65 protein-coding genes (1 of these 65 running past the window's edge) are annotated in these 54974 nt (G+C 55.1%); 11 read left to right on the top strand and 54 right to left on the bottom strand.

Going from position 1 to position 54974, the window contains the following annotated elements:
* The 35 genes from GRI36_RS07180 to rpsL all read right to left on the bottom strand — a co-directional run.
* Positions 1-263, bottom strand: partial view of a hypothetical protein gene (locus GRI36_RS07180; RefSeq protein ID WP_160597839.1) — the beginning only. Its footprint begins 325 nt before the window's first position; 263 of the gene's 588 nt are visible here — the first part of the coding sequence; its start codon is at positions 261-263; the stop codon falls past the left edge of the window.
* A gap of 131 nt (positions 264-394) precedes the next feature.
* A complete protein-coding gene (locus GRI36_RS07175; protein WP_160597838.1) occupies positions 395-1840 on the bottom strand; it encodes a serine hydrolase domain-containing protein in 1446 nt (481 codons plus the stop codon).
* A 96-nt stretch (positions 1841-1936) separates the two neighbouring features.
* Complete coding sequence (rplQ, locus tag GRI36_RS07170) at positions 1937-2362, bottom strand: 50S ribosomal protein L17 (protein ID WP_160597837.1); 426 nt, start codon at positions 2360-2362, stop codon at positions 1937-1939.
* A 177-nt stretch (positions 2363-2539) separates the two neighbouring features.
* On the bottom strand, positions 2540-3595 hold the full coding sequence (locus tag GRI36_RS07165; protein WP_160597836.1) for a DNA-directed RNA polymerase subunit alpha: 1056 nt from the start codon (positions 3593-3595) through the stop codon (positions 2540-2542).
* Between the two features lie 113 nt (positions 3596-3708).
* Positions 3709-4098, bottom strand: a complete 390-nt coding sequence (gene rpsK, locus GRI36_RS07160) for a 30S ribosomal protein S11 (protein WP_160597835.1) — start codon at positions 4096-4098, stop codon at positions 3709-3711.
* Positions 4099-4153: 55 nt separating this feature from the next.
* A complete protein-coding gene (gene rpsM / locus GRI36_RS07155; protein ID WP_160597834.1) occupies positions 4154-4522 on the bottom strand; it encodes a 30S ribosomal protein S13 in 369 nt (122 codons plus the stop codon).
* Positions 4523-4858: 336 nt separating this feature from the next.
* Positions 4859-6214: an NADP-specific glutamate dehydrogenase gene (gdhA, locus tag GRI36_RS07150; RefSeq protein WP_160597833.1), complete on the bottom strand. Its 1356-nt coding sequence runs from the start codon at positions 6212-6214 to the stop codon at positions 4859-4861.
* Between the two features lie 161 nt (positions 6215-6375).
* Positions 6376-7083 (bottom strand): SRPBCC family protein, encoded by a 708-nt coding sequence (locus tag GRI36_RS07145; RefSeq protein ID WP_160597832.1) that lies wholly within the window; start codon positions 7081-7083, stop codon positions 6376-6378.
* 88 nt (positions 7084-7171) lie between these two features.
* Positions 7172-7819: an adenylate kinase gene (locus tag GRI36_RS07140; RefSeq protein ID WP_160597831.1), complete on the bottom strand. Its 648-nt coding sequence runs from the start codon at positions 7817-7819 to the stop codon at positions 7172-7174.
* 50 nt (positions 7820-7869) lie between these two features.
* On the bottom strand, positions 7870-9234 hold the full coding sequence (secY, locus tag GRI36_RS07135; RefSeq protein ID WP_160597830.1) for a preprotein translocase subunit SecY: 1365 nt from the start codon (positions 9232-9234) through the stop codon (positions 7870-7872).
* 118 nt (positions 9235-9352) lie between these two features.
* Positions 9353-9892, bottom strand: a complete 540-nt coding sequence (gene rplO / locus GRI36_RS07130) for a 50S ribosomal protein L15 (protein WP_160597829.1) — start codon at positions 9890-9892, stop codon at positions 9353-9355.
* A gap of 104 nt (positions 9893-9996) precedes the next feature.
* Positions 9997-10182 carry a 50S ribosomal protein L30 gene (gene rpmD, locus GRI36_RS07125; protein ID WP_160597828.1) on the bottom strand — a complete coding sequence of 62 codons (186 nt, stop codon included), beginning with the start codon at positions 10180-10182 and terminating at the stop codon, positions 9997-9999.
* Positions 10183-10187: 5 nt separating this feature from the next.
* Entirely contained in the window at positions 10188-11024 is an 837-nt protein-coding gene (gene rpsE, locus GRI36_RS13860) for a 30S ribosomal protein S5 (protein WP_328598411.1), read from the bottom strand.
* Positions 11024-11368, bottom strand: a complete 345-nt coding sequence (gene rplR, locus GRI36_RS07115; RefSeq protein WP_160597827.1) for a 50S ribosomal protein L18 — start codon at positions 11366-11368, stop codon at positions 11024-11026. Before rplR ends, rpsE begins: the two co-directional genes overlap by 1 nt.
* Position 11369: 1 nt before the next feature.
* Positions 11370-11903: a 50S ribosomal protein L6 gene (gene rplF, locus GRI36_RS07110; RefSeq protein ID WP_160597826.1), complete on the bottom strand. Its 534-nt coding sequence runs from the start codon at positions 11901-11903 to the stop codon at positions 11370-11372.
* Positions 11903-12298, bottom strand: a complete 396-nt coding sequence (gene rpsH / locus GRI36_RS07105) for a 30S ribosomal protein S8 (protein WP_160597825.1) — start codon at positions 12296-12298, stop codon at positions 11903-11905. The genes rplF and rpsH overlap by 1 nt, the downstream gene beginning before the upstream one ends.
* A 10-nt stretch (positions 12299-12308) precedes the next feature.
* Positions 12309-12614 (bottom strand): 30S ribosomal protein S14, encoded by a 306-nt coding sequence (gene rpsN / locus GRI36_RS07100; protein ID WP_160597824.1) that lies wholly within the window; start codon positions 12612-12614, stop codon positions 12309-12311.
* Positions 12615-12655: 41 nt separating this feature from the next.
* A complete protein-coding gene (gene rplE / locus GRI36_RS07095; RefSeq protein WP_160597823.1) occupies positions 12656-13237 on the bottom strand; it encodes a 50S ribosomal protein L5 in 582 nt (193 codons plus the stop codon).
* Positions 13230-13550 carry a 50S ribosomal protein L24 gene (rplX, locus tag GRI36_RS07090; protein WP_160597822.1) on the bottom strand — a complete coding sequence of 107 codons (321 nt, stop codon included), beginning with the start codon at positions 13548-13550 and terminating at the stop codon, positions 13230-13232. The genes rplE and rplX overlap by 8 nt, the downstream gene beginning before the upstream one ends.
* Positions 13550-13918: a 50S ribosomal protein L14 gene (gene rplN, locus GRI36_RS07085; RefSeq protein WP_160597821.1), complete on the bottom strand. Its 369-nt coding sequence runs from the start codon at positions 13916-13918 to the stop codon at positions 13550-13552. Before rplN ends, rplX begins: the two co-directional genes overlap by 1 nt.
* A 62-nt stretch (positions 13919-13980) precedes the next feature.
* A complete protein-coding gene (gene rpsQ / locus GRI36_RS07080) occupies positions 13981-14280 on the bottom strand; it encodes a 30S ribosomal protein S17 (protein ID WP_160597820.1) in 300 nt (99 codons plus the stop codon).
* 10 nt (positions 14281-14290) lie between these two features.
* Complete coding sequence (gene rpmC / locus GRI36_RS07075; RefSeq protein ID WP_202392136.1) at positions 14291-14491, bottom strand: 50S ribosomal protein L29; 201 nt, start codon at positions 14489-14491, stop codon at positions 14291-14293.
* Between the two features lie 2 nt (positions 14492-14493).
* The gene (rplP, locus tag GRI36_RS07070; protein WP_160597819.1) at positions 14494-14925 is read right to left on the bottom strand and encodes a 50S ribosomal protein L16; all 432 of its coding nucleotides are present in this window, start codon (positions 14923-14925) and stop codon (positions 14494-14496) included.
* A 35-nt stretch (positions 14926-14960) separates the two neighbouring features.
* Complete coding sequence (gene rpsC / locus GRI36_RS07065) at positions 14961-15656, bottom strand: 30S ribosomal protein S3 (protein WP_160597818.1); 696 nt, start codon at positions 15654-15656, stop codon at positions 14961-14963.
* A 3-nt stretch (positions 15657-15659) separates the two neighbouring features.
* Complete coding sequence (gene rplV, locus GRI36_RS07060; RefSeq protein ID WP_160597817.1) at positions 15660-16040, bottom strand: 50S ribosomal protein L22; 381 nt, start codon at positions 16038-16040, stop codon at positions 15660-15662.
* Positions 16040-16315, bottom strand: a complete 276-nt coding sequence (rpsS, locus tag GRI36_RS07055) for a 30S ribosomal protein S19 (RefSeq protein WP_160597816.1) — start codon at positions 16313-16315, stop codon at positions 16040-16042. The genes rplV and rpsS overlap by 1 nt, the downstream gene beginning before the upstream one ends.
* 5 nt (positions 16316-16320) lie before the next feature.
* On the bottom strand, positions 16321-17157 hold the full coding sequence (rplB, locus tag GRI36_RS07050) for a 50S ribosomal protein L2 (protein WP_160597815.1): 837 nt from the start codon (positions 17155-17157) through the stop codon (positions 16321-16323).
* 11 nt (positions 17158-17168) lie between these two features.
* Positions 17169-17480 (bottom strand): 50S ribosomal protein L23, encoded by a 312-nt coding sequence (locus GRI36_RS07045; RefSeq protein ID WP_160597814.1) that lies wholly within the window; start codon positions 17478-17480, stop codon positions 17169-17171.
* Positions 17473-18099: a 50S ribosomal protein L4 gene (rplD, locus tag GRI36_RS07040; RefSeq protein WP_160597813.1), complete on the bottom strand. Its 627-nt coding sequence runs from the start codon at positions 18097-18099 to the stop codon at positions 17473-17475. Before rplD ends, GRI36_RS07045 begins: the two co-directional genes overlap by 8 nt.
* Before the next feature lie 3 nt (positions 18100-18102).
* A complete protein-coding gene (gene rplC / locus GRI36_RS07035; RefSeq protein ID WP_160599113.1) occupies positions 18103-18882 on the bottom strand; it encodes a 50S ribosomal protein L3 in 780 nt (259 codons plus the stop codon).
* Between the two features lie 210 nt (positions 18883-19092).
* Positions 19093-19404: a 30S ribosomal protein S10 gene (gene rpsJ / locus GRI36_RS07030; protein WP_061924928.1), complete on the bottom strand. Its 312-nt coding sequence runs from the start codon at positions 19402-19404 to the stop codon at positions 19093-19095.
* 152 nt (positions 19405-19556) lie between these two features.
* Positions 19557-20747, bottom strand: a complete 1191-nt coding sequence (gene tuf / locus GRI36_RS07025; RefSeq protein ID WP_160597812.1) for an elongation factor Tu — start codon at positions 20745-20747, stop codon at positions 19557-19559.
* A gap of 92 nt (positions 20748-20839) precedes the next feature.
* Complete coding sequence (fusA, locus tag GRI36_RS07020) at positions 20840-22933, bottom strand: elongation factor G (RefSeq protein ID WP_160597811.1); 2094 nt, start codon at positions 22931-22933, stop codon at positions 20840-20842.
* 122 nt (positions 22934-23055) lie between these two features.
* Entirely contained in the window at positions 23056-23526 is a 471-nt protein-coding gene (rpsG, locus tag GRI36_RS07015; RefSeq protein WP_160597810.1) for a 30S ribosomal protein S7, read from the bottom strand.
* 71 nt (positions 23527-23597) lie between these two features.
* Positions 23598-23969, bottom strand: a complete 372-nt coding sequence (gene rpsL / locus GRI36_RS07010) for a 30S ribosomal protein S12 (protein WP_160597809.1) — start codon at positions 23967-23969, stop codon at positions 23598-23600.
* 427 nt (positions 23970-24396) lie between these two features.
* On the opposite strand from rpsL, the gene GRI36_RS07005 reads away from it, so the two are divergent.
* Positions 24397-25002, top strand: a complete 606-nt coding sequence (locus GRI36_RS07005) for a GNAT family N-acetyltransferase (protein WP_202392135.1) — start codon at positions 24397-24399, stop codon at positions 25000-25002.
* 70 nt (positions 25003-25072) lie between these two features.
* Here GRI36_RS07005 and GRI36_RS07000 read toward each other — a convergent pair whose 3' ends face one another.
* The gene (locus GRI36_RS07000) at positions 25073-26125 is read right to left on the bottom strand and encodes a copper resistance protein B (RefSeq protein WP_160597808.1); all 1053 of its coding nucleotides are present in this window, start codon (positions 26123-26125) and stop codon (positions 25073-25075) included.
* Positions 26122-27903 (bottom strand): copper resistance system multicopper oxidase, encoded by a 1782-nt coding sequence (locus GRI36_RS06995; RefSeq protein WP_160597807.1) that lies wholly within the window; start codon positions 27901-27903, stop codon positions 26122-26124. The genes GRI36_RS07000 and GRI36_RS06995 overlap by 4 nt, the downstream gene beginning before the upstream one ends.
* 51 nt (positions 27904-27954) lie before the next feature.
* On the opposite strand from GRI36_RS06995, the gene GRI36_RS06990 reads away from it, so the two are divergent.
* The 5 genes from GRI36_RS06990 to GRI36_RS06970 all read left to right on the top strand — a co-directional run bounded on the left by GRI36_RS06990 (position 27955) and on the right by GRI36_RS06970 (position 32011).
* Positions 27955-28227 carry a metal-sensitive transcriptional regulator gene (locus GRI36_RS06990; RefSeq protein WP_160597806.1) on the top strand — a complete coding sequence of 91 codons (273 nt, stop codon included), beginning with the start codon at positions 27955-27957 and terminating at the stop codon, positions 28225-28227.
* Position 28228: 1 nt separating this feature from the next.
* A complete protein-coding gene (locus tag GRI36_RS06985; protein WP_202392134.1) occupies positions 28229-28975 on the top strand; it encodes a glutaredoxin family protein in 747 nt (248 codons plus the stop codon).
* Between the two features lie 84 nt (positions 28976-29059).
* The gene (locus GRI36_RS06980) at positions 29060-30160 is read left to right on the top strand and encodes an endonuclease/exonuclease/phosphatase family protein (protein WP_160597805.1); all 1101 of its coding nucleotides are present in this window, start codon (positions 29060-29062) and stop codon (positions 30158-30160) included.
* Between the two features lie 137 nt (positions 30161-30297).
* The gene (locus GRI36_RS06975) at positions 30298-31176 is read left to right on the top strand and encodes a sterol desaturase family protein (protein WP_160597804.1); all 879 of its coding nucleotides are present in this window, start codon (positions 30298-30300) and stop codon (positions 31174-31176) included.
* A gap of 85 nt (positions 31177-31261) precedes the next feature.
* On the top strand, positions 31262-32011 hold the full coding sequence (locus GRI36_RS06970) for a hypothetical protein (protein ID WP_160597803.1): 750 nt from the start codon (positions 31262-31264) through the stop codon (positions 32009-32011).
* A gap of 7 nt (positions 32012-32018) precedes the next feature.
* On the opposite strand, the gene GRI36_RS06965 is transcribed toward GRI36_RS06970, so the two are convergent.
* The 6 genes from GRI36_RS06965 to GRI36_RS06940 all read right to left on the bottom strand — a co-directional run bounded on the left by GRI36_RS06965 (position 32019) and on the right by GRI36_RS06940 (position 39592).
* Positions 32019-32549, bottom strand: a complete 531-nt coding sequence (locus GRI36_RS06965) for a GNAT family N-acetyltransferase (protein ID WP_160597802.1) — start codon at positions 32547-32549, stop codon at positions 32019-32021.
* Positions 32546-33337, bottom strand: coding sequence for a LysR family transcriptional regulator (locus tag GRI36_RS06960; protein WP_160597801.1), 792 nt, complete (start codon positions 33335-33337; stop codon positions 32546-32548). The genes GRI36_RS06965 and GRI36_RS06960 overlap by 4 nt, the downstream gene beginning before the upstream one ends.
* A gap of 66 nt (positions 33338-33403) precedes the next feature.
* Positions 33404-33802 (bottom strand): Co2+/Mg2+ efflux protein ApaG, encoded by a 399-nt coding sequence (gene apaG, locus GRI36_RS06955; protein WP_160597800.1) that lies wholly within the window; start codon positions 33800-33802, stop codon positions 33404-33406.
* Positions 33803-33840: 38 nt separating this feature from the next.
* Positions 33841-35793, bottom strand: a complete 1953-nt coding sequence (locus GRI36_RS06950; RefSeq protein WP_160597799.1) for an alpha/beta hydrolase family protein — start codon at positions 35791-35793, stop codon at positions 33841-33843.
* 197 nt (positions 35794-35990) lie between these two features.
* Entirely contained in the window at positions 35991-37967 is a 1977-nt protein-coding gene (locus GRI36_RS06945) for an alpha/beta hydrolase family protein (RefSeq protein WP_160597798.1), read from the bottom strand.
* 95 nt (positions 37968-38062) lie between these two features.
* Positions 38063-39592, bottom strand: coding sequence for a SulP family inorganic anion transporter (locus GRI36_RS06940; protein ID WP_160597797.1), 1530 nt, complete (start codon positions 39590-39592; stop codon positions 38063-38065).
* A 196-nt stretch (positions 39593-39788) separates the two neighbouring features.
* Here GRI36_RS06940 and GRI36_RS06935 point away from each other — a divergent pair, with 196 nt between their 5' ends.
* Positions 39789-41564, top strand: coding sequence for a DUF885 domain-containing protein (locus GRI36_RS06935; RefSeq protein ID WP_160597796.1), 1776 nt, complete (start codon positions 39789-39791; stop codon positions 41562-41564).
* 52 nt (positions 41565-41616) lie between these two features.
* The gene (locus GRI36_RS06930; RefSeq protein ID WP_160597795.1) at positions 41617-42399 is read left to right on the top strand and encodes an SDR family NAD(P)-dependent oxidoreductase; all 783 of its coding nucleotides are present in this window, start codon (positions 41617-41619) and stop codon (positions 42397-42399) included.
* Between the two features lie 21 nt (positions 42400-42420).
* Here the strand turns inward: GRI36_RS06930 and GRI36_RS06925 are convergent, their stop codons facing one another.
* The 3 genes from GRI36_RS06925 to GRI36_RS06915 all read right to left on the bottom strand — a co-directional run bounded on the left by GRI36_RS06925 (position 42421) and on the right by GRI36_RS06915 (position 45937).
* The gene (locus GRI36_RS06925; protein WP_160597794.1) at positions 42421-44328 is read right to left on the bottom strand and encodes a di-heme-cytochrome C peroxidase; all 1908 of its coding nucleotides are present in this window, start codon (positions 44326-44328) and stop codon (positions 42421-42423) included.
* Positions 44329-44438: 110 nt separating this feature from the next.
* On the bottom strand, positions 44439-45065 hold the full coding sequence (locus GRI36_RS06920; RefSeq protein WP_235902185.1) for a 2-hydroxychromene-2-carboxylate isomerase: 627 nt from the start codon (positions 45063-45065) through the stop codon (positions 44439-44441).
* Positions 45065-45937, bottom strand: a complete 873-nt coding sequence (locus GRI36_RS06915; protein WP_160597793.1) for an SDR family NAD(P)-dependent oxidoreductase — start codon at positions 45935-45937, stop codon at positions 45065-45067. The genes GRI36_RS06920 and GRI36_RS06915 overlap by 1 nt, the downstream gene beginning before the upstream one ends.
* A 147-nt stretch (positions 45938-46084) precedes the next feature.
* Between GRI36_RS06915 and GRI36_RS13945 the strand changes: the two genes are divergently transcribed.
* Positions 46085-46216: a hypothetical protein gene (locus GRI36_RS13945; protein ID WP_268893847.1), complete on the top strand. Its 132-nt coding sequence runs from the start codon at positions 46085-46087 to the stop codon at positions 46214-46216.
* Between the two features lie 3 nt (positions 46217-46219).
* Here the strand turns inward: GRI36_RS13945 and GRI36_RS06910 are convergent, their stop codons facing one another.
* Together GRI36_RS06910 and GRI36_RS06905 are read right to left on the bottom strand one after the other, a co-directional pair.
* On the bottom strand, positions 46220-47437 hold the full coding sequence (locus GRI36_RS06910) for a trans-sulfuration enzyme family protein (protein ID WP_160597792.1): 1218 nt from the start codon (positions 47435-47437) through the stop codon (positions 46220-46222).
* A gap of 354 nt (positions 47438-47791) precedes the next feature.
* Positions 47792-47959 carry a hypothetical protein gene (locus GRI36_RS06905; protein WP_160597791.1) on the bottom strand — a complete coding sequence of 56 codons (168 nt, stop codon included), beginning with the start codon at positions 47957-47959 and terminating at the stop codon, positions 47792-47794.
* Positions 47960-48347: 388 nt separating this feature from the next.
* On the opposite strand from GRI36_RS06905, the gene GRI36_RS06900 reads away from it, so the two are divergent.
* Complete coding sequence (locus tag GRI36_RS06900) at positions 48348-49556, top strand: phospholipid carrier-dependent glycosyltransferase (RefSeq protein WP_235902184.1); 1209 nt, start codon at positions 48348-48350, stop codon at positions 49554-49556.
* Positions 49557-49575: 19 nt separating this feature from the next.
* Here the strand turns inward: GRI36_RS06900 and GRI36_RS06895 are convergent, their stop codons facing one another.
* The 6 genes from GRI36_RS06895 to GRI36_RS06870 form a co-directional block, all read right to left on the bottom strand.
* Complete coding sequence (locus tag GRI36_RS06895) at positions 49576-50697, bottom strand: glycosyltransferase family 2 protein (RefSeq protein WP_328598361.1); 1122 nt, start codon at positions 50695-50697, stop codon at positions 49576-49578.
* A complete protein-coding gene (gene leuB, locus GRI36_RS06890) occupies positions 50694-51752 on the bottom strand; it encodes a 3-isopropylmalate dehydrogenase (protein ID WP_160597789.1) in 1059 nt (352 codons plus the stop codon). Before leuB ends, GRI36_RS06895 begins: the two co-directional genes overlap by 4 nt.
* Complete coding sequence (gene recO / locus GRI36_RS06885; RefSeq protein ID WP_160597788.1) at positions 51749-52363, bottom strand: DNA repair protein RecO; 615 nt, start codon at positions 52361-52363, stop codon at positions 51749-51751. Before recO ends, leuB begins: the two co-directional genes overlap by 4 nt.
* A 57-nt stretch (positions 52364-52420) precedes the next feature.
* Positions 52421-52669 carry an accessory factor UbiK family protein gene (locus GRI36_RS06880; RefSeq protein ID WP_160597787.1) on the bottom strand — a complete coding sequence of 83 codons (249 nt, stop codon included), beginning with the start codon at positions 52667-52669 and terminating at the stop codon, positions 52421-52423.
* Positions 52670-52706: 37 nt separating this feature from the next.
* The gene (locus tag GRI36_RS06875) at positions 52707-53258 is read right to left on the bottom strand and encodes a TspO/MBR family protein (RefSeq protein WP_160597786.1); all 552 of its coding nucleotides are present in this window, start codon (positions 53256-53258) and stop codon (positions 52707-52709) included.
* A 94-nt stretch (positions 53259-53352) separates the two neighbouring features.
* Positions 53353-54126 (bottom strand): TlyA family RNA methyltransferase, encoded by a 774-nt coding sequence (locus GRI36_RS06870; RefSeq protein WP_160597785.1) that lies wholly within the window; start codon positions 54124-54126, stop codon positions 53353-53355.
* Positions 54127-54205: 79 nt separating this feature from the next.
* Here GRI36_RS06870 and GRI36_RS06865 point away from each other — a divergent pair, with 79 nt between their 5' ends.
* Complete coding sequence (locus GRI36_RS06865) at positions 54206-54745, top strand: hypothetical protein (protein ID WP_160597784.1); 540 nt, start codon at positions 54206-54208, stop codon at positions 54743-54745.
* The last annotated feature ends 229 nt before the right edge of the window (positions 54746-54974 follow it).

The raw sequence follows: 54974 nt of genomic DNA, 5'->3' as shown, positions 1-54974 counted from the left end.
CATTGTTGCACAGCCCGGCGTCCATTGCCGCGACGATTGTAATTCTGGCGATTGTCGCGGTCACGGTAGCTATACCGGTCGCGGTCACGATTGCCCGAAGATAGTACAGCGGCGATACCGCCAAGGATTACCGCTCCGGCAATGATTTCGCCGGTGGAAATGCCATCATCGTTACGATCACGGGCAAAGGCCGGTGCGGCGGAAGTCATTGCCATCGCGCCAGCGGCGATGGTTCCGGCTAGGGCTTTGGGAATGGTCTTCATGATTAGTTCCTTCATGATGCCGAGGCGACAATGCCTTGGCTTCACAAGTGGTCTAGGCGATTCGCCTTGATCTGAGCCTGAATTGGCTTTGCAGCTGATGTTCAGAAAAGTGTTAGATTTTATGAACGCAGTCAACTTTCGAGCGAAGCAAGCACATCCTTGGTGAAAGCAGCGATGTCGAACCGGCTACCCACAGGATCTTCTCCTCGGCGAACAATCACGATGTCTTTGCTTGGAACAACCACCACATATTGCCCCCGATTGCCGAAAGCGGCGAAAGCGTCAGCCGGAACGCCGTCAGACTTGTTCATCAGCCACCACCCTGCACCATATCCAAACGGCCCGTCAGGCTGGGGGCCGGAGGGAGCCGATATATACTTCACCCAACCCTCGGGCAGGATGCGCTCGCCCTCCCACACACCGTCTTGGAGGTGAAGCTGCCCCAGATCGGCGAGGTCCTCCGCCGTGGTCCAAACTTGGCTCGACAGGATATAGTCTCCTGCCCAATCAGTTTCCGCGACGGTGTTCTTCATACCGACCGAGATAAAAAAAGCTTCCGGATCAAAATCCGAAAATCGATCGCTAATTGCTTTAATCGCCATCAACGTGTCGTTGTTAGCATAGCGGAATACGGTACCCGGCTGCCGGATAAGCGGCCAGTTCGTCGCAGTCTCTTCAACCGTCGAACCACCTGCGTAAAGCGGATCTGTGCGGTTGCCTGGCGTATCAGTGTATCGCCCTGAGGCCATGCGCAGCAGATGATCAACACTAATCTGGCTGCGAGCATCGTCCTTCCACTCACTGCGCAACATCGGAGCGTTGACGTCGATTTGCCCCTTGTGCACCGCCACACCAACTAACGTCGCGGCGATGCTCTTAGCGACCGACCATGTGCGTTGCGGAGTGCGCGGACTGTATCCACCGATCATATCTTCAAACGACTTTGCATCGCTATTCAATGGCGAGACGTAGCGCGAATAACGGCGCCCCTTACTTTGGATAACGACAGCAGTAGTGCGCGCGCCTTCACCATAAGTGCCATCAAACGCCCGATCGACCTCAGTCCTGAGGCTAAGATTCGACGTGCCGAAGATCATCATTGGCGGAAAAGCTGGCGCTCCATCGGAGAGCCGCGGAAAATCTTCAGGAAGCGCTCTTTCAGGAGGCAAATCGGTTCCCGCTGGCTCTGGCGCAACGCCAATCGGGGCCAATCGGCAGCCGTCCTTGTATGACGCTCTGGCATAACGAGGGGGCATATCCTCAGCCCAATCGACCTCGACATGGCTAATCGGGCCTTCCTTCGCCCGTACCACGCGATGTTCGAGTTTCCGAATGATTGGATCGATCTCCGGATAAACACCCGTTAGCTCCCAAGCCACCACGCTGTTAACCCCGCGGTTCACACCGCTGCGTTCTGCATTGGCAATCGCGCTGCACAAAAACAGCGCCTTGTATCCAGCGGCAAGCGCACGGTCATAACGGGCGTCCAGTTGATCCTGCTGGCTTTGGGCTGCAACGGTGCTGGCAAAGAAAACGCTGCCAAGCAGCGCGCCGGAAAATAAAGCTTTTCGTATCATGCCAACGGTCTGCCTCGCACGCCAGCATGAGTCAAAACGAAAAGGGCCGAAGGATCTCTCCTCCGGCCCACTCGGTGATTGTTTGGAAGTCCGCGCTTACGCGTCTTCGAATTCTTCTTCGTCGGCATTCATTGCCGGGCCGCTGTCCTTGCCCTTGGCATCGACATCGCGGTCAACGAATTCGATAATGGCGAGAGGAGCACTGTCGCTTCCGCGATAGCCGGCCTTGATGATGCGGGTGTAGCCGCCATCACGGTCGGAATAACGCTCTGCCAGAATGTCGAACAATTTCTTCAATTGGGTTTCGTCGAGCAAACGGGCTTGCGCCAGACGGCGGTTCGAAAGGCCGCCACGCTTTGCCAGCGTAATCAGCTTCTCGATGTAAGGACGCAATTCCTTCGCCTTGGGCAAAGTTGTCGAGATTTGCTCATGCTTGATCAGCGCAGCAGACATATTGCGGAAAAGAGCCTTACGGTGGCCAGTTTTACGGCTCAGCGTGCGCTGTGATAGACCGTGACGCATAATTCATTCCTTCTGTGTTGCTGACTGTTCTTGGCGGAAAAGCGCAAGCGCCATGTCCTGAACATATCAGCCGTTCGTTATGGGCCCGTATCAGGTAGCCCGTAGCTGGTGACTATTCGGGGCCATCACCGTCGCCCTTTTGTAAGCCCCGGCTCTCGCCGGGGCTTATCAATCAAATTAACCCAGCAGCTCTTGTTCGAGCTTCTTGGCCATTTCTTCGATATTCTCAGGCGGCCAACCGGGGATGTCCATGCCGAGGCGTAGACCCATGCTGGAAAGCACTTCCTTGATCTCGTTGAGCGACTTGCGGCCAAAGTTTGGCGTACGCAGCATCTCGGCTTCGGTCTTCTGGACCAGATCGCCGATGTAGATGATGTTGTCGTTCTTGAGGCAGTTTGCCGAACGAACCGATAGTTCCAACTCGTCGACCTTCTTGAGAAGGTAGCGGTTAAGCTGGTTCGCATCGCTTTCTTCTGGCTGCGCTGCAACACCGATCATTGCTGATGGAGCTTGCGGCACGCCGTCTTCGAAGTGGACGAACAAGGTCAGCTGATCCTGCAGGATGCGCGCAGCATACGCCACAGCATCTTCAGGGGCGACAGTGCCGTCTGTTTCGACAGTCAGCGACAATTTGTCAAAGTCGAGTTCCTGACCAACGCGGGCCTTCTCAACTTTGTAGCTGACCTGACGCACAGGCGAATAGAGCGAATCAACCGGGATCAAACCGATCGGCGCATCGGCCGGGCGGTTTTGGACAGCCGGAACATAGCCGCTGCCGATGTCGGCAGTCAGTTCCATGTTGAAAGTCGCGCCTTCATCGAGATGACAGATCACAAGATCCTTGTTCATCACTTCAATGTCGCCAGTAACAGCAATATCGCCGGCCTTGATTTCAGCAGGGCCAGTCGCGGAAAGCTGAAGCCGTTTGGGACCTTCGCCTTCCATCTTGAGCGCGATTTGCTTCACGTTCAGGACGATGTCGGTTACATCTTCACGAACGCCGGCAAGCGACGAGAATTCATGAAGCACGTTCTCGATCTTGATCGAGGTAATTGCAGCACCCTGAAGGCTTGAAAGCAGAACCCGGCGCAAGGCGTTGCCGAGCGTGAGGCCGAAGCCGCGCTCGAGTGGTTCTGCGATAAAGGTGGCCTTGCGAGTCTTGTCGCCGCCTTCCTTAATCTCGAGGGTGTTGGGTTTCTTGAGTTCCTGCCAGTTCTTGGTGTTGACGGACATGAAATTCCCCTGGGTTCGAATGCGGACTGGACCGAAGCGCTGAGTGATGGGCTCTCAACGCATCCGGTCCGGAAAACTTGGCGGCCCCGAGTGGACCGCCAGAAAACGATGGATCAGACGCGGCGACGCTTTGAAGGCCGAACCCCATTATGTGGGATTGGCGTAACGTCGCGGATCGAAGTGATCGTGAAGCCGACGGCTGCGAGACCGCGCAACGCGCTCTCACGGCCAGAGCCGGGGCCCTTCACTTCTACTTCGAGTGTCCGAACACCGTGCTCGGCGGCTTTCTTGCCGGCGTCATCTGCTGCAACTTGTGCAGCATAAGGCGTCGACTTGCGGCTACCTTTGAAACCCATCGTGCCTGCGCTAGACCAACTGATAGCGTTGCCCTGTGCGTCGGTGATGGTAATCATTGTGTTGTTGAAGCTGGCGTTGATATGAGCGACGCCACTAGAAATATTTTTCTTGTCGCGCTTCCTAATCCGGCCTGGTTCGCGTGCCATATTATCGGTATCCTATTTTCTGAAAGAAGAGAGCGTAAGTGCGGGTTACCGCAGCTTACTTCTTCTTGCCCGCGATGGGCTTCGCCTTACCCTTGCGGGTACGGGCGTTGGTGTGCGTGCGCTGTCCGCGAACGGGCAGACCATTACGATGACGAAGGCCGCGATAGGACCGAAGGTCCATCAGGCGCTTGATGTTCATCGAAGTGTCGCGGCGCAAATCACCTTCGACCTGATGTTCAGCATCAATCGTTTCACGAATCGAAAGGACTTCTGCGTCCGATAGATCCTGCACCCGTCGGGAGTGATCGATGCCAAGCTTGGTGGCGATATCAACGGCCGTTGTCCGGCCGATTCCGTGAATATAGGTCAGCGCGATGATCACGCGCTTATTTGTGGGGAGGTTTACCCCGGCAATACGAGCCACTTAATTCTCCATGCTCCACAGGGGATCACACTGATTTCCGCTTACCGGAAAGGGCGTGCCCCTATCTCATAGCGTTAATTCATTCAGCAGTTTTGGGCTTGCTAACGCAAAAAGCCCGGTTGGCGCACAAAAGGCTGTGGCCTGCCGGACTAACCCGAGACTGTCGAACGAAGGCCGCGCTTAAAAGGATTCGCCCGTCAGGTCAACAGGCAAACGGTCCCTTGGTGCACCACGCTTCGCAACAGCGGGGCAAATGGGGCGCCCGACCGGCGTTTCAAGGGGTTACTACCTGAAAGCAGAAACCCGAATCTTGCCGGTCGCGCTCCTCATTCAGCGTTATACGACCCCAAACGCCAGCATCGCGTCAGCAACCTTTTTGAAGCCCGCGATGTTCGCACCCTTCACATAGTCGACATAGCCGTTGCCATCGTCACCATATTCAACGCATTTGCCATGAATACCTTCCATCAACTCGGTCAGCATATCGCCAAGACGCTCCTGATTCCAACTGATGCGCTCTGCATTCTGGCTCATTTCGAGGCCTGAAACAGCGACCCCGCCAGCATTAGCCGCCTTGCCGGGGCCATACATGATTTTCGCATCGTGGAAGACATGCACGCCTTCCAGCGTGGTCGGCATGTTCGCGCCTTCGGACACGCCCTGCACGCCATTCGCAACAAGCGACTTGGCTTCTTCCTCATTGAGCTCGTTCTGGGTCGCACAGGGGAGCGCCAGATCACAGGTCACATCCCATGGCCGTTTACCTTCGTGGAAAGATGCGCCGGTAAAGTGATCAGCATATTCGCTGATGCGGCCACGCTTAACTGTCTTGAGGTGCTTGACCCAGTCGATTTTTTCTTGAGTCATTCCGTCCGGATCATGGATGAAGCCGCCGCTATCAGACAGCGTCAGCACTTTGCCGCCAAGCTGGGTAATTTTCTCCGCGGCGTGGGTTGCGACATTACCGGATCCTGAAATGACTGCAGTTTTCCCCTCAATGTCCTGCCCCTTATGCTTGAGCATGTTCTGGAGGAAATACACAGCGCCGTAACCGGTCGCCTCGGGCCGCATTTGGGAACCGCCATATTCGATGGCCTTGCCGGTTAATACACCTTCCCAGCGATTCGTGATGCGCTTGTACTGGCCGAACATATAGCCGATTTCACGGCCGCCAACGCCGATGTCGCCTGCGGGAACGTCGGTATCAGGGCCAATATGACGATAGAGCTCGGTCATAAAACTCTGGCAGAAACGCATGACTTCGCTGTCGCTCTTGCCTCTCGGATTGAAGTTGGAACCGCCCTTCCCTCCACCCATTGGCAGCCCGGTCAGCGAGTTTTTGAAAGTTTGTTCGAAAGCGAGGAATTTCAAAACACTCTCTGTCACACTCGGGTGGAAACGAATTCCGCCCTTATAGGGGCCGATGGCGTTGTTGTTCTGGACCCGCCACCCACGCTGGACACGGATATTGTGATTATCGTCCTCCCAACACACGCGGAACGAAATCACACGGTCGGGCTCTGCAATACGGCGGAGGATCTGGGCGGCGTGATATTCTTCTTTATCGTCGATGAATGCGTAAACATCCTGTGCAACTTCTTGAACAGCCTGAATAAATTCAGTCTGACCTGGATTGCGCTTCGTGACGCCTTCCATAAAGGTTGATAGGTCTACGTGGTCAGATACAGCCATAATTGCCCCCTCTCGGCGTTGAACGCAGCGAAAAACGCCCCGCACTAAATTTATAGCAACCCACCTTTGGCACGATGTCCGCACACAAATGGCGACTCGCACTCTTGTTTATGGAACCATGGTAGCGCCCTTTGCGCCCCAGCCAAGCAAACGTTGAAAACTTAATCGCCGTCGGACAGATCACCAAATGCCTCATCGACCGAGATTTTGGGATCTTTGGGGTCTGCTTTTTCTTCTACGGACTCCGGGTCAGCATCTGGCTCGGCATCGTCATTTGTCGCATCGGCATTGTCCGGCGTCGCCGCTCCTTTCGGTGCTTCAACAACCCCAAGCAATTCGGCCAAACCGCTCAATTGCTGGCTCATGACACCATCGACCGCTTTCGAGATCACCGGCACCTTGAAGCGCATAAATCCGGCTACTGCATATTCAAACACGATACGGGTGCCCTCGCCGGTCTCTGAAAGTGTTATGGTCATGATGCCCTGAACCGGCTCGCTTTGCAGCGGCCCGAGGCTGCCGCGCATCCTTAATGCTTGATCGGGAATGGAAAGAATTACCGACATATGTTCGACGCTGCCGCCTAAGCCTACTTTAGTCGCTGTGTCTTCGGCTGGAATCCGCTCGCAGAAACACCCCCCACCTTGCGGGGTCAGGATCATATTCGATGAATCGCCAGAGAATGTATGGGCCGAATTCCACCATTTTCCTGGTGAGATTAACGCGAGCCAAGTCTCACGCAAATCGGCCTTCACTACGGCGCTATCGCGCGTCACAAATGCCGCATCGGTTTGCGCCACAATTTCAGCCTGAGCTGGGCTAGCAAACAGGCAAGCGATTGCCGAAGCAAAGATGGCAAACTTCTTCATTATCAACTCTCCGTATCGCGGCTCTATTCCACGCGGCGAATGAGTTGAAAAGGGGGGGCGCTGTATTATGCCCTGCCCCGCGCAAAGCCTACTGTGCTAGAATTGCGTCGAGCGAGGCGGTCACTTCATCGATGCTCGCCATACCGTCGACCCGCGAAACAATGCCGCGTTCTTCATAGATGGGAAGAATGGGCGCGGTTTTGGCGCGATATTCCTGCATGCGGTTGCGCACCGTTTCCTCGTTGTCGTCAGGCCTCCGCTTAAATTCGGTAGACCCACATTTATCACAAACGCCGTCAGCTACGGGCATCTTATAACGATCGTGATAACCCTCGCCGCACTTGCCACAAGTAAAGCGGCCAGTGATCCGATCAACCAGAGCGTCTTCATTAACTTCAAGCTCAATTACATGATCAAGCTTACGCCCGTGCTTCTCAAGTATTTCATCGAGGGAATGCGCCTGGGGCTGTGTTCGAGGATAGCCATCAAAGATTGCGCCAACATCGGCAGCCATGCTTCCAAGCTTCGCATCGATCATTGCCGAGACAATTTCGTCCGAGACCAGACCGCCAGAATCCATTACGTCGGCGACTTGGCGCCCAAGCTCCGTATCCGCCTTCCGGGTTTCGCGTAGCATGTCTCCGGTAGACAATTGGAGCATGCCGTGGCGCTCCTCAAGATTGGTTGCCTGAGTGCCTTTGCCGGCTCCCGGAGGTCCCAGAAGAATAATATTCACGCAAGACACCCCTGATTGCTCAAATTACGCTTATTCCCCGGGCCACCGCCTTAGCGGTTGCGGCCCTTCAGCTTCGCCTTCTTGATAAGATCACCATATTGGTGCGCCAAGAGGTGCGACTGAATCTGACTGATCGTATCCACGGTTACGTTCACGACGATCAATAAGCTGGTGCCGCCAAGGAACAATGGAATGCCGGTTTGGGCAATTACATATTCAGGAATAACACAGACAGCAGTCAGATAGATCGCGCCCACCGTGGTGATACGCGTCAGAACATAATCTAGATAATCCGCCGTGCGCTTGCCCGGACGAATGCCAGGAATGAAACCGCCATTCTTCTTCAAATTATCCGCTGTCTCTTCAGGATTGAAGACAACCGCAGTGTAGAAGAAGCAGAAAAAGATAATTCCCGCTGCATAGAGGCCCATATATAATGGCTGGCCGTGCTGAAGATATTGCAGAACTTGCTGCAAGAAACTTCCTCCACCCGAGCTGGTATCGAGCGAAGATCCCGCAAACTGCGTTATCGTAAGCGGCAACAGTAGCAATGAACTCGCGAAGATAGGCGGGATAACGCCAGCGGTGTTCAGCTTCAAAGGAAGGTGCGAGCGATCAGCCTGCATCATTCCGCGCGCACTAGCCCGCTTGGGATACTGAATGAGCAAACGGCGCTGTGCCCGTTCAAAGAAGCAGATCACAAGGATAAGGCCGATGACCATAACACTGAAACCGATAATGAGACCCGCCCCGATCTGCCCCGAACGACCACCCTCGAGCATGTTCGAAACGAAGGTCGGGAACTGCGCGACGATACCCGCCATAATGATCAGTGAAACGCCATTACCAATGCCGCGGCTAGTAATCTGTTCACCGAGCCACAGCAAAAACATCGTGCCACCAACAAGACTGATTACAGCGCCGACACGGAACATATATCCGGGGTCTACCACCGCTGCAATTCCACTAGAGGCACCAAATGCCTCTAGGCCTGCCGCCAAGAACCATCCCTGGATCGCGCACAGAAACACAGTACCGTAACGCGTATATTGGTTTAGTTTCTGACGGCCAGTCTGCCCCTCTTTCTTCAGTGCAGCGAGTGTCGGGTGTAGTGACGAGGCCATCTGCACAACAATCGAAGCGGTAATGTAGGGCATGACACCGAGAGCGATAAGGCTCATCCGCTCCAGGCTTCCGCCAGTAAAGGCGTTTAGCAGATCTGTCACACCGCCCTGCGTCCGTTCAGCCAGAATAGCCAAGGCCTTGGGGTTAACCCCAGGAAGCGGCACAAAACTGAGGAAGCGAAAAACGATGAGCGCGCCGATTGTGAACCAGATACGGCTCTTTAGCTCGGTTGCTTTCGAGAAATTGGCGAGGCTTAAATTGCTCGCAATATTATCGGCGCGTGATGCCATGGTAAGTACTTGATCCTAACGATGCGCCGGCTGTCCACAGAATGGGGCGCCAGCATGGAGAGGATACATAGGGAGCAAGAGGCCCGATGTCGAACCCCTCGCTCTCCTATTTAACCAATTATTTCGCCTTAGCGGCCTTCTCGCGCTCGTGCGCTTTGCCTTTAGGGGCTTTGTCGCCCTGACCACCATCATGCTTAGGAGCCGGAAGAACTTCAACCGAACCGCCAGCCTTTTCAATTGCTTCGATCGCGCCCTTAGACGCGCCATTAACAATCATTTTGACCTTGGCAGTGATTTCGCCCTTGCCGAGCAGACGAACGCCGTCTTTTCCGCCCTTAGCGAGACCCGCTGCACGAAGCGCAACAATGTCGAGGTCGTTCTTGATGTCGATCTTCTTGGCATCAATGAACTTCTGGATCATGCCAATGTTCACTTCTGCAAAATCTTTACCGAACGGGTTGTTAAAACCGCGCTTCGGCAGACGCATGTGAAGTGGCATTTGGCCGCCTTCAAAGCCCTTAACTGCAACACCTGAACGTGATTTTTGACCTTTTTGGCCACGGCCAGCTGTCTTGCCCTTGCCGGAACCGATACCGCGGCCAACACGGATGCGGGTCTTACGGGCACCCGGATTATCTCTGAGTTCGTTAAGTTTCATGTCGTGGCACTCGCTTTCGCTTTCTAGGCCCCAAAAAGGGGTTCGCGCTAATAGGAAGTGGCCCGGTACATAGCCGGGCCACTCAATTCAATAACAAAATCAGTTCAATCGACGACAGCAACCATGTGCGGCAGCTTGGCGATCGCTCCACGAACTTCCGGAGTATCCTGAAGCTCGACGATTTTGTTCATCTTATTAAGGCCAAGGCCGATAAGAATCTGGCGCTGTTTACTGGGCCGGCGGATTGGCGAACCAATCTGCTTGATCTTGATGGATTTCTTGTCTGCCATCTATCTTACTCCGCTACGGCTGCAGCATCGGCCTCAGCCTCTGCTTCGCTAGCGCCACCACGGCTGAGAAGATCTGCGACCTTCTTGCCACGACGCTGAGCAACCGACTTAGGTGAAGTCTGATTGGCCAACGCATCAAAAGTAGCGCGGATCATGTTATAGGGGTTCGACGTGCCGTTGGACTTGGTCACAACGTCGGCAACACCCAGACTCTCGAACACAGCACGCATTGGACCGCCAGCGATGATGCCGGTACCAGGAGGCGCTGTCCGAACCACCACTTTACCGGCGCCGAAACGGCCCTTGGCGTCATGGTGAAGGGTACGGCCTTCTTTCAAAGCGACACGGATCATTTTCTTCTTGGCAGCTGCGGTAGCCTTAGTAATGGCTTCTGGCACTTCACGCGCCTTGCCTTTACCGAAGCCAACGCGGCCTGCGCCGTCACCGACCACAACCAACGCAGCAAAACCGAAGCGCTTACCGCCCTTAACAGTCTTGGAGACGCGGTTAATGTGGACCAGCTTTTCAGCGATGCCATCATCGGGTTCGTCACGGCCGCCACGGCGATTGTTGTCACGACCGCCACGGCCACCGCGGTTGTTACCGCCGCCTTGGTTGCCGCCACCGCGGTTGTTACCGCCGCCACGATTGTTACCGCCACGACCACGTGGGGCCGCATCGGCACCAGCAGGCGCTTGCTCCGTAGGAGCAGGAGGTGCGTCCGCCACAGGCGTTTTCACTTCAGCCGCAACTTCAACCCCGGGAGTTTCTGCAGCAGCAGGTGCTGTGTCTTCAACCTTCGGTGCTTCAGCTTCTGGCGTATTCTTTTCGTCAGCCATAATCAGAACTCCAGCCCGCCTTCGCGGGCGGCATCGGCCAGCGCTTTCACGCGGCCATGGAAAAGGAAACCACCGCGATCGAACACGACAGTTGTGACACCAGCCTTCTTGGCTGCAGCAGCGATATCTTTGCCGACGGTTACGGCTGCATCGACATTCGCACCCGAAGCCTTCGCACCAAGCGTCGATGCGGCTGCAACAGTGCGGCCATCATGGTCGTTGATGATTTGGGCATAGATGTGACGTCCGGTGCGATGCACCGAAAGACGCGGACGATCGCCAGCGCGGCTGCGCAACGCCGTGCGGACACGGCGACGACGGCGTTCAAAGAGAGATAGTTTAGCCATCTTACTTCTTCTTCCCTTCCTTGCGGAAGACGTACTCGCCGCGATATTTGATGCCCTTGCCCTTATATGGCTCAGGCTTACGCCAGCGACGGATTTCAGCAGCGAACTGGCCGACTGCCTGTTTATCGATCCCGCTGACTTCGATTGTAGTCTGGTCAGGGGTTTTAACTTCGAGACCTTCTGGAATTGCGAGGTCGACATCGTGGCTGAAGCCAAGCTGCAATTTCAGGTTCTTGCCCTGAGCTGCGGCACGATAACCAACACCAGTAATTTCCAACACTTTAGTGTAACCAGCGGTAACACCTTCGACTAGGTTCGAAACCAGCGTCCGCTGCATACCCCAGAAATCGCGGGCACGGCGGGTGCTGTTGGCCGGAGTGACAGAAATCTCGCCCTCTTCAACCTTGTATTCGATGTCGTCGACCAAACCCATTGTGAGCGTACCCTTAGGGCCCTTCACGCTGAGCGTGCCATTGTCGATATTGGCAGTAACACCACCAGGGATCGCGACAGATTTTTTACCAATGCGGCTCATCAGAAGACCTCCGCAAGCACTTCGCCGCCGACGTTTTCATTGCGTGCTTCGGCATCCGAGAGCACACCGCGAGGCGTCGAGACGATGGTGATACCCAAACCGTTGCGAACAACCGGAAGCTCTTTCGAACCCGAATAGACGCGGCGGCCAGGCTTGGAAACGCGGGCAACATGCTTGATAGCAGGCTCACCCTCGAAATATTTTAGTTCAATCCGCAAAGCTGGGTGCTTGCCAGAAGTGTCGTCGGAATAGCCACGGATGTAGCCTTCACGTTGAAGCACTTCGAGAACATTTGCACGCAGTTTGGAAGCTGGCGAAAGGACGGAGTCCTTCTTCGCATGCTGTCCGTTGCGGATGCGGGTGAGCATATCACCCAGTGGATCGGTCATAGCCATCTGTCAGTCCTTACCAGCTTGACTTCGTAACGCCGGGAATCATGCCACGGTTGGCAAGATTCCGGAGTTCGATGCGGTTCAAGCCGAACTTCCGATAATAGCCGCGTGGGCGGCCAGTGGTTGCACAGCGGTTACGGACCCGTGTTGGGTTTCCGTTACGCGGGATTTCAGCCATCTGAAGGCGAGCGATCATACGCTCACTCTCTTCGAGCGATTTGTCATCAGCAATCGCCTTAAGCGCCGCATATTTCGCAGCATACTTTTTGACGAGCTTCTTACGACGCTCATTTTTGTTGATGGAACTCAGTTTCGCCATGGACTTAAGCTCTCTTTCTCAATTCTTACCAAGGGCCGGGCTCACGCCGCGGCCTTTTCATCAGCCTGCGTTTCGGCAGGGAACGGGAAACCGAACAAACGCAACAATTCACGCGCTTCTTCGTCTGTCTTTGCAGTCGTGGTCACAATCACGTCCATACCGCGAACCGTCTCGATTTTATCATACGAGATTTCGGGAAAAACGATTTGTTCTTTGAGACCCATTGCATAATTGCCGCGACCATCGAATGATTTCGGGTTCAGTCCGCGAAAGTCACGAATGCGAGGCATTGCAACAGTAACAAAACGGTCGACGAATTCATACATGCGTTCCCGGCGCAAAGTCACCTTGCAACCAATCGGCATACCTTCGCGCAGTTTGAACTGAGCGATCGATTTCTTGGCCTTGGTGATAACCGGCTTTTGACCAGCGATCAGCGCCATCTCTGCGGCAGCGGTTGCAACCTTCTTCTTGTCCTGACTGGCTTCACCGACACCCATGTTGAGTACGATTTTTTCCAGCTTGGGGACTTCAAGACGGTTCTTATAGCCGAATTTTTCAGTCATCGCCTTGACGATCTTGTCGTCAAAGCGCTGCTTCATGCGAGGTGTATAATCAGCCATCGATTGTCTCTCCGGACTTCACAGCAACACGAACCTTTTTGCCGTCCTTTTCTTCGAAACGGACGCGGGTCGGTTTGCCATCTTTGGGGTCAGCCACGGCAACTTTACAGATGTGCATCGCCGCTTCGAAACGATCGATACCACCCTGGGGGTTTTCCTGACTTGGCTTACGGTGACGGGCAGCGATGTTAATGCCTTCGACAATCAGCTTGCCATCTTTTGGCATAACCTGACGGACGGTGCCAGTACGGCCCTTGTCCTTGCCTGAAAGCACGACAACGCTGTCGCCTTTTTTGATTTTAGCGGCGGCCATTAGAGCACCTCCGGAGCGAGCGAAATAATCTTCATGAACCCGCGGGCGCGAAGTTCGCGAACCACTGGGCCAAAGATACGGGTGCCGATTGGCTCTTCGCTCTTGTTTACGAGAACAGCTGCGTTGCCGTCAAAACGGATCACGCTACCGTCTGTCCGGCGTACTTCCTTGCGGGTACGCACGATCACAGCACGGTGAACGTCACCTTTTTTGACCTTGGCGCGCGGCTGCGCTTCTTTGATGGATACGACGATAACATCGCCAACGCTCGCGGTCCGGCGCTTCGACCCACCCAGCACTTTAATGCACTGGACGCGCTTCGCGCCGCTATTATCCGCGACGTCTAGGTTAGATTGCATCTGAATCATGGATTCAGTTCCTTCTCAGTCGGCTTGCAGAAACAAGTTCTGCAGTTCCAAAAAAATCCAGCTTACGTCGTGCTACCGGCGGCAGCTTCAACTTCGAGATCGGCCTCAACAGCCTCGCCCTTGCTTGCATGGACTGTGTCGAGCACTTTCCAAGTCTTGGACTTGGAAATTGGCTTGGTCTCTTCAATACGGACGGTATCGCCCATCTTGAACGCATTCTCTTCGTCATGCGCGTGATATTTCTTCGAACGGCGGATGATCTTCCCATAAAGCGGGTGCTTCACCTTGCGTTCGACCTTTACAGTCACAGACTTGTTCATCTTGTCGGAGGTTACGGTCCCGACGAGGATACGTTTAGGCATCGCGCTTTCCTTACTTCGCCGCTGCGGAGCGTTGGCCCTGCAGCGTCTTGATTTTGGCGATCGAGCGGCGAACTTCTTTAATCCGCGCAGGACGCTCTAGCTGGTTTGTCGCAGCCTGAAAACGTAGGTTAAACTGTTCGCGCTTCAGCTCGGTGAGATCAGCGTTCAGCTGGTCATCGGACTTAGTGCGAAGATCTTCGATCTGGCTCATGATCAACCCTCCAGATGCGAGGTGTCACCCAGACGGGCAACAACCTTGGTTTTGATAGGAAGCTTCATGGCCGCACGCTCGAAAGCTTCGGCAGCCAATGGGCCAGCAACGCCGTCCAGCTCGAACAGGATCCGGCCTGGTTTAACCCGGGCTGCCCAATATTCGACCGAACCCTTGCCTTTACCCTGACGGACTTCGGCAGGCTTCTTGGAAACAGGCACGTCAGGGAACACTCGGATCCACAAACGACCTTGACGACGCATGTGGCGGGTGATCGCACGACGCGCAGCTTCAATCTGGCGTGCAGTGATACGCTCAGGTTCAAGAGCTTTCAGACCATAGGAGCCAAAGTTCAGCGTAGTGCCGCCCTTCGCATCGCCATGAATCTTGCCCTTGAAGGCCTTGCGATATTTATGTTTTTTCGGTTGCAGCATGGTGCTTACTTTCGAATTCTATCAACGGGGCGCTATCAACGGGCCGGGCGAACGCCGGAAGTCTGAGCTTCCATCATTAGCCGGTCCTGAGCGGTTGGGTCATGGCCGAGAATCTCGCCCTTGAAGATCCAGCACTTGATGCCGATGATGCCATAAGCAGTCAGTGCTTCGGCTTCAGCGTAATCAACGTTGGCGCGCAGAGTATGCAAAGGCACACGGCCTTCACGGTACTGTTCAACACGGGCAATTTCAGCACCGCCAAGACGTCCACCACAGACGATCTTGATGCCTTCAGCACCAAGACGCATCGCAGATTGCATCGCACGCTTCATCGCACGGCGAAACGCAATGCGACGAATGAGCTGGTCCGCAATACCTTGCGCAACAAGCTTGGCATCGATTTCCGGCTTGCGGATTTCAACGATGTTCAGCTTGACTTCGCTTTCGGTCATAGTCGCAAGCTTCGAACGAAGCTTTTCGATGTCCGCACCCTTTTTACCGATAATAACACCGGGCCGAGCTGCGTAGATCGAAACACGGCAAAGCTTGGCCGGACGCTCGATAACCACCTTGGAAACTGCTGCTTGCGGCAGAGTGTCCATGATGAATTTACGAATTTGGATATCTTCCTTGAGGAGCTGAGCATAGTTACGCCCTTCAGCGTACCAACGGCTATCCCAAGTGCGGTTGATCTGCAGACGCAGGCCGATCGGATTACTCTTCTGACCCATGACTTACGCCTCCTCCTCATGTTCGCGAACCACGATACGCAAACGGCTGAACGGCTTAAGAATACGTGTGCTCTTGCCGCGGCCACGTGTGTGGAAACGCTTCATGGTGATTGCCTTACCGACGCTGGCTTCTGCAACTACCAGAGCATCAACATCGAGGTTATGGTTGTTTTCCGCATTCGCGATTGCCGATGCCAGAACCTTGGTTGTGTCCTTTGCCATCTGCTTGCGCGAAAAGGCGAGGATGTTCAAAGCTTCTTCAACCTTCTTGCCGCGAATAAGCGCTGCAACCAGGTTGAGCTTCTGTGCGGAACCACGAATAGTAGTGCCGACAGCCAAAGCCTCATTATCGCCAACGCGGCGTGGAGATTTTGCCTTACCCATTATCGCTTACCCTTCTTGTCGGAAGCATGACCCGGGAATGTACGCGTTGGCGCGAATTCACCGAGCTTGTGACCGACCATGTCCTCATTCACGGACACCGGAATAAACTTATGGCCATTATAGACGCTGAACGTCAGGCCGACGAATTGTGGCAAAACAGTGGAACGACGCGACCAGGTTTTGATCGGCTTGTTGCCATTAGTGTCTTGCGCAGCTTCTGCTTTTTTCAGCAGATGGAGGTCTACGAACGGACCTTTCCAGACGGAACGAGCCATCTCGGTTACCTCTTCTTCTTGGCGTGACGCGAACGGATGATCATTTTATCCGTCTGCTTGTTCTTGCGAGTACGAGCACCCTTAGTCGGCTTACCCCAAGGCGTAACCGGATGGCGGCCACCCGAAGTACGGCCTTCACCACCACCGTGAGGGTGGTCGACAGGGTTCTTTGCGACACCACGAGTAAGTGGCTTAACGCCCATCCAGCGCTTGCGACCGGCCTTACCCAGGTTTTGGTTCTGGTTATCAGGGTTCGAAACCGCACCAACCGTACCCATGCAATCGGAACGAAGGTAACGCTGCTCGCCTGAGTTTAGGCGAACAATTACCATTCCGCGGTCACGGCCAACGAGTTGGACATAAGTGCCGGCAGACCGTGCGATCTGACCACCCTTATTCGGCTTCATTTCCACATTGTGGCAAATGGTGCCGACAGGCATCTGACCCAGAAGCATGGCATTACCAGGCTTCGTATCGGTTTTCTCACCAGCAACAACGGTGTCACCTACGGCAAGACGCTGTGGGCAGATGATGTAGGTTTGCTCACCATCTTCGTACTTAAGCAAAGCAATAAACGCCGTGCGGTTTGGATCGTATTCGATCCGCTCTACGTTCGCAGGCATATCCCATTTGCGACGCTTGAAGTCGATAAAACGGTATTTTTGCTTGTGACCGCCGCCAATACCACGCGAAGTGATATGACCTTTGTTATTGCGTCCACCAGTCTTACGCTTGCCCTCTGTCAGCGACTTGACCGGCTTGCCTTTATACAGGCCGGATTTGTCGACGAGGATCAAACCGCGACGGGCGGGGCTTGTCGGTTTAAAGTTCTTGAGTGCCATCAGTCCTGCCCTCAGATTCCGCCGGTGACGTCTATCGAAGGCTGACCTTCAACGAGACGTACGACTGCTTTTTTGAAGTCTGAACGCTTGTAAGGACGACCCTTCCAGCGCTTGACTTTGCCCTTCTGGACGATCGTGTTCACGCTCTTCACTTTCGTGTCGAACAATGCTTCAACCGCTTCTTTGATTTGCGGCTTAGTTGCATCGGTCGCCACTTTAAAAACAACTGCATCGTTTTCAGACAGCAAAGTCGACTTTTCAGTGATGTGAGGAGAGAGCACTACGTCGTAATGACGTGCGTCTACTTCTTGCTTTTTAGCCATTGAAGCGCGCCTCCAGCTTTTCGACAGCATCTTTGGTCAAAACCAAAGTGTCGTGGTTCAAAATGTCGTAGACATTGGCACCTTGCGCCGGGAGCACATTAACACCCGGAAGGTTACCAGCTGCCTTGCGGAAGCTATCTTCAACGGTTTCGCCATCAATCACGAGGACTTTGCCGTTGTAGCCAGCTTTAGCAAACTGGGCCTGCAGCGCCTTGGTCTTCACGTCATCCAGCTTGAGACTGTCGACGATCACAAGACCGCTTTTCGCCTTGCTCGAAAGCGCCATCTTTAGGCCGAGTGCACGGATTTTCTTGTTAAGCGACTGATTGAAGTCACGCTTGCGCGCACCATGAGCCTTACCACCGCCGATGAAGATCGGGGCAGCGCGGTCACCGTGACGGGCAACGCCGCCACCTTTTTGCTTACCAAATTTCGCACCGGTGCGAGCAACGTCGGAACGTTCACGCGTCGGGCGAGCGGTGGCACGGCGGTTTTCCAACTGCCATGTCACGACGCGGTGCAGGATGTCAGCGCGAGGCTCAACACCGAATACGGTATCGTTGAGCTCTACGTCGCCAGCAACCTTGCCGCCGTCGATTTTTTGGACCTTCACCTTCACGGATCAGCCCTCCTTATTCGTGTCGGAGTCAGGTGCCGCGGTTTCCGCGGTATCGACTGCAACTGCTACTGGAGCTTCTTCGACTGCCTCAGGCTTCGGCGCCTTCGTGTCGAGAACCACACCCGGGAATGGTACGCCTTCGGGAAGCTTGAGCTTCACCGAATCGCGAACAACGAGCCATGCGTTCTTGTGACCGGGCACAGAGCCCTTCACGAACAACAGCCCGCGGTCGGCATCCGTACGGACGATTTCGAGGTTTTGCTGAGTGCGCTGACGGTCGCCCATGTGGCCGGCCATCTTTTTACCCTTAAACACGCGACCCGGATCCTGACGGTTACCCGTAGAACCATGCGAGCGGTGAGAAAGCGAGACACCGTGCGTTGCACGAAGGCCACCGAAACCCCAACGCTTCATGGCGCCGGCGAAGCCTTTACCCTGCGTGTGACCGGTTATGTCGACCTTCTGACCAGCAATGAAATGCTCGGCAGAAATCGTAGAACCAACAGGAAGGAAACCCGCATCATCTTCAAGGCGGAATTCAGCGACCTTCATCTTCAGCGGAACTTCTGCTTTCGCGAAGTGCTCACGCTGAGGCTTGGCTACGTTCTTTTGTTTGGCAACACCCGAACCAACCTGAAGCGCGACATAACCGTCACGTTCGGCAGTACGGTGCGAAATTACTTGGCAATCCTCCAGGGCTAGAACGGTCACGGGAACGTGACGTCCATCCTCCTGAAACAGGCGGGTCATCCCGACTTTCTTTGCGATCACGCCAGTGCGCATCGTCAAAACTCCTAATACAGAGGCACGCGGACCATTCCGAGTGCTTGCCAGCCCAGTTTTTAGATACGTCGCCCCGTCCGGGCTGAATGCTCCCCCAAAGGTTTGGGCTTGCTAGACGGGGGACGCAGACCCGGATCAAACTTGCGATAAACAAGCCGTCCGGCGGTATCCCTTATAGTCTTCGCCCCGGCATTTACCGGAGCCGCAGAATTAAGCCAGCTTAATTTCTACGTTTACGCCAGCTGCAAGATCGAGCTTCATAAGCGCGTCTACGGTCTGAGCGTTTGGCTGCACGATGTCGAGCAACCGCTTGTAAGTGCGAACCTCGAACTGTTCCCGCGACTTCTTATCGATGTGCGGGCCACGGTTCACAGTGAACTTTTCAATTCTCGTCGGCATCGGAATGGGGCCACGAATGAGCGCGCCAGTACGGCGAGCGGTTTCTGCGATTTCGCCAGTTGCCTGGTCGAGTACGCGATGATCAAACGCCTTGAGGCGAATGCGGATATTCTGGGCTTCCATGTCCAACTACCAATGAGAAAGAGCAAACAACAAAATTCAGTGGCCCCGCCCCCTCCCGTCTCCAGGGAGAGCGGGGCCACTGATTCTAACTTTTAATTCCGAAATAGTTCGGCAGAGAAAGAAACGAATCTCTTTCTGTTGCGCGGCCTATATTACTTCGAAATCGATCCGACAACCCCTGAACCCACAGTCCGTCCACCTTCGCGGATAGCGAAGCGAAGACCTGGGTCCATTGCGATCGGTGCGATCAGCTTAACGCTGATAGTCACGTTATCGCCAGGCATTACCATTTCAGTGCCTTCAGGAAGGATCACTTCACCGGTAACGTCGGTGGTGCGGAAGTAGAATTGCGGACGGTAGTTCGCAAAGAACGGCGTGTGACGGCCACCCTCGTCCTTGGATAGGACGTAAACTTCTGCGGAGAATTCTGTGTGCGGGTTAACCGAGCCCGGCTTGGCCAGAACCTGACCACGCTCAACATCTTCACGGCCAATACCGCGAACCAGCGCACCAACGTTGTCACCAGCTTCACCGCGATCAAGCAGCTTACGGAACATTTCAACACCAGTAACAGTGGTCTTGCCAGTGTCACGGATACCGACGATTTCAACTTCGTCGCCAACGTTCACGATGCCGGTTTCGATACGGCCGGTAACAACAGTACCGCGACCAGAGATCGAGAACACGTCTTCGATTGGCATCAGGAATGGTTTATCAATCGGACGGTCGGGCTGTGGAATGTGCTGATCGACTGCTTCCATCAATTCGATGATGGAGTTCTTGCCGATTTCATCGTCACGACCTTCAAGAGCAGCCAAAGCCGAGCCCTTGACGATAGCAATGTTATCGCCGTCGAAGTCGTAGCTCGAAAGCAATTCGCGAACTTCCATTTCAACGAGTTCGAGGATTTCCTCGTCGTCGACCTGGTCAACCTTGTTCATGTAAACAACCAGAGCAGGGACACCAACCTGACGCGCAAGCAGGATGTGCTCGCGAGTTTGTGGCATTGGACCGTCAGCTGCGTTCACAACCAAGATAGCGCCATCCATCTGAGCGGCACCAGTGATCATGTTCTTAACGTAGTCGGCGTGACCTGGGCAATCAACGTGCGCGTAGTGACGTGCAGCAGTTTCATACTCAACGTGAGCGGTCGAGATAGTGATACCACGCTCGCGCTCTTCAGGCGCCTTATCGATGTTAGCGAAGTCGACAGCAGCGCCGCCGTGTACTTCCGCCATTACCTTGGTGATCGCCGCGGTCAGCGTTGTCTTACCATGGTCGACGTGACCGATGGTACCAATGTTGCAGTGCGGCTTGTTCCGCTCAAATTTTGCCTTCGCCATTTTTCAATAACCTCTAAGTCTTTGACTAAAATAAATACGGGAATCAGCGGCACCCGCTTCAACAGGCGCCGCCCCTAGACTGAAGCTCGCGCTTAGGCAAGCTTCTCCTTAACTTCTAGTGCAACACTCGCCGGCACTTCGTCATAATGACTGAACTGCATCGAGTAGTTTGCACGTCCCTGGCTGAATGAACGAAGCTCGTTCACGTAACCGAACATATTCGCAAGCGGAACAAACGCATCAACAGTTTGCGCATTACCACGTGTGTCAGTCCCTTGGATTTGACCACGACGTGAGTTGAGGTCACCGATTACATCACCAAGATATTCTTCAGGGCTGATAACTTCAACCCGCATCACCGGCTCAAGGAGCTTGATGCCGCCACGTTCCGCTGCTTCACGCATCGCACCGCGACCACAAATTTCAAAGGCCACTGTCGACGAATCGACATCGTGATACGCGCCATCGGTCACGTGGATTGTGAAATCGATGATCGGGAAGCCAATGAGATAGCCGCTTTCAGCTTGCTCACGGATACCCTTTTCCAGCGACGGGATATATTCCTTAGGAATGTTACCGCCTTTGATGCTGTCCTCGAAGACAATGCCTTGGCCGCGCTCACCAGGGATGAACTGTGCCTTGGCGCGAGCGAACTGACCCGTACCACCTGATTGCTTCTTGTGTGTGTAATCGACGTCGATCGTCCGGCCGAGCGACTCACGATACGCAACTTGGGGCGCACCGACATTCGCTTCGACTTTGAATTCGCGCTTCATACGGTCAACCAGGATGTCGAGGTGAAGTTCACCCATACCCTTAATGATCGTCTGGCCCGATTCATGATCGGTCGACACGCGGAAAGAAGGATCTTCGGCAGCAAGACGATTGAGCGCAACGCCCATCTTTTCCTGGTCAGCCTTGGTCTTGGGCTCAACGCTCAATTCAATAACCGGCTCGGGGAATTCCATCCGCTCAAGAATAATCGGCTTGGCAGGATCACACAGCGTATCGCCGGTTGTGGTGGCTTTCATACCAGCCAGAGCAACGATGTCGCCTGCGAATGCCTCGTCGATGTCCTTACGGTCATTCGAGTGCATTTCGAGGATACGCCCGATCTTTTCTTTCTTGTCCTTCACAGAGTTCAGAACAATGCCCTTCTCCAGCTTGCCGGAGTAGATGCGAGTGAATGTCAGCGAGCCGACGAACGGATCGTTCATGACCTTGAACGCCAATGCAGAGAATGGAGCGTCATCGCTCGATTCGCGTGTCGCTTCTTCTTCTGAGTCCGGCAAAACGCCCTTAATTGCAGGAACGTCGAGCGGTGAAGGCATGTAATCGACAACCGCGTCGAGCAAAGGCTGAACGCCCTTGTTCTTAAATGCCGAGCCGCACAGCACAGGTACGAAGCTCTGGTTGAGCGTACCTTTGCGGATCAAGGCCTTCAGCGTTGCCGCGTCTGGCTCATTACCTTCAAGGTAAGCTTCCATGACGTCATCGTCTTGCTCAACAGCGAGCTCGATCAGCTTTTCGCGGTATTCCGCAGCTTCATCGGCCATGTCGGCAGGAATTTCGCCATATTCATATTCAGCGCCGAGATCTTCGTTCTTCCACGTGATCGAGCGCTGGTTAACGAGGTCAACCAAACCAACCAAGCTGGATTCAATGCCGATTGGCAAATACAGCACAGCAGGTACCGAACCGAGACGGTCGATTATCGACTGAACGCAATATTTGAAGTCAGCGCCGGTGCGGTCGAGCTTGTTGATAAAGCACATCCGGGGCACTTTATACTTGTCAGCCTGACGCCATACGGTTTCGGACTGCGGCTCAACGCCGGCAACGCCGTCGAAACAGGCAACCGCGCCATCGAGAACACGCAGCGAGCGCTCGACTTCAATCGTGAAGTCAACGTGGCCCGGGGTATCGATGATGTTGATGCGATGCTCTGGACCTTTGCGGTCTTCGGCATTCCAGAAACAGGTGGTCGCAGCGGAGGTAATTGTAATTCCGCGCTCTTGCTCTTGCTCCATCCAATCCATCGTCGCGGCACCATCGTGCACTTCGCCGATTTTGTAGGACTTGCCTGTGTAATACAGGATCCGCTCAGTCGTAGTAGTCTTACCGGCGTCAATATGCGCCATAATCCCGATGTTGCGGTATCTGTCTAGGGGATGGCCACGTGCCATATTGAATTCCTCGATTTGCCGGGTTGGGAGGCACCCTATGTGCCGCCCTTCCCAATATAGTTGCAAATGTGACTAGTTAAAGACGCATCCAGCCCAAGCCAGCCACGCCCCAACTCGTCAAATTACCAGCGGTAGTGACTGAACGCGCGGTTGGCGTCGGCCATCTTGTGCGAATCTTCGCGCTTCTTAACCGCATTGCCGCGATTGTTGGCCGCATCCATGAGCTCGCCCGAAAGGCGTGCCGACATGGTGGTTTCAGGACGGCCGCGAGCAGCCGAAATCAACCAACGGATCGCCAGCGCCTGAGCGCGCTCAGGTCGAACTTCAACAGGCACCTGATAGGTCGCACCACCAACGCGGCGGCTGCGAACTTCAACGCCCGGCTTGATGTTGTTCAGCGCATCATGGAACATCTGGATCGGATCAGATTTCGCCTTGGCTTCAACAGTTTCAAGCGCACCGTAAACGATACGTTCGGCGGTGGATTTCTTACCATCGAGCATGAGGTTGTTCATGAACTTCGACAGGATCAGATCCTTGAACTTAGGATCGGGAAGAATGACCCGCTTTTCGGGACGACGACGACGTGACATCGGATAAATTCCTTTGGTCAGGCAGCGCGCATAAAGGGCGCTTGCCAAAAAATCTTACTTCGGACGCGCCCTTACTTAGGACGTTTCGCGCCGTACTTCGAACGGCTCTGCTTGCGGTCCTTGACCCCTTGCGTATCGAGCACACCGCGCAGGACGTGGTAACGCACACCGGGAAGATCGCGTACACGGCCGCCACGGATCAGAACAACAGAGTGTTCCTGAAGATTGTGGCCCTCGCCGGGGATGTAAGTGATAACCTCGCGCTGGTTGGTTAGGCGAACCTTCGCAACTTTACGCAGAGCCGAGTTCGGCTTCTTTGGGGTTGTTGTATAAACACGGGTACAAACGCCGCGCTTCTGCGGGTTTGCTTCCATCGCAGGGACCTTGGATTTGGCCTTCTGCGGAACGCGGCCCTTACGGACCAACTGGTTGATTGTAGGCATGAAGTGCTCTTCACCTGTTTAGGTGGAACGTTTCAGATTTGGAGGGAAGATGTTTGCCCGATATCCCGGCGCGGGCTGGGATCGCTCACCGCAAGCATGACGCCTGCGGAATACGATCCCTGCTTTCGCAGGGACAGGGCTGAAATCTCTCCACCCAAACCTTCCGGCTCCGGGTTACTTTGGCGGCCGCCCCGTGGTGCTTGTTTTCACAACCACCCCAATAGAAAAGAGCCTCAATGCAGATGCATCAGGCCCCCGGGACTAAACCGGCAATGTTCAGCTCTATCTGTCGTCAGCGCGCTTTCGGTGCGAGGGAGCGTGCTTCGGATGGCGGGCCTTTAGTTGGATTCGGGTGGTGGGTCAAGGGAAAGCGGCCACTGTGTTTTGCGCTCCACCCCGCGCTGCTCTTGTGGTAACGGCTTGGCCTATGACTGCCGACAGCCCCTCCGACATTGTCATCCATACCGCGCTGGAAGATGGCTCGAAAGTGTGCATCCGCACCCCGACCAAGGATGATAACGCATTGATGCGCACGGGATTGGGCCAGATGTCGCCCCGCTCGCTTTATTTGCGGTTCTTCTCCGGCGCGCGCACTCCGCCGGATTGGGTAATTGATCGGCTACTGGAAGTGGACGGGCATAATCACCTCGCATGGGGTGCAATCAATTCGGAAGCGGAGGGCAAACCGGCCATAGGCATTGTCCATGCATTCCGCTCACCGGATCAGCCCGAATGCGCAGAGTTCTCGGTCGCTGTGATTGATAGCTATCACGGTCTTGGCCTTGGTAAGCTGCTAACTGCGACGATCCTGCTGGACGCGCGGCGCGAAGGCCTGACCGGATTTACTGCCAACACTTTGGCCGAAAACACCGAGGCCATTGACTTTACCAAATCGCTAGGCGGAAAACTCACCAGCCGCGACGGAGCGGTCAATGTCTATGCGTTTGATATCGACGACGCGCTGGCGGCTCTGAAAGCGGAGTGCGATCCGCCTGGCATAGCCGAGGTCTTTCGGGTTTTGGGATCAGATTAAGGCGATGGCCGGTGAAAGAAAACGGCAAGAGAGTCGCGCCCCTAAAGAATAGCCTACGAGCAACAATCGACTAGAACCAAAAGCGGATTCCGGCGAGGAACTTTACCCCGGTCGGATCATCGCCAGCGGCGCGCGCGATATCGGCTGTGTCGCCCAGCTTGGCCTCATACTCGGCGCCCAGATAGGGCGCGAATTCGCGGGTGAATTCATAACGCAGGCGCACACCCGCCTCCACCTTGGTCAGCCCCGCCCCGATGCCGCGTTCGGGAATGTCACTGGCCGACAGCTCGAACTCTGCGCGAGGTTGCAGGATCAGCGATTGGGTGATTTTTTGGTCATATTCCGCCTCGACACGCGCGGTTAAGTCGCCGCGATCGGATAGGAACAAGGCGGCATCGACGTGCCACATATAGGGAACAAGGCCCTGAATACCGAGCACAAGATGGCTGCGCGTTTCGGGCTCAATATCCAGCCGCGCACCGGCCTGTAAATCAAAGAACGGCGCGATTGCATGGGACCACAAGGCCTGAACTTCGAAATCCTCCACCGAGCCGCCTATTTCGCCCTCGCCCTCCGTCTTGAGCCAGATTTTATCGATATCACCGCCATACCAAGCCTGTGCATCCCACAGGTAGCCTTCCTCGCCATCGGCAATTCGTGCCTCAAACCGCTCGACCATCAACGTGCCGACTTCCATCTCGCCATGGTCTTTGACCAGATTATCGCGACTTGGCTGCATCGCTTCCGAACCCCAAATCGCATCGGCAGCATGAAGCGGCCCCTCAAGTGCTCTCGCGGGCGGAGTTTCATCTTTGCTAGGCGCGGTAGGCATATCATGCCCCATTGCCGCGTGTCCCATCTGCGAATGGTCCATTTGGGAATGATCAACTGGTGCCGCAGGCTCCGCTTCAGGGGGCGTCGTATGCCCCATCGCAGCGTGATCCATCTGCGAATGGTCCATTTGGGAATGATCAACTGGCTCTTCTGGAGCTTCAGCGGCTTCCGGCTCATTCGCCTTAGGCATAACATGGCCTGCGTGACCCGAATGATCCTGCGCCTTCAGCGGGGTGGCAAGGCAGATTCCAGCCGATGCCAGCGCAGCTATCGATAGAGCGCGCCTCATGCTGGAAACGGCCTGACGGTCACGACCTGCATCATTCCGGCGTGCATATGATAAAGCAAATGGCAGTGGAACGCCCAATCGCCCGGCTCGTCTGCAGTCAGGTCAAACGCCGCTTTGCCTCCGGGTTGAACCACCAGCGTATGTTTGCGCGGCTGGCGGGTCTGTTCGGCACCGTTGACGATTTCAAAGAAATGTCCATGCAGATGTATTGGATGCGCCATCATCGTGTCATTGACGAGCGTAACCCGGACCCTCTCGTCAAATCCGAAGCGGATCGGATCATCCTTTACCGCAGCATATTTCCTGCCATCGAAAGACCACATATAGCGTTCCATATTGCCAGTCAGATGCAATTCTATCTCGCGCTCGATTGCGCGCACCGGATTAGCCCGCTTGGCACGCAAATCAGTATAGCGCAGAACGCGGTGGCCAACATTTTCGAGTCCGAGACCGGGATAATCCATCCGGTCAACCGGCATCGGCGACACCATGTCAACACCCGGCCCTGTCGCCACATCTTCGGGCAGAATGGATGTGTCGCGCATGGAATGACTCATCTTTGAATGGTCCATCGTACCGCCGCCCATTTGTCCGTGTCCCATAGCGCCATGATCCATTCCGTCCATGCCCGACATTCCGGCCATCGCTCCCATCTCCATACCCATGCCCATATCGGCCATGGTTAGCGTCGGAGTTTCACGCAGAGCAGGCGCGGTGGCTTTGTGCCCCGGGTGCGAAGTGAGTGATGCGATTGCCATCCCGCTGCGGTCCATTGCCTCTGCCACCAGCGCATGGCTGCCATCGGGCGGGGTCACGACCACATCATACGTTTCCGCGACGCCGATCTGCAGTTCGTCCACTTCGTGATTGAGTACATCCTGACCATCGGCCTGAATGACCGTCATCGGCACACCTGGGATGCGCATATTGAAGAAGGTCATCGCGCTGCCGTTGATGATCCGCAACCGGACCCGCTCACCCGGTTTGAACAGATATTCCAGATCATCTGCCGGACCATGTCCGTTCATCAAAAAGGTGTAGGTCGAGCCGGTTACATCCGAAACGTCGCGCGGATTCATCCGCATCGCGCCCCACATCCGGCGTTCGTCACCAGACATATTGCCATCGGTCGCAGATTGCATCTGGCGGTTGAAATAATGCTCACCTACCTTCAGCTTGCGCATAATTTCATGCGGGTGAACCGGGGTAAATTCGCTCAGCAAGACAATGTAATCGCGGTCAAAACGCGCATCGGAACCGTCACTGGCTTCGATCACGAGCGGTCCATAGAGTCCCGCCTGTTCCTGCAACCCCGAATGGCTGTGCCACCAATATGTGCCCGCTTGCCGTATCGGAAATTCGTAAGTGAAAGTCTCATGCGGCTTGATCCCCGGGAAACTGACTCCCGGCACGCCATCGAACTGGAACGGCAGAAGCAAGCCGTGCCAGTGGATCGAGCTGTCTTCTTCCAAATGGTTGGTCACATGTAGCCGAACGTTCTGACCCTGTTTTAATCTGATTAGCGGCCCTGGCACAGACCCATTAACTGTCTGCGCATGCCCCGAACGGCCGCCAGTTGAATAATGCGAGTTTTGGATATCAAGACGAATGTCTTCGCCCGACATGGTGCCGAAGCCTTTGGCAGCGTGTTGCATAGACACGCCCTTGGCCCAAGCCGGCACTGGCAGCGCGGTCGCGCCGATAAGTCCAGCGGTTCCCATCAGGAACCTGCGGCGAGGCAATAACGAAGAGGATTTGTCGTGGCTTGCTAGTTTCATGATGGGCTTTATATATACCCCCCTAGGGTATTACAAGAAGAGTTCTAGTGTATGCATCCAGATAGCGCCAAGAAGAAGGTCAACCGCCTCAACCGCATCGCCGGTCAAGTTCGCGGCGTTGCCCAGATGATTGAAGGTGGCCGCTATTGCATAGATGTGCTGACCCAGATTCAGGCCGCAAAATCTGCCCTCGCGAAAGTCGAGAGTGAAGTGCTGAAAGACCACGCTGCAACCTGCGTAGCCGAAGCCATCGCCAGCGGTAACGAAGCCGAACAACGCCAAAAATTTCATGAGCTAATCGATCTACTCGAGAAGAAGAAATAGGATGACCAAGACCGCTCAGCTTCACCGGATGGTAATGGAAACCCATACTTGCCCCTACGGCATTAAGTCAAAGTGGCTGCTGGAACGACATGGCTTTGAGGTGGCAGATCATCACCTCACCACCCGCGAGGAAACCGACGCGTTCAAGGCCAAGCATGATGTGAAGACCACTCCGCAGACTTTCATAGATGGCGCGCGAATTGGGGGTTATGACGATTTGCGAATTCACTTCGGGCTCGACCAGCCTAAGGACCAGCGCAGTGACACCACCTACCGTCCTGTAATTGCATTATTTGGAATGACTTTTCTGATGGCGCTGGCCGCTGCTTTTGTGGTCACTGGGGAGCCTGTCTCGGCATTCACCGCGGAATGGTTTGTCGCCTTCTCGATGTGCGGCCTCGCCTATCTAAAACTGCGCGATGTCGAGGCCTTCTCCAGCATGTTTCTCAATTACGACCTGCTTGCCAAACGCTGGGTCCGCTACGGCTATATTTATCCTTATGCTGAGGGATTGACGGGCGTACTAATGATCGCAGGCGTGTTTATGTGGCTTGCAATTCCAGTGGCGCTGTTCATCGGAACAATCGGCGCGATCTCGGTCATCTACGCGGTCTATATCCAGAAGCGCGAATTGAAATGCGCTTGCGTCGGAGGCGACAGCAATGTTCCGCTAGGCTTTATATCGTTGACCGAGAATGTGTTTATGGTCGGCATGGCGGTATGGATGCTGATTAAAACGCAACTTTAGAATTACGTTTCAGGGGTTTAACCTTTCGCGAATTTCAAGCATTGGGAGGTTCATGCCGTCATACCCCTAAGAAGGCCATTGCATTTGACCCGCCAGAAATCCCGACTGTTCAAAGCTAGCGCGATATGGATGCTGCGCGCACTCGCCGTCGCGCTCATTGCCGGTTCGCTTCTCAGCACAACCGATCTTAATCAATGGTGGGTGCGTATCTGGGACTTCCCGCGAGTGCAGATTTTGGTGGCCATGCTGGTAATGGCCGTATTGCTATGGCTGTTTGATCGCAAGTGGCGCCCGTATTCTTCACTTGTGCTGATCGGTCTGGCGGCTTGGCAACTATACCGCGTCCATCCCTACACGCCGCTCGCCGCTGCCGAAGTTGCCAAGACCGAAAAGCTCGCCCTCGAATCCGACAAATGCTTTAGCGTGATGAGCTTCAACGTGCTGCAGAAAAACCGCAATTATGCTGCCACAATCGAGATGCTTGAACGAGAGCAACCTGACATTCTGTTGCTTCTGGAAACCGATCAGAAATGGCGCGATGCGCTAGCTGGCGTGCTCGCTGAATATCCGGAGAAGCTGGAGCGCCCGTTGGATAATACATACGGGCTTTTGTTTGCCACCCGTCTGCCGATGACGGACGGTTCGGTACAGGATTTGGCCGAGGAAGACACACCATCAGCTTATGCGACCCTGACAGCAGGGCAGAAGTTTCGCCTAATCGGCTTGCATCCTCGCCCGCCCCATCCCGGACAAGACACAGAGGAACGCGACGCTGAAATCGTGTTGGCGGCCCGTCATGCCAAAGACCAAACCATGCCGGTCCTCGCTATTGGTGACTTCAACGATGTAGGCTGGTCAGACACTACGCTGCTATTCAAGAGCATCGGCGAGTTTCTCGACCCACGTATCGGTCGCGGCAATTTCGCGACATTTCCTGCTGACAAAACCTGGCTCGGCTGGCCGCTCGATCATCTATTCGTGACCGAAGAATTCCTGCTGCGCGATATCCGTGTGCTGGACAATGTCGGATCGGATCATCGGCCTGTAATCGCCGAACTCTGCCTTGCCCCGGCTGCCGCGCGAAAAGTGAATGACCGGACCGAAGAACCGGATGCCGAAGACCGGGCCGACGGTAATGAGGCAATTCAGGATTACCGCGAAGACAGCGCCGAAGAGGCAAATTAATACGCCACTGGATTTCACTGGCCCGAACTGTAGCCGGCAACAAATTCGTCGAGTTAAGCTGATTTTTTCGCACCGTCTTGTAGGCTTCTTATTGCCTTGCAAGAATTGTCAGTGCATCGCGGTGACCGGAGCAATTGATGACAACGCCAACAGAAACAACTTTTTTGGACAAAGTCAGCGACCACATCGTTACTGGCATCACGCTTGATCTGACCCGTTACATGGTTGCGGCCAGTCTGATGACTGTCTTGCTGCTGGTGTTTAAGCGCTGGGCGGACAATCGCCGTATCCAGAAACGGCGCGCCATTCGCAGCGATTATATCCGCGAGTTTTTCTCCTCGATGCGGACAGTCGTGGTGTTTGCGATCACCACGATTACAACGCTCGTTTTGCGCGAATATGGCTATATCGAATTCAAACTTGAGGGTGCTTCGGTAGCTCTGATCGCGTTTCAATTTGCGATAATGGTGCTGGCGCATGATGCCTATTTTTATTGGATGCACCGCGCGTTGCATCACAAGCGCTTGTATAAGGCCACGCATCTTCATCACCACAAATCGCGCACCCCTACACCGTGGACGTCATACAGCTTTGCCACTGCAGAGGCGGTGACCGAATCGATCTTTATGCCGATCTTTTTGCTCGCCGTTAGCACGCTCGGCGTTGCCTATGCCGGATGGGCAATTTTCTTCTTCCTGTGGCACATGATCTTCCGCAATGTGATGGCGCATGCCGGGGTCGAGTTGTTCCCTGCAGGCTGGACAGACAGCAAATGGACAGACTGGATTTCCACCACCACTCACCACGATTTGCACCACAGCGAATTTCGCCACAATTACGGCTTTTATTTCACGTTTTGGGACCGGTGGATGGGCACCGAGCACCCGCAATACAAAGCACGCTTTAACGCGGTCGCAAAGCCGACTGTCATGACGCGCCGGTTCGCCGCAGGGGGTACCGCCGCAATATTGGCCGGATTGATGGTATGGAGCGTCTTGCCGACCGGTATAGCCTGATTTTTCGAACGCCGTTACCGACAGGCTTTTTGGGCCCACACCTACTTTATGCGAAGATATTGGACGGCAAGCGAGGCACGAATTGATGGCGATTTTCAAGCGGGTAAATGCGCTAAAGGGCGCTGTGCCACTCGCCGCTTTAGCGCTCGCTGTTTCAGCCTGCTCCGCCCCTAAAACCCGCGAACAGGTTTCTCAAGAATTTGAAGAAGGCCTGCTCGCCGCGCCGGACACCAAAGCATTTTGGGAAGCGGTCAAGCAGGATTTCCCTGCTGAATTCGATGAACTGGTTGGCCGCGGTGTCGATGCCGAGATGAAGAGCTCGCTTTCCAAGGACGACGGGATAGCAATTGGCAAGCAATGGCTTGGTGAATTGGAAGCAATGCATGGACAGTCGGTAAAGCTGGCACCGAACGCGCAGATTGCAGCATTGCTCGACAGCACGCTCAATCTGATGAAAACCTTTGAAGTCAGTGACAAGCCGAGCTGCGCCAAGCTGGCCGTTGGCGAGACTTTCGATACTTCACTAATGTCGTCGCGCGTTCAAAATGCGGTTCAACGTAACAAAGTAGATTTGATCCGCGCAATGGCCGGCGGACAATCCCACCCGCAGCCGCGAAGCGAACCGGCAGAAGGTGACTACCAGGCGCTGTATGCCAGGATGCGCGGCTTGGGCACGGATGAGAGATTGATGAAAATTCTGGGTGATGAAGGCCGCCTAATGCGCGCCGCGCCCGAGGACCAATGCAGCATCGGAGTGTTCTTGTATGAAGCAATGGACCAACTACCCGAGGACCAGTCAGCACGACTTGGCGCGTTCTTGCTTTCGCCTGCGTGAGGTGAACTTACCGTGCTTTCCAATCAGCGGCTGACAGGGTCCAAATCAGGCTGTCGCACCAGCCAATATGTGTTTCCACCGCATTGATGATACGCTCTTCTTCGCGGAAACCGAGCGTTTTCAGCAAGCCGTTTGATGCCGTGTTGCGCGGATCGACATCGGCCCAAATCCGTCCAAACCCTTCGGCCTCTATCAGATGGCCAATAACAGCCGTCACGCATTCACGCGCTATCCCCTTCCGCTCTTGTCCCAGCGCCGTGATGTAGCCGATCTCCGCAGCTTCGGGCGCTTCCCCGCTTGCAACGATCCGGCATACAGCTTCGCCACCTTTGAGCGGTTCGGCAATCCATGTTCGGCCGCCCCAATCGCTGTCAAATAGCCATTGTCGCAATTCAACCTTGTCGGCGAACGGCCCGCGGCTCCAATAAAGCATCGCGGTTTCGTCCGAAAAACTGGGCCATAAGGTTCCGACATCGTCTTCTTCCAAACCTCGCAGCCGGAATCTTTCGGTTATCAATTCTGGAACAGGCGGGATCATTCGCCGGACAGGAACTCGACCAGCGCTTTGACCTTCTTTTGCCGCCATTGCGGTGGCGGCGCGATCAACCAATAGGCGCGGCGCCCCTCGTCCGGCCCTTCGAGAATATCCAGCCGCCCTGCGTCCACAGCTTCGGACACCAGTAAATAGGGCAGGATCGCCTTGCCCATGCCCGCCATCGCGCTGCTTAGCGCCTGCCCGGCATTGCCAACTTGCACGGTGGGTTCGGCCCCTTCTGGCAATGGAGCGCCTGGCCAATCAATCCATTCGTCGGGCGCACCGGCAATCGACACGACAACCCGCCGCGCCGGAGCCAGTTCAACCCCATGCAAATCGCCAGGTCCGTCAATCAGCCGGATCGCAACGTCCAAATTGGCTTCGGTGAAATCGGCGTTTTCGTCCTCGACCAATTGGTACCGAATAGCGGGATTGTTCTTGCGGAATGCGGCCAGTCTAGGCGCGAGCCATTGTGCATAGAATTCACGCGGGGCGGCAATAGTATAACTGTCGCTTGCCTGACCGGCCTGCATTGCTTGCACGCTTTCCTCGAATTTAAGGAAGCCTTCGCGCAAAGAATCGAGTCCGGCACAGCCTTCGGGCGTCAGTTCCAGCCCCTTGCTGGTGCGGCGGAACAGCACGGTGCCGAGATGATCCTCCAGCGCGCGGATTTGCTGACCGACCGCCGCAGGTGTCACTGCAAGCTCGTCAGCAGCGCGGGTAAAGCTCAGATGCCGCGCGGCAGCATCATAGACGCGCAATGCGTTGAGAGGCAGGTGGGTGCGTTTCATGGTCGGGCCGATTTAGGCGTGAGGAGGCCAGCCTGCAACCCGTGGATACGAATGCTGTGCCACAGCTCAATCCGCCGTTGCCGGGGCCGACAATGGAAAATAGGGAATGCGAACTTCGAATTGCTCGTTCTCACGGGTTGTGAAAGTGTAAAACCCCTCCATCGAACCGCTTGGTGTGGTCAGCGGACAGCCGGACACATAATCATGCGTTTGCCCCGGCTCCAGCAACGGCGTTTCACCCACAACGCCTTCGCCATCGACATGGTTGATCATGCCGCGCGCGTCCGTAATTCGCCAGTGGCGTGATTTTAGCTGCACTGTCCGGTCAGAATCATTCTCGATTCGTATATGATACACCCAGAACCATTTGCCAGCTTCGGGATGCGATTGCTCGGGCAGGAAGCTCACCGCGACGCGCACGGTGATATCATCGGTATTGGCGGCGTGTTGGAACAATTGCTTCATGATGGTTCCACCGTAGCGACGATGGCAGCTTCCTGCAATTATCCAGCCAGATCTGGCTCGGTAATTATCGTCTCAGGGGTTGCGTCAGTAGATATTTCTGCACCATCTGACGGTACTTGGGCACCAGTCTTGCTATCACCTTCCTTTGAAATATCCGCTGGCTTCGCAACATTCACATCGCTTGGATTGGTCCGTGCGAGGAATGCGATCAGCGCATCATACCACTTTTGCTCATCCTCGACCTTGCTGAAAGAATGTCCGGCATCGTCAAGGACCAATTCTGTGATGTCGACCTCCGCCGTCTTGGCCGCGTCGCTCATCATGGTGAACTGGCTGAACGGCACGGTCCGGTCGCGTTTGCCATGCGCCAGCAAAATCGGGCGGGTTAGCATCCCGATTTGCTGTAAAGGCGAGACTAGCCCCAACTTGAAGTCAGGCTCGTCGCCTTGGACACGGCGTTGCCACTTCTTATTGTTGCGGCGGGTAAAGAACCCCCGGTCGAAGCCCACTTGAGCCTCGAAATCTGTCACACCGGCCCAGCTTGCGGCGCAGCGATAACGCTCAGGATTCCGGGTTACGCCCCACAAAGAAGCGTATCCCCCGTAGCTTGCCCCCACCAAACAGACGCGATCCGGATCGGCAAATCCCTGTGCGACCGCCCAGTCCATCGCATCGTCCAAATCGTCCTGCATCATCCGGCCAATCTGGCCATTACCGAGATCCTCAAATTTTTCGCCATATCCGCCTGAGCCGCGATAATTGGGCTGCAAAATGGCATAACCCCGATTGGCGAGCAGCTGGACTTCGTCACGATAGCTTGCGGTATCGCGGATGCCATATGGCCCACCATGCGGCATGATTATTAGCGGCAGAGCGGTGGGTGCGCGGCCCTTAGGCAAAGTGAGATAACCGCGAATGCGTGTGCCATCGCGGGCCGGATACTCAATCGATTGAGGCGCAGTCAATTGCTTGAAATCAATGTCGGGCCGCAATTCACCGAACACGTCGAGCTTGTTGCGTGCGGGAGTGTAGATGTAGACGACGCCCGGATCATCGCCTGCACTGTGCGAGACTAGCATCCGGTCACTGCCTGAGCTGGACAAAATCTGGACCTGCCCGGTTTTTAGCGTGCGCTCCAACTTGTCTTGGATGGCCGCCATGTCCGGATCGAACCAATACACATTCGGGAAATCATCAGTAAAATTGGCCGCTTGCAAAGTCCCGTCATTCTCAAATACTGCGCTTTCCAAACCCCATTCGGGATGCGCAAATATTTCCTCTCCAGGCATGCTGGTTCGGTAGTTGAATTCGCGCAGGATGTTCAGCCCGCGTTCGTCTTTGACCAGCGCATAGCCAGTGTCGCTGCCAGCGCGGATGCTCAACACATCCCAATTATCGAATGCATCGGCTTCACGCCGCAACTTGGCGACTTCGACCAATTCCTGCGCCGCATTGCTTCGGTAGAAGAACGACACCCGTTTGCTGCCCTGCCGCTTCATTCCCAGCCGGACTACCCCCGTGTTATCGGTCCACCATTGCTCGATGCCTAGCGTGCGCTTCTGCACAATCCGCGCACTGGTTGCCCCCTTCCCGTCCAGATCGAAGCGGTATACCGATGGCTGAGAGAACGCCTTGTCCTTTAGCGACAAAAGGACGAATTCTCCGGCGGGATCGACATACAGCACATCGTCGCCCTTGAAGCCCTGATCGTCCAACCCGACAAAGCTGGTTTCATCCTTAACCAGATCATGCAGCATCAACCGCGTGGCCGGGACAAATGTCAGCAACAACATGGCGCGGCTGTGCAGAGAAAACAGAACGCGATCATTTCCCGCCCAGCGAAACCACGCCACCGGCGCGCCCTTGCCCAAGTCGACCGTCTTGATTGCTTGCCGCGTTTCGGCATCGAAGACGGCAATCCGTATGCGGTCGTCATCGATGATTTGATAGGCGAATTTGCTGCCATCGGGAGACAATTTTGCATTGAACATCTGATTGCGCGAAGCGAAGGCCGAGGTTGGGATTATCTCCGGCCTATCCCCAACCAACACTTGCTGCGGGCTTGGAAAACTGGCTGGCTCTGCAAGCGTTTGCGCTTGTGTGCTTAAGGGCTGAGCCACACCGACCAACAGCAAAAAAGCTCTCGCACCACGAAAAACGCAGTCAATCCACGAATGGGTCATAATAGTTAGTCCGCCGGATTGTTCTTTTCCAGAAAGGCAATCAGCCGGTCGTACCAGATCTTTTTGTTTTCCGGTTTCGAGAAGCTGTGGCCCTCATCCTCGATTACGAGCAGCTCTGGAGGCATTGGCGCATTTTTGGTCGCATTGCGCATTTTTTTGAACTGGCTGAATGGGACGTTGTTGTCGTCCTCGCCATGCGCCAGCAACACTGGCCGATTGAGCTTCTCTCCAAATTCTGCGGGCGAAACCTCATCCAAATCGAAGTCATCCTCGCCTTCGACGCGCTCACGCCAGCGCTTGCCACCTTTTCTCGAGAAAAAATCGGCATCATATTTGAGTTGCGAATCCCAATCTGTCACGCCTGCCCAACTGGCAGCACATTGATAGCGCTCCGGATTGCGGATGATAGCCCACAGCGCGGCGTAGCCACCATAGCTACCGCCAACAACGCACACTCTGTCTGCTGCGGCAAAGCCCTGCTTCACCGCCCAATCCATGGCATCATCGAGATCATCCTGCATTTTGCGTCCGATTTGCCCATTGCCGAGCCGCGAGAACGCCCGGCCATAACCGCCAGATCCACGATAATTGGGTTGCAGTACGGCGTAACCGCGATTGGCCAGCAATTGCACGTCATCGTCATAGCGCAACTGGTCGCGCACCCCGTAAGGGCCGCCATGCGGCATAATTATCAGCGGCAAGCCCTTTGCCTCACGCCCCCTTGGGAGAGTAAGGTAGGCGCGTATTTCTGTTCCGTCGCGGGCTTCGTAATCGACCGCCATCGGCCGGGCCAAATACTCGAAATTCACTTGAGAGCGCATTTCAGTAAACTGGTCCAATCGCTTGGTTTCAGGAGTAAAAACATACAACGCGCCGGGATCATTTTCGCCGCCAGCCCATACAAGCATACGCGAACCGTTAGCGGCTTGCGAGGTGATCCGGACCATTTCTTGCGGGAGCGCCCGTTCGAGCATCCGTTGCCGACGTTTGTCCTCTTCTGTGAACCAGACAATTTGATCGCGGTCATCGGTAAAGGCAGCGTATTGGGGCTGACCATCATCGGTAAAAGTTACGAGATCAAGATCCCACTTCTCATTTTCGTAGACGGTTTCGACGCTTTCCCGGGTCCCGAAGTCGAATGTCTTAAGCGCGACCCGTCCTCCTTTGGTTCCTTCCAACACATAGCCGAGGTCTGATCCAGGCTTGACATAGGCGACGTCCCAAAATGTCTTAGCTGCCTCGTCCTCCTTGAACTTACCGACCATATCGAGGTCATTATCATCGTTGGACCGATAATATATCCGCATCCGGTTACGCGACCATCCATATCCAATCCGGACAACGCCCGCACTGTCCGCAACCCACGTCCAAACCCCTTCGCGGCGGGTCTGGATTTCGCGCGCCGAACCATCTTCGCTCAGTTCGAATTTGAACACCGAAGGGTAATCGTAAATCGTGCGCTGCATCGATACCAGCGCGTAGGAGCCATCATCAGCGACATGGATCACATTGTCGCCTTCCACGATGGGCTCCTTGCGCCCGATATAGGTTTGGGTGAAATCGATGAGATTGACCGAGTAAAGCCGAGTATAGCGGACATCATCGCCGAAAAACTTTCCCTGTTTTGATACGGAAAACAGGATTTTGTCGTTTCCGGCCCAGCGAAACCATTCAAGGTCGATTTTGTCCCCGGTGCTGATCTTGCCTGTTGGCTGGCGTGTCTCGGCGTCGAACAGAACTATGTAACTGATACCTTCAAGTTCAACCCGAGCGATGAATTTGTCACCACTTGGGGAAAGCTTGGCGCTTGAAAGATTACTGTTGTCGGCGAACGCCTCAACCGGAATTATTGGCGGCTTGGCTTCCAAAACGGGCGCTTCGAAGGTGGGAACTTCAATAGTCGCCGCTTCTTGAGCGTATGAAGCAACGGAAAGGCAATTACCAAGTACTGCCGCACATCCCAGCACTAGTCGCCGAAACATAGTATACCCCTTTAGTCAAAACTGTTCTCAGGAACGTAACCTGTTGAACTCACTTGGCAAGAGAGATGTGTGTAATAACTATACTAATTGCTGGTTCAATGCGGCGCGAGCCCCGTTTCGAGGCCTGTGCGGTCTTCCAAAGCGAACCGGTCGAACAGATCAGCGCTGGCAGTGTTTAGGCCCACAATCCGCGTGTGGCGGCCATTGCGGCGCATCCGGTCAACGACTTTTTCCAGCGCTTCAATCGCCGAAATGTCCCAGAAATGCGCCGACGAAACATCAATTACAACGTGATGTGCTGCGTCTTCATAGCTGCTTTCCGGCCCTAGCGCGGCCATGAAGCGGTCAACGCTGGCGAAGAAGATCTGTCCGGTGACTTTGTAAACCGCGCTATGTTCGCGGCGAATGCGTTGGACACTAAACATCGTGCGGACTTTGCCAGCAAAGAAAATGCCCGACAGCAGCACGCCAACCAGCACGCCCAGTGCAAGGTCATGCGTCCACACCACCACCACCACGGTCGCGATCATCACTGCGGAGGATGTCGGAGGGTGGCGCTTGATATTGGCAATCGAATTCCAGCTAAAGGTCCCGATCGAAACCATGATCATCACCGCCACCAACGCCGGCATCGGCACGCTGCCGACGTAGGGGCCAAGAACCGTAAGCAAGAACAGTAAGAACGCCCCAGCGGTAAAGGTCGACAGTCGCCCACGTCCGCCCGACGCAACGTTAATCACCGATTGGCCGATCATCGCGCAGCCACCCATGCCGCCAAAGAACGCGGCGACGATATTGGCAATGCCCTGCCCACCGCTCTCGCGCTGCTTGTTGCTATCCGTATGCGTCATATCGTCGACAATCTGCGCAGTGAGCAAGCTCTCCAGCAAGCCAACCGCCGCCATCGTCAGCGAGAATGGCAGAATAATCATGAAGGTTTCCCAGGTGAAGGGAACATCAGGAATGCCGAAAGTCGGCAATCCGTCCGGCAGCTTTCCCTCGCCCGCGACATTATTGACCGGCAAGTTCCAGAATACAGCGACTGTGGTCAACAGGATGATTGCAACCAGCGGGCTCGGCACGATTTTGGTAATGCGCGGAAAGCCGTAAATAATCGCTAGACCCGCCACGACCATTGCGTAGGTTTCCCAGCCGACATTTGTAAGCTGCGGAATTTGCGCCATGAAAATCAGGATTGCGAGTGCGTTGACGAAGCCGGTAATGACGCTGCGCGAGACGAATTGCATCAACAAATCAAGCCGTAGCAGTGCCGCAATTCCTTGGATAATTCCCATCAAAATGGTCGCGGCGAACAAATAATCAACGCCATAGTCTTTCACCAACGGTATCACCACAACCGCCACAGCAGCGGTTGCAGCAGAGATCATTCCGGGGCGGCCACCTACCAGCGCAATAACCATCGCAATCGCAACAGAGGCGTAGAGGCCCACGCTCGGATCGACACCGGCAATCAGCGAGAAGCCGATGGCTTCAGGAATTAGCGCCAACGCAACCACCATTCCGGCAAGTATGTCTGCGCGGATATTGCCAAGCCAATCGCGTTTCAAAGTGGCTGTGAAACCAGCGTTCGCGCCAGTGGCCGATGGTGCCGGGGATACGGACATACATATTTCCAAAATCATGAGGGGCGCGACCAACCGCGCGAAATACAGAGCGCGCCTAGAGGGTAATGCTGCAATGCACAACCGGGCTGCAGCCATCCGCTTTATAATTTGCGTTTCACCCGTACTTTGACAGAGCGCGCTGACACATTAGACCTGCTAAGCATCAAGACTTCAACCATCAGTGAGAATTTTGCCAATGCGTTTGTTTACCGCCAGCCTGGCTGCCGCACTCTTATCCACCAGCGCGTTCCCTGCTCTCGCGAAAGAGGGTGATGACGCCGCATCCGACGGGGTGCTTTATTCTTCGGATACTGAATTGATTGGCTTGTATGAAGAATATTCCAAGTGGCAAATGCATGAGTCAGGGCAAGGAGAAGAGCCACTGGAAACAGCTATTCCATCGGTTGCACCCGAAGCAAACCTTCGCCGCGCAGCTGATGCGCAAGTTTTCTTAGGCCGGCTTGATGCCATCGACGGCCAAGCTTTATCACAGACCGAGCGGGTTAACGCCGCTGTCCTTCGCAGCGTATTGACCGAGCAGATCCAAAACGCTCGTTTCCGCGAATGGGAAATGCCGTTCGATAGCGACACCAATTTTTGGAGCTATCTGGCACCGACGTCAGGCTTCCGGACGGTTGAAGATTACGACGAGTATATTGCCCTGATGCGCGATCTTCCGCGATATTTTGCCGAACACACTGCCAATGCCCGCACCGGTTTGGCGCGAGGCTTCAGCGTTCCTAAAGTCACATTATCGGGCCGCGATGCCTCACTTGAGGCCTATATTGGTGATGATATTGAGGCAAACCCGTTTTGGACTGCCTTTGAACAAATGCCAGCGCATTTCACCGAAGCGGAACAAACCCGCTTGCAGAATGAGGGGCGACACACGATCATGCGATCGGTCAGGCCAGCCTTTACAGATTTGCTGTCATTTCTGCGTGACGAATATATTCCCAATAGCCGTACAACATTGGCCGCCGAAGCAATGCCAGAGGGGCCCGCTTATTACGCGCAGCAAATTCGCCAATATACGACACTCGATCTGACTGCGGACCAAATCCATTTGATCGGCCTCGATGAAGTCGCCCGTATTGAAGCCGCCATGCGCGAAATAATGGCGGAGGTTGGTTTCGATGGCACAATTGCCCAGTTCAACGAAAAGCTCCGCACCGACCCGGAATTCATTGCTAAAACGCCCGATGAGCTAATGGGTGTTTCAGCCTATGTCGCAAAGCGCGTGGATGGGGCGATTGGCGATTATTTCGGCTTCCTGCCGCGTCACAGGTTTTCCATCCGACCAGTCGCGCCTGATATCGCGCCATTCTACACTGCCGGACGCGGTGGCTATGAATATTGCCAGATGAATACCTACGACCTGCCCTCGCGCCCGCTCTACAATATTCCTGCTTTGACATTGCATGAGTGCGCGCCGGGCCATTCGTTCCAAGCGGCATTCCAGCGCGAGCAAGGGGGCGAAGACACGCCAGAATTCCGCCGCCGGATATACTTCTCCGGTATGGGTGAAGGATGGGGCCTGTACACCGAATTTCTAGGTGAGGAGATGGGTATTTACCGCACGCCATACGAGAAGTTTGGAAGGCTTTCGTATGAAATGTGGCGCGCCGCGCGGCTGGTTATCGACACTGGCATTCATTCGAAGGACTGGACCCGCGATCTGGCGATTACCTATCTTGCAGACCGAACCGCCTTGTCGCGCCACGAAGTGGGCACAGAGATTGACCGCTACATCAGCTGGCCCGGCCAAGCCCTCGCTTACAAATTGGGCGAAATGCAAATCCGGCTACTGCGAACAAAAGCCGAAACGGAGTTGGGCGATGATTTCGACATCCGCAAATTCCACGATATCATTCTCGCGCTCGGATCCGTGCCGCTGCCGGTCTTGGAACAGCGGATAGAGGACTTCATTGCTGATGGCGGGCAGGGTTTGGCGGGCGTCAGCTACGATTGACCCGCCCACCCGTTGAACTACCCAATGCCCTAATATCTTTGAGGAATTTCGCATGGCTTTCGTCCCTTTTGATCTAACCGGTAAAGTTGCGCTGGTTACCGGCGGCAATGGCGGTATCGGCTTGGGCATGGCCGAAGGGCTCGCCCAATCGGGAGCAAATGTCGCGATCTGGGGCCGCAATCCGGACAAGAACGCCGCGGCCACGGCAAAGCTCGAAGCACACGGCGTTGAAGTGCTCGCGCAAGTGGTCGATGTGACTAACGAGGCGCAGGTAGATGTTGCCATGGCCGATCTGATAGGCCGCTTCGGCAGGCTCGATAGCTGTATCGCCAATGCCGGCTCGAGTTTCGGACGGGCCAAATTCGAGGACATGCCGACCGACTTATGGCGCAAGACCATGGCCACCAATCTCGACAGCGCATTCTACACGCTGCGTGCAGCCTCCCAGCGGATGGTCGAACGTGCACAAGCTGGCGATCCGGGCGGCTCGTTGATGGCAATTTCCTCGATGTCAGCAGTTTCGGGAGCCCCCGGCGGACAGCCATATGCCGCCAGCAAGTCGGCGATGACTGGAATGATGAAGGGCCTAGCGGTCGAATATGCTCGATATGGTATTCGCGCCAATACGATTCTCCCTGGTTGGACGATGACCGATCTGGCGCGTCCAGCACTCGAATCCGAAGGCTTTCGAAAACACGTGCTGCCGCGCATGCCGGTGCGCCGCTGGGGAACGCCGGAGGATTTCGCGGGCATCGCGATCTACCTCAGTAGCGAAGCCTCCAGCTTCCACACCGGACAGGAGTTCTCGATCTGCGGCGGTTATACAGTCTTCTAAGACACCCAAGGTTCGAACCTGTTAGAGCGTCTTCAAATACTCGACGAGTGCCCAGCGGTCATCCTCGCTCAGATCAGAGGCACCGTAATCATGCCCCTGATTGCTGTTGCCGATTATCGCCTTGCCATCGTCAGTTTCGGTTCTGAAATTGAACGCTGTTGGAGCGCTGCCGGTTTCCCACTCAAGGCCGACATTCTTGGTGTCGAGCGCTCGGCCGCCAACCCACCAGCTTTTTGGCCGTGCCTTGGGTGACAAAAGCAAATGGTAAAGCGTCGGCACGGAGCCATTATGCAAATAGGGTGCGGTTGCCCATATGCCGTCAAGCGGTCGGGCCTTGTAAGAGTTCGCATAATCGACCTGCTCCGGGGTCGACTTGCTTGTTTTGGCATCAATGCAAGCTTGGTCAACATGAGCAATCGAGCTAGCCATCATTGTCGCCGAGGCTGGTGCTGGAATGGGAGAAGCGCTTGGTTGAACGCCATCAACCACTGGCAAGCGATTTTCATAATAGATATTGTCGAACCCTGCTTCGAGCAGCACGCTAACCTGATCGATCAGCACGCCCTTCACCATTGTTGTTAGCATCGATGCGACCCGTTCGGTTGCGCTCGGCGTTTCTGCGCCACCCTGCATCTCACCTGTATTAGCAACGGCTTCATATGCATTGCAGGCCATTCGTGTGTCAGTAAGATCGCCGCTTTCAAACATTACACGGAGCGGCACCATCTTTTCGATGCCGTCACCCTTCTTCCAATTGGGATTGTTATCCCACTCTTCGCGGGGAAAATGACACGAAGCACAATTTTGATCGTAAAGGTCCTTACCCCGCGCAGCCTTTGCGACATCAACGCTGCCAACCATTTCGCTCCATTTGGGAGAATCAAGCCGGGCCAGAGAATTTTCCAGTAGCACCAGATTCTCCACCCGCACGCTCGATGTGAAGGCCGGAATTCCGAGTTTACCGCTGATACCCGATGATTTGGGTTTGACGTCTCCGAACACGCCAATCACTTCTCCGGCATTGCGCCCAACCGCGCCCACGTCGATATTCTCTACATCCTTGATGGTGATCTGCTGTTTGGCGACCATACCATTATATTGAAGGTGGTTTTCCCGCGATATGTGCCAGAGAAAGGGATAACTGACCGGCGCGTCTGATAGGTTCCCCTGCACCTCTTCGACACTGGGATTAGCCAGCACAACGGTCTTATTGAAAATATATCCAATCGCATCAACACGCGCAAAGCCATATTCGCTGTCTGTTATGTTCGGATGGGCAACGCGGGTTTGATAATTGACCAACTGCCCCAAGCTCGCGCGCAGCATTCCCTGATTTTTCGGCGTGTTGCGCTTGCCTTGCAAGACACGCCCTGCAAATCGATCAAACCGCGCCCGGTCTTGCAATGTTTGCGATAATGCAGTGTTCAAATCGCCAATAAAGGTCTGGAAATCGCCCATCCCAGGCGCGCCTTGCACCATCCATGATTTAATTCCGCTATCGGTTTTGACATCGATTTGCGCCGTATGACAGGCCGCACAATTGAAACCGATCCATTCTTCTGTCGCACCCTGTCCCTTGAACCAGCGCAGCTTAGTGTTGACGAGCTTAGTATCTTTTTGCGCATCGACCGCGAAGCCGATCGGCCTCGTCATTTCCCAATCTGCTGGCGGAGCTAGGAACCCGAAACTGGTCAGGTGGTCGATATCGCTAAATAAGGCTTGGGAATTCGGCTGCTCCAGCGCAGCAAACCAGCTATTGGGCATCAGTCGCGAGCCTTGGCTGGCATATGAAAACGCCTCGGTTTCCGCCATTGTCCAGTTCTGCTGCCAGATCGGTCCACTATTCGGTTCGCCAAGCGAACCTGCGCAGGACCCCACAAATGCCAGCGCCGATGCGCCAAGAATCAATTTCCCCAGATTTACCGTCATGCCTCATTCCCCCCGAATTTGCTGATGGTGCAAAGTCGCAGAAAATATGTCAAACTATTCGCAAATTTTGTCGTTTTTATACGTTGGCATGCAGCGTCATCCTTGGTGTGTTAAAGGCTTTGCAAAAGCTCTTCGATTTGACCTAGCCTTTCTTTTCCAAAGAACATTTCGCTCTTGTCACCAGTCTTTACATAGATCGTTGGAATTCCGAATGCGCCGCGAGCGACAGCTTGGTCGGTATTGTCCATCAATGATTGTTTCACAGTCGGTTCTTGCGTCTTCGACAGTAAATCTGCCGCATCGAGACGCGCGCTGGACAGCGCTTGGCCAATCGCATCGGGATCGGACGCATCAAGCCCATGCTCCCAAATTGCGGGTAGCAACAAATCGAGAAGCTTCAGCCGCTCCGCTGCATCCACGCCGCACAACAGCCGCTGCAATGTCACCGAATTGAAAGGGAATTTCGGATTCATCTTCCAATTGGTCATGCCATGCTTGGCGATGAAACGGTTCATTTCCAGCATTGCATATTCGTTTTTCCCTTTCACTTCGGCATCGCGGATAAAAGGCGGCGCATTGCCGGTTAGCTTGTGCATTCCGCCGAGGAATACTGGCGTGACCAGCAACTCAGAACCATATTTGGCGGCCATATCTTTCAGTGGATAATAGGCGAAATAAGCATTTGGGCTGACGAAATCGAAAATGAGTTCGATAGTTGCATTCAAGGTCTTGGCCATCAGAATTTTTCCTTCCACGGGCGCAAATCTAGCTCATGCGTCCATGCGCTGCGCGGTTGTTTCCATAAGTGAACATATTCAGCGGCGACTGCATCAGGGCTCAGAATTTCCTCCCGCTCGACCCGATCGGCCACGTCTGGGAAATTGGTTCGGGCAAAGGTTCCGTCCATCAGGCCATCGACGATAATGTGCCCAACATGGATACCTTCGCCGCCCAATTCTCGCGCCATGCTTTGCGCAAGCGCCCGCAGCGCGTGTTTGGCCCCGGCAAAGGCGCTGAACCCCGCCGCGCCGCGCAGCGAAGCGGTCGCTCCGGTGAAAAGAATTGAACCATGCCCACGCGGCATCATCCGTTTTGCCGCTTCTCTGCCAGTCAGAAAGCCTGCGAACGCCGCCATTTCCCAAACCTTGCGGTAAACGCGGCTGGTGGTGTCAGTTATCTTGAACGGGACATTTGCCCCAATGTTGAAGACAACGACATCCAACGGCCCGATGTCGCGTTCGATCTGGTCAAACAAGGCGATCATGTCGTCTTCCTCGCGTGCATCAACGCCAAAGCCATGGGCGCAGCCGCCTTCCGCCTCGATTTCGGAGGCCAGCGTTGCCAGCTTCTGTTCGTTACGAGCTCGGCGAGTGAAACACACTTCGAGTCCCTCGCGCGCGAACGCCTTGCAAATACTGGACCCAAGGCCGTCGCCCGCTCCCACGATCAATGCTGCGCGTTTATCTGTTATCGTCTGGCTCCCACCCAAGTTTTCAGGAGCGTATCGCGATATTATACGCCTTACAACCGGCTTTGGAGGCCCCACTAAATCGCTTGCTATTATCGCGAACCGCTCCCACTGTTGCGCCACGCCGACGCGGGCCCACATCTCGGGACGCCCCGCACCCTGTCCGGCGATGTCTCACAGAAAATCGGAATGCTTTCGGTTGTCTTGTCTGAGGCAGATATTGCGGCGACCATGCTGGGGCAGTTTTGACAGCCCACCATGTTCGGTCCGTCAGCAATGGAGCCATCAATGGCCAAGTCACAAAAAAAATCGAGCCGCGAAACCCGCAAACCCAAGGCCGAAAAAGTCAAAACGAACGCCAGCCAGCCCAGCACTAAAGTGGGGCACATCAGAGGCTTGGAGAATATGAAAAACGGCTAGCGGTTAAACACCCGCCGATGCCAGCGCCTGATCCATATCTTCGATTACATCGTCTGCATCTTCCAGCCCAACATTGATCCGCAGCATCCCTTCAAGCACGCCCATTTGCTGGCGATCGTCTTCGCTCATTCCTGCGTGGGTAGTGCTGGCAGGGTGACACATCAGGCTGCGGCTATCGCCGATATTGTTGCTGATATCAATCAGTTGCAGCGCGTCGAGAATGGCGTGGGCCTGTTTGCGCCCCCTCACTACAAAACTGAAAATCGGGCCGCAGGCGTCCATCTGCGTTTGCGCCAGATCGTAGCGCGGATGGCTCGGCAATCCAGGATGGAGCATGGTTCCGCCAGCTTTAGCGATGCGCTCTTCCATAAATTGGCCAAGCTTCAGCGCGTTTTCGCTTTGCTTATGTGCACGCAGGCTGAGCGTTTCGAGACCTTTATGGACAACCCACGCATTGAATGGCGCAAGGTTGGGTCCGGTGTTGCGCTGGAATGGCAGCAGCGTTTCGTTGATGAATTCTTCGGTCCCGCACACTGCACCAGCGAGCACGCGCCCCTGTCCATCCATCAGCTTCGTCGCTGAATAGGCCACTACGTCGGCGCCAAATTCCATCGGCCGCTGGAGCGCTGGCGAACAGAACGCATTGTCGACCACCGTGGTGATGCCGTGCGCTGTCGCCAGCTTGCAGACATAATCCATATCAACAATATCGAGCGTCGGATTGGCCGGGCTTTCAAAGAAGAATACTTTTGTGTTGGGCCGAATTGCCTTATCCCATTCCTGATTATCCGCGCTGTCAATCACTGTCGTCTCAATACCAAAACGCGGCAGCAGATGATCGACCAGCCAACGACACGACCCGAATGCAGCACGTGCGGCGACGCAGTGGTCACCGACCGACAATTGGCACAGCAGCGCCGCTGTCATTGCTGCCATCCCGCTTGCTTGAGTGCGGCAGGCCTCCGCGCCCTCCATGAGGGCGATGCGCTCTTCCAACATTGCGACCGTCGGATTTTGCAACCGGGAATACGTCATCCCCTGCTCTTCACCTGCAAAACGCGCGGCGACAGTGGCGGCATCGTCATATGTATAGCCCGAGGTGAGGAATAGCGCCTCACTCGTTTCGCCATGCTCGCTGCGCCATGTGCCGCCGCGTACGGCCTGTGTTGCGGGGCGCCATTTTTGCGTGACGCTGCGGTCCATTCCGGTGGTCTTTTTCATGAAGCAGCATTTAGGGCCCGGCTTGGCTTGGGGCAAGCGATCGCCATCAGCTTGGTCATTTTTCACCCACGCGTAAGGCCAGCTGGCTATTACGGTGCCACCGCAGATCTGGCATTTCGGATCGATGACGTCGATCTTATAATCCGCCCAGTTACTGTCCAAAAAGGGATATCCACGACGGCGTTTTGAAGAACCAAAATTGTGCGAGCCACCTTGGTCGTCTTGACCACCGCTGGACTTAAGTCCTCTGCGGCAGCTGGCAATATTTAAGGATGCAGCAGCAACAGCAAGGAGTTGAAAGACGAAATCTTGATCAACTAGAAATTACACCGGAAGTAACGGCAACGCCAAACACTATTGAGGCAAAACTACTCCAAAAACCCGGGCCGCAAATTTACCAACGGTAAGTGAAGCTGTCTCAAGCAGTGTTGCCATCATCGGAGTGGCTTTGCCCGGCATTTCGAGGGTGCGGTAATCGAGCATCGTCAGCATGCTTTTCCGCTTCAAACGCTTGCCAGCCATCACGGTCCCGTATCAGCGGGCTCGCGCATTTCTCGCATTTCGTGCGGAAATTCCGGCCGTCATGCCAGACACGGTTGCGGTTCACACGGTGCCCGAAGGTTCTGCAGATCAGTAGCTTAAGCAACTCTAACTCCCTAGAATTCGACGCGGGAACCGCAGAAATCCGCTAAAAACAATATGACATTACCTTGATAGGCGATGTCATTTTCTCGTTACGTAATTTTACGTATTGTAAATGGCCGGAAATTGCATCCCTTCCTAGGATGAATACGACATCATAAGGCGCTTGCAGTCATGTAAAAGGCTCAGTAATCCAGCGGTGATGGCGCTAGCTCCTGAAAATCGAAGCGATCCGTTTGGGTGGACTTTCCTACTCTGCGCCGCCTTCATGTTTTTGTGTTTGGTACGCCTGACAATTCCGTCCTCGCCCTATTTTGACGAAGTGCATTATCTGCCTGCAGCCCGCGCGCTGCTTGATGGTGGCGAGTGGCTAAATCGCGAACATCCATTGCTAGGCAAAGAGATATTAGCACTTGGCATAGCTTCGTTTGGCGACACTGCATTGGGATGGCGCATCTTCCCCTTAATGTGCGGAACGCTAGCCCTGTTCGCGGCGATGCGCGCATTGTGGTTCGCGACATACTCCCGCTTCGCTAGTTTGGCCTATGGCTTACTGCTTGCAACAGGCTTCCTACTGTTCGTCCACACACGGATCGCGATGCTCGACATCTTCATGGTGGCCTTCTTTGCCGTTGCGCTGTGGCAATGCGCGGCTGGGCTGCGCGAACCGGAGACGGCTCAATGGCGGCTCGCTCTGGCGGGAATTGCAATCGGGCTTTCGATGGCTTCAAAGTGGAATGTACTGGTGGTGGCAATGCTACCGGGGTTGGCATTTTTGGGCGCAAGGCTTGCGGCTAGCCGGCGGAGATTGTTGCTCAGCAAGCGCGGAATTCCGATAGCCGGAATGTCCCTGATACAGGCCGGTTTCTTGCTCGGCTTGCTGCCCTTGTTTGTCTATTGGCTGACCTACATTCCGGCATATTTTTATGACGATAATATACTGGAAATAGGCGGGTTCATCCAGCATCACCAAACCATGCTGGAACTTCAACAATCACTCAAGACCCCGCATAATTATCAAAGCAATTGGCCCGACTGGCTGCTGAATTTGCGGGCTATCTGGTACTTGTATGAACCGGTCGATGGGGCGCAACGCGGGGTCATGTTGATCGGCAATCCGCTCACAATGCTCCTCGGTCTCCCTGCGATGGCTTGGGCTGTATGGGCAGGAACCAAGCGCCGTCGATGGGACTTAATCGCGATTGTATCGTTGTTCGCGGTCAGCCTGGGCATGTGGCTGTTCGTGGGAAAGCCGATCCAGTTTTACTATCACTATTTCCTGCCAAGCTGCTTCCTTCTAGCTTCGTTGGCAATGGCGCTGGATGAACTGTGGCAAGGTGGTAATCGCTGGATGCCATTATCAGCCTTGGCAGGAAGTCTGGGAATCTTCGCGTGTTTCTACCCTATCCTCAGCGCATCGCCACTGGATGGAGTGGCCGCTTTCGAGACATGGACCTGGATCGAGGGGTGGCGATAATCGCCAACAAGCGATGTTGTCAGAACCGGCCCCAAACGAATCGACTGGATAGGGCGTAGTTCCATACCGAGCCGATAATAATCCCCGCGAGGGTGGCCAGCGCCCAATGGATGCCGCGCGCCTCCAGCAATGTTGCCACCGCGACATTAGCGAAAGCCCCGATTGAACAAGTCAGGCAGAAACCAAGCCATCCCTTAACGACTGCGTATGCGCCCTTCAGCCGCTGATCGCGGTAAGTCAGCCAATTGTTGAGCCAGAAGTTAAAGCTCATTGCGACAAATGTCGCGATAATCGCGGCCATGGCAAAACTGCGACCCAGCGTCAGATAAAGCAGCGCGACAGTTGCGAAATGCACGGCCACACCCAGCGCGCCAACGCTGCCAAACATCGCGAACCTTGTGGGGATAAGTTGCCCGAAAGTCCGCTCATACATGCCGACCAGAAATTCAAAAGCCACTGCCCGGTCCAACTTGCTTTCACCCGTCAACCGCTCACCGAATTTGAGCGGGAATTCTGTGACCCGAAGCGGGGGCTTGGAGGCCGCCAGAATATCCAGCAATATCTTGAAGCCGATGCCTGACAAAAAAGGCGCAAGGTCGCGAACCCGTTTGGTTTCGATCAGGAAATAACCGCTCATCGGATCGGTCAGTCTGGTTCCGGTAATCCGGCGCGCAATTCTGTTGGCCCAGCCAGATGCCTGTTCCCGCCGGACACTGCCCAGTCCATCCGCGCTACCGCCTTCCGCGAACCGCGAGGCAATTGCGATGTCAGCTTGGCCAAGCCTCACCTCGTCCAGCATATCCATCAGCAGCGCCGGATCATGCTGATGGTCGGCGTCCATCACAGCGACATGTTCCGCCGACGTGGCGCACATTCCCTCAATTGCGGCAGAGGCTAGGCCGCGCCTGCCAATACGCTGGATCACCCGAATACGAGGGTCGGACCGCGCCATCCGTCGAGCCAATTCAGCGGTCCCATCTTCGCTGTCATCATCAACGATTATCGCTTCCCAACCATCAGGGCCGAGTGCACCGCGAATGCGTTCAATCAGCGAGACGAGATTGTCGCGCTCGTTCAGCGTCGGCAGAACAATTCCGAGCGCCAGAGTTGGTATCAAATCCGGCGGCTCGGTTGGGGTCACAGCCGCTCCAGCACGGCATCGCCAATTGCACTGGTGCCAAGCTTGCCGCCTAAATCACCCCCGCGAATTCCATCTGCCAGTGCCATCGCCACCGCTGCCTCGATCCGCGCAGCCTGCGCCTCGTCACCGAAGGAATGACGCAGCATCATTGCTGCCGAAAGGATGGTCGCCATCGGATTGGCTTTACCCTGCCCCGCAATATCCGGGGCGCTGCCATGGATCGGCTCATACAGGCCAAAAGTGCCAAAATCCGTTTCCCGTTCGCCCAAAGACGCACTGGCCAGCAAGCCGATCGACCCGACGCACATGCTGGCCAGATCCGACAGAATATCACCGAACAGGTTGCCCGTAAGAATGACATCGAACTGGCCGGGGTCTTTAACCAACTGCATCGCGGCATTATCGACATAAAGGTGGCTTAGTTCGACATCGGGATATTCGGCCGCAGTCTCAATGACAACGTCGCGCCACAATTGGCTGGTTTCCAAGACATTTGCCTTATCCACACTGCACAATCTGGAGCTTCGCTTGCGAGCAGCCTGGAAGCCCGAATTGGCAATCCGGCGAACCTCGCTTTCGGAATAGGACATCATGTCCCATCCTTCACGCTGACCATCGGCGGTGGTGCGCATTCCCTTATCGCCAAAATAAACGTCGCCGTTCAATTCGCGCACGATCAACATGTCAATTGTCCGAGCCAATTCCGGGCGCAGGCCGGACATGTCTTCCAAACCGGCAAATACGGTTGCAGGGCGAAGATTGGAGAACAGGCCAAGCTCCGAACGCAAGCCAAGCACCGCCTGTTCAGGCCTCAAATGCCGCTCCAGATTATCGCAAGACGGATCACCGACGGCGCCGAACAATATTGCATCGGCAGCCTTGGCCATGGCGAGCGTTTCTTGCGGCAATGGATGGCCGTGGCGGTGATAGGCAATCGCACCGACATCGCCTTCAAACAGCGTCAGTCCGGGCAAATCGAGCGCCTCTAGAACACGCACTGCCTCCCGCGTTACTTCGGAGCCGATTCCGTCACCTGGAAAAACCGCTATTTTCATGATTCAACCTGCCCGTTTATCTTCGCCAACCGCTCTCTCAGCAGCGTACGGGCGGACATAACATCGGCGTATCGGTCAGCAAGCAAGTAGTTCTCTATCGGCTTAAACAATCTATCGAAATGCGCCAACGCATCGGCAAAATCGGAATGATGCGGTGGAGGCCCGCCTCCATAACCAAGCTCTCGCAAAAGCAGCGTTTCATAGCTGACCAGACCGGACAGCCAGCCCCGGGCAGAAGGCGCGCCGCAGATCGCATCAAGCACCGCTTTTAGGGCAAGATATAGGCTCGGATAGGCGTTGCGCTCGGGCAGGACGGTGGCGGTTAGCGCAGTCGCCCAATTGATCGCCGCAGCCGCGAGTGGTTCGCCCAGCCAGGGACCGCGGCTCCTGATTAGTTCAAGTTTGGCAAAGGGCAGTTGGTTCTCAGATTTGGACCGCAAATCCATTTCAACCAGATTGCCGGGAATAACCACAGGCCTGAGAACGCGTCCTCTCCCTCCGGCAATATAGGCGGCAACCATGCCCTCATACTCTGTCAGCATTCGCGCTATCACCGCCGTTTCGCCATGCGAACGGGCAGAGAGCAGAATGGCTGGCGCACGAAGGTTCATTGCGCTGGTTTGTAACAGGTAGTGCGGTGTAGCAAGGGCAGCTCGATGTGAGCTGGATTACTTTGCCTTCTTGCCTTCAAGCGCAGCCAGTCTTTCAGACAGATTTTCGTTTTCTTCCCGAGCCTTGGCAGCCATTTCTTTGACCGCGTCGAATTCTTCACGGCTAACGAAATCCATTCCGCCCATCGCTTCTTTCATCCGGTCGCGCGCGCTTTCGCGAGCCTCGCGAGTCATGCCGGCGAAAGTGCCTGCAGCGCTGTTGGCGAGTTTGACGAGGTCGGAGATTATCGGGTTCTGGCTTTGCATGGCCGCTATTTGGGCGTTTGCACGCGAGCCGACAACCCTAAATTTCGATCCGCTGTATTGCTCCGGTTGGTTCCGCGCCGTCCGATTCTGGGTTTAACTGCAGGAACTCATAATTCAGCAGCGTCGCAAAGCACACCCATGCGAGGTAGGGCAGCAGCAATATTGCAGCCAATTTTCGCACCCGCCAAAATAGCGCGATTGTTACGATTACCACGGCGGCGAGCAAGCCAATGACCACAAGCGCGGCGGTAATTTGGTGGAGGCCAAAAAACACCGGGGACCATGCTAGGTTCAAAACAAATTGCACAGCGAAAGCGGCCAACGCGGCGGTTCGCCCTCTCGCCCCCCAAGCCGCACACACTAGCGCCAGTGCGATACCCATCATCACATATAGAACGCTCCACACGATACCGAACCATTTCGGTTCAGGAAAAATGTCGGGCTTGATCAGCGATTCGAACCACAGGCTATCGGGACTTCCACCAAATACGCCGGACAGGAAACCGAGCAGCAAGCAGGCGGGCACGGTAAACAATGCCCAACGGAAAAAGCTGGCTCTCAACTGACCTTTTGAGGCAAGGACGTTCATGTAGTCTCCCAAACCGAATCGCTATGGCAGGACTTTGGCGATGCACCATCGATGCCGCAATGGTGCAAATCGATTTGTTCCGCAGCGGGAAAGATCAAACTGGTGCCGGGATTGGTCCAGCAGCTCTGCGAAGTGCCGAAATCAGGAATTCGACATTGCCTTCGGGGCCAGTAATCGGGCTGCGGGTGATGCCGTCAATCTGCCACCCTTCTTCCGTCAGCCACGCATGCACTTCGTTGCAAACACGCTGATGCAATGTCTCGTCGCGGATAACGCCGCCTCTACCCACTTCGCCGCGCTCGACTTCGAACTGGGGTTTGATAAGCGCCACCAACCGACAATCGGGCTGAGCCAATTTTAGTGGAGTTTCCAGGACTTTACGAAGCGAAATGAAGGATGCATCGCAAACCACCCAGCTATAAGGGCGTGATGCGATTTGCGGCATATCGGAGGTCAGAATCCGCGCGCTGGTCTGCTCCATCACGGTTACGCGGGGATCCTGACGCAGTTTCCACGACAGCTGATTGGTGCCCGAATCTACCGCAATGACATGTTCCGCCCCGCCCTGCAGTAAGACATCTGTGAACCCGCCGGTTGAGCTGCCAACATCCATCGCGGTAACGCCAGCTGGGTCCAACGTAAATTCTTCTATCGCATGGGCCAGCTTGATTCCGCCCCGGCTAACCCATGGATGATCGCGTCCGCGCACGTCCAGCGGCGCGTCCTCCGGCAATTGCTGGCCCGATTTGGCCATTTTGGTCTCACCGGAAAACACCAGCCCCGCCATCACGAGCGCCTGCGCACGGGTCCGGCTTTCCACCAATCCCCGCTCCACAAGCATTTGATCGAGACGTCTTTTCTTGGCCATGAATCCGCTTCTTTGATGGACCTGAAGGGCGATAGCGCGCATTGTGTTCAGAAGAAACCTGTGACCTTTCGGAGCTACCGTGAAAAAACTGCGCGCCCTTGCTGCCTTGCCTTTGTTTACCGCCGCATGCTGCGCGCCTGTACCGGAGCCCGCGCCAACGCCAACACCTGTGCAAGTCAGCGCTCCGGCCCCTACGCCTCCCCCGATAGTAAATGAACCAACTTATGAAAATTGGGCCGATGCCCCGCAGACAGTCGGCGATTGGAGCTATCAGGACGGAACCGGGCTAAGTTATGCGACATTCAGCCAGCCGGGTCAGCCTGCACGCTTCGGCATCGAATGCCAGAAATCAACGCGCATAATTCGCTTGGTTCGCGGCACCAGCGCAGCCGCACCCAGCCCGATGCGTATTCGCACCGAAACGGCAGAGCGTTTGCTGACAGCCTCGCCTGATAGTAGCGGCCGGCCAATGTTAATCTCCAGCATCCCGGCGCGTGATAATCTGCTCGATGCGATCGCGCTCAGCCGGGGCCGCTTTGCCGTTGAAACAGGTGGGTTGGAAACGCTGTATCTCCCGTCATGGCCGGAAATCAGCCGTGTAATCGAAGATTGCCGCTAACCCAAACCTGACGAAGCCCACAAATTGTTACGTGGGAAAAGAGCAATTTAGGTCTTGCAATACACTGAATAACGACTCACATTGGCAACAAGGCCAGCGGCGAACGCGGTCTTGGACCTCCCTGTGATGGGCGGGTTCTGGCTTTCAAGCGCGAAAGGAGGTGATCCGATGTCTCATGGTTCAGTATTATTGGGGTCGGTTAAGTTCCACACGAGGAACTATCAGGTTT

Origin of the sequence: Pontixanthobacter gangjinensis (assembly GCF_009827545.1) — a bacterium.
Lineage (GTDB): Bacteria > Pseudomonadota > Alphaproteobacteria > Sphingomonadales > Sphingomonadaceae > Pontixanthobacter > Pontixanthobacter gangjinensis.
This window is presented reverse-complemented; position numbering and strand designations above follow the sequence as displayed.

Excerpts from the sequence above, each read along its gene's own strand:
- GRI36_RS07005 (WP_202392135.1), top strand. The coding sequence starts at position 24,397 with ATGACTGCCGACAGCCCCTCCGACATTGTCATCCATACCGCGCTGGAA.
- rpsK (WP_160597835.1), bottom strand. The coding sequence starts at position 4,098 with ATGGCACGCGAACCAGGCCGGATTAGGAAGCGCGACAAGAAAAATATT.
- gdhA (WP_160597833.1), bottom strand. The coding sequence starts at position 6,214 with ATGGCTGTATCTGACCACGTAGACCTATCAACCTTTATGGAAGGCGTC.
- rplX (WP_160597822.1), bottom strand. The coding sequence starts at position 13,550 with ATGGCCGCCGCTAAAATCAAAAAAGGCGACAGCGTTGTCGTGCTTTCA.
- GRI36_RS06945 (WP_160597798.1), bottom strand. The coding sequence starts at position 37,967 with ATGTTTCGGCGACTAGTGCTGGGATGTGCGGCAGTACTTGGTAATTGC.
- GRI36_RS06930 (WP_160597795.1), top strand. The coding sequence starts at position 41,617 with ATGGCTTTCGTCCCTTTTGATCTAACCGGTAAAGTTGCGCTGGTTACC.
- GRI36_RS06920 (WP_235902185.1), bottom strand. The coding sequence starts at position 45,065 with ATGGCCAAGACCTTGAATGCAACTATCGAACTCATTTTCGATTTCGTC.
- GRI36_RS07145 (WP_160597832.1), bottom strand. The coding sequence starts at position 7,083 with ATGAAGAAGTTTGCCATCTTTGCTTCGGCAATCGCTTGCCTGTTTGCT.
- GRI36_RS06965 (WP_160597802.1), bottom strand. The coding sequence starts at position 32,549 with ATGATCCCGCCTGTTCCAGAATTGATAACCGAAAGATTCCGGCTGCGA.
- rplE (WP_160597823.1), bottom strand. The coding sequence starts at position 13,237 with ATGGCTGATTATACACCTCGCATGAAGCAGCGCTTTGACGACAAGATC.
- GRI36_RS06995 (WP_160597807.1), bottom strand. The coding sequence starts at position 27,903 with ATGAAACTAGCAAGCCACGACAAATCCTCTTCGTTATTGCCTCGCCGC.
- rplP (WP_160597819.1), bottom strand. The coding sequence starts at position 14,925 with ATGCTGCAACCGAAAAAACATAAATATCGCAAGGCCTTCAAGGGCAAG.
- rpsL (WP_160597809.1), bottom strand. The coding sequence starts at position 23,969 with ATGCCTACAATCAACCAGTTGGTCCGTAAGGGCCGCGTTCCGCAGAAG.
- GRI36_RS06915 (WP_160597793.1), bottom strand. The coding sequence starts at position 45,937 with ATGTGGGCCCGCGTCGGCGTGGCGCAACAGTGGGAGCGGTTCGCGATA.
- tuf (WP_160597812.1), bottom strand. The coding sequence starts at position 20,747 with ATGGCGAAGGCAAAATTTGAGCGGAACAAGCCGCACTGCAACATTGGT.
- rpsQ (WP_160597820.1), bottom strand. The coding sequence starts at position 14,280 with ATGCCTAAACGTATCCTCGTCGGGACCGTAACCTCCGACAAGATGAAC.
- rplO (WP_160597829.1), bottom strand. The coding sequence starts at position 9,892 with ATGAAACTTAACGAACTCAGAGATAATCCGGGTGCCCGTAAGACCCGC.
- GRI36_RS06870 (WP_160597785.1), bottom strand. The coding sequence starts at position 54,126 with ATGGCCAAGAAAAGACGTCTCGATCAAATGCTTGTGGAGCGGGGATTG.
- GRI36_RS07045 (WP_160597814.1), bottom strand. The coding sequence starts at position 17,480 with ATGGCTAAAAAGCAAGAAGTAGACGCACGTCATTACGACGTAGTGCTC.
- rplR (WP_160597827.1), bottom strand. The coding sequence starts at position 11,368 with ATGGCTAAACTATCTCTCTTTGAACGCCGTCGTCGCCGTGTCCGCACG.
- rpsG (WP_160597810.1), bottom strand. The coding sequence starts at position 23,526 with ATGTCACGTCGTCGTCGTCCCGAAAAGCGGGTCATTCTTCCCGATCCT.
- rpsH (WP_160597825.1), bottom strand. The coding sequence starts at position 12,298 with ATGGCTATGACCGATCCACTGGGTGATATGCTCACCCGCATCCGCAAC.
- rpsJ (WP_061924928.1), bottom strand. The coding sequence starts at position 19,404 with ATGGAAGCCCAGAATATCCGCATTCGCCTCAAGGCGTTTGATCATCGC.
- GRI36_RS06950 (WP_160597799.1), bottom strand. The coding sequence starts at position 35,793 with ATGTTCAATGCAAAATTGTCTCCCGATGGCAGCAAATTCGCCTATCAA.
- GRI36_RS06925 (WP_160597794.1), bottom strand. The coding sequence starts at position 44,328 with ATGACGGTAAATCTGGGGAAATTGATTCTTGGCGCATCGGCGCTGGCA.
- rpmC (WP_202392136.1), bottom strand. The coding sequence starts at position 14,491 with ATGAGCCAGATCGAAGATCTTCGCACTAAGTCCGATGACCAGCTGAAC.
- rplC (WP_160599113.1), bottom strand. The coding sequence starts at position 18,882 with ATGCGCACTGGCGTGATCGCAAAGAAAGTCGGGATGACCCGCCTGTTT.
- GRI36_RS07165 (WP_160597836.1), bottom strand. The coding sequence starts at position 3,595 with ATGTCCGTCAACACCAAGAACTGGCAGGAACTCAAGAAACCCAACACC.
- leuB (WP_160597789.1), bottom strand. The coding sequence starts at position 51,752 with ATGAAAATAGCGGTTTTTCCAGGTGACGGAATCGGCTCCGAAGTAACG.
- GRI36_RS06910 (WP_160597792.1), bottom strand. The coding sequence starts at position 47,437 with ATGAAAAAGACCACCGGAATGGACCGCAGCGTCACGCAAAAATGGCGC.
- GRI36_RS06960 (WP_160597801.1), bottom strand. The coding sequence starts at position 33,337 with ATGAAACGCACCCACCTGCCTCTCAACGCATTGCGCGTCTATGATGCT.
- rplF (WP_160597826.1), bottom strand. The coding sequence starts at position 11,903 with ATGAGCCGCATTGGTAAAAAATCTGTCGCGATCCCTGGTGGTGTTACT.
- rplQ (WP_160597837.1), bottom strand. The coding sequence starts at position 2,362 with ATGCGTCACGGTCTATCACAGCGCACGCTGAGCCGTAAAACTGGCCAC.
- rpmD (WP_160597828.1), bottom strand. The coding sequence starts at position 10,182 with ATGGCAGACAAGAAATCCATCAAGATCAAGCAGATTGGTTCGCCAATC.
- rpsN (WP_160597824.1), bottom strand. The coding sequence starts at position 12,614 with ATGGCGAAACTGAGTTCCATCAACAAAAATGAGCGTCGTAAGAAGCTC.
- apaG (WP_160597800.1), bottom strand. The coding sequence starts at position 33,802 with ATGAAGCAATTGTTCCAACACGCCGCCAATACCGATGATATCACCGTG.
- GRI36_RS06935 (WP_160597796.1), top strand. The coding sequence starts at position 39,789 with ATGCGTTTGTTTACCGCCAGCCTGGCTGCCGCACTCTTATCCACCAGC.
- GRI36_RS07175 (WP_160597838.1), bottom strand. The coding sequence starts at position 1,840 with ATGATACGAAAAGCTTTATTTTCCGGCGCGCTGCTTGGCAGCGTTTTC.
- GRI36_RS06970 (WP_160597803.1), top strand. The coding sequence starts at position 31,262 with ATGGCGATTTTCAAGCGGGTAAATGCGCTAAAGGGCGCTGTGCCACTC.
- GRI36_RS06985 (WP_202392134.1), top strand. The coding sequence starts at position 28,229 with ATGACCAAGACCGCTCAGCTTCACCGGATGGTAATGGAAACCCATACT.
- rpsC (WP_160597818.1), bottom strand. The coding sequence starts at position 15,656 with ATGGGTCAGAAGAGTAATCCGATCGGCCTGCGTCTGCAGATCAACCGC.
- GRI36_RS06875 (WP_160597786.1), bottom strand. The coding sequence starts at position 53,258 with ATGAACGTCCTTGCCTCAAAAGGTCAGTTGAGAGCCAGCTTTTTCCGT.
- fusA (WP_160597811.1), bottom strand. The coding sequence starts at position 22,933 with ATGGCACGTGGCCATCCCCTAGACAGATACCGCAACATCGGGATTATG.
- rplB (WP_160597815.1), bottom strand. The coding sequence starts at position 17,157 with ATGGCACTCAAGAACTTTAAACCGACAAGCCCCGCCCGTCGCGGTTTG.
- GRI36_RS06975 (WP_160597804.1), top strand. The coding sequence starts at position 30,298 with ATGACAACGCCAACAGAAACAACTTTTTTGGACAAAGTCAGCGACCAC.
- GRI36_RS07000 (WP_160597808.1), bottom strand. The coding sequence starts at position 26,125 with ATGAGGCGCGCTCTATCGATAGCTGCGCTGGCATCGGCTGGAATCTGC.
- GRI36_RS13945 (WP_268893847.1), top strand. The coding sequence starts at position 46,085 with ATGGCCAAGTCACAAAAAAAATCGAGCCGCGAAACCCGCAAACCCAAG.
- recO (WP_160597788.1), bottom strand. The coding sequence starts at position 52,363 with ATGAACCTTCGTGCGCCAGCCATTCTGCTCTCTGCCCGTTCGCATGGC.
- GRI36_RS06940 (WP_160597797.1), bottom strand. The coding sequence starts at position 39,592 with ATGTCCGTATCCCCGGCACCATCGGCCACTGGCGCGAACGCTGGTTTC.
- GRI36_RS06990 (WP_160597806.1), top strand. The coding sequence starts at position 27,955 with ATGCATCCAGATAGCGCCAAGAAGAAGGTCAACCGCCTCAACCGCATC.
- secY (WP_160597830.1), bottom strand. The coding sequence starts at position 9,234 with ATGGCATCACGCGCCGATAATATTGCGAGCAATTTAAGCCTCGCCAAT.
- GRI36_RS06900 (WP_235902184.1), top strand. The coding sequence starts at position 48,348 with ATGTTTTTGTGTTTGGTACGCCTGACAATTCCGTCCTCGCCCTATTTT.
- rplN (WP_160597821.1), bottom strand. The coding sequence starts at position 13,918 with ATGATTCAGATGCAATCTAACCTAGACGTCGCGGATAATAGCGGCGCG.
- rpsS (WP_160597816.1), bottom strand. The coding sequence starts at position 16,315 with ATGGCTCGTTCCGTCTGGAAAGGTCCGTTCGTAGACCTCCATCTGCTG.
- rplV (WP_160597817.1), bottom strand. The coding sequence starts at position 16,040 with ATGGGTAAGGCAAAATCTCCACGCCGCGTTGGCGATAATGAGGCTTTG.
- GRI36_RS06905 (WP_160597791.1), bottom strand. The coding sequence starts at position 47,959 with ATGGCTGGCAAGCGTTTGAAGCGGAAAAGCATGCTGACGATGCTCGAT.
- GRI36_RS06880 (WP_160597787.1), bottom strand. The coding sequence starts at position 52,669 with ATGCAAAGCCAGAACCCGATAATCTCCGACCTCGTCAAACTCGCCAAC.